The sequence below is a fragment of the Succinimonas amylolytica DSM 2873 genome (assembly GCF_000378405.1).
GTDB lineage: Bacteria > Pseudomonadota > Gammaproteobacteria > Enterobacterales > Succinivibrionaceae > Succinimonas > Succinimonas amylolytica.
In genome coordinates, this window is the sequence record NZ_KB899641.1 from 10191 (window position 1) to 58079 (window position 47889).

At 49.4% G+C, this 47889-nt stretch carries 45 protein-coding genes and 1 CRISPR repeat array; of the genes, 9 read left to right on the forward strand and 36 right to left on the reverse strand.

Annotation, left to right across the window (positions count from 1 at the left end; translation table 11 throughout):
* Positions 1 to 111: 111 nt before the first annotated feature.
* From F557_RS23730 to F557_RS0116625, 6 genes are all read right to left on the reverse strand, one after another.
* Complete coding sequence (locus F557_RS23730) at positions 112 to 1071, reverse strand: recombinase family protein (RefSeq protein ID WP_019003332.1); 960 nt, start codon at positions 1069 to 1071, stop codon at positions 112 to 114.
* A 46-nt stretch (positions 1072 to 1117) separates the two neighbouring features.
* Complete coding sequence (locus F557_RS23735; protein ID WP_245539426.1) at positions 1118 to 1582, reverse strand: recombinase family protein; 465 nt, start codon at positions 1580 to 1582, stop codon at positions 1118 to 1120.
* 96 nt (positions 1583 to 1678) lie between these two features.
* Positions 1679 to 2104 (reverse strand): recombinase family protein, encoded by a 426-nt coding sequence (locus F557_RS0116610; RefSeq protein WP_019003333.1) that lies wholly within the window; start codon positions 2102 to 2104, stop codon positions 1679 to 1681.
* Complete coding sequence (locus F557_RS0116615; RefSeq protein WP_019003334.1) at positions 2101 to 3657, reverse strand: recombinase family protein; 1557 nt, start codon at positions 3655 to 3657, stop codon at positions 2101 to 2103. The genes F557_RS0116610 and F557_RS0116615 overlap by 4 nt, the downstream gene beginning before the upstream one ends.
* 64 nt (positions 3658 to 3721) lie before the next feature.
* Positions 3722 to 3946, reverse strand: coding sequence for an SHOCT domain-containing protein (locus F557_RS0116620; protein ID WP_019003335.1), 225 nt, complete (start codon positions 3944 to 3946; stop codon positions 3722 to 3724).
* 50 nt (positions 3947 to 3996) lie between these two features.
* Positions 3997 to 4206: an SHOCT domain-containing protein gene (locus F557_RS0116625; protein ID WP_019003336.1), complete on the reverse strand. Its 210-nt coding sequence runs from the start codon at positions 4204 to 4206 to the stop codon at positions 3997 to 3999.
* A 524-nt stretch (positions 4207 to 4730) separates the two neighbouring features.
* Here F557_RS0116625 and F557_RS0116630 point away from each other — a divergent pair.
* The 4 genes from F557_RS0116630 (at position 4731) to F557_RS0116645 (ending at position 6080) form a co-directional block, all read left to right on the forward strand.
* Complete coding sequence (locus F557_RS0116630) at positions 4731 to 4934, forward strand: hypothetical protein (RefSeq protein ID WP_019003337.1); 204 nt, start codon at positions 4731 to 4733, stop codon at positions 4932 to 4934.
* Between the two features lie 17 nt (positions 4935 to 4951).
* Positions 4952 to 5149, forward strand: coding sequence for a hypothetical protein (locus F557_RS0116635; protein ID WP_019003338.1), 198 nt, complete (start codon positions 4952 to 4954; stop codon positions 5147 to 5149).
* Between the two features lie 27 nt (positions 5150 to 5176).
* Positions 5177 to 5368, forward strand: a complete 192-nt coding sequence (locus tag F557_RS22465; RefSeq protein WP_157617943.1) for a hypothetical protein — start codon at positions 5177 to 5179, stop codon at positions 5366 to 5368.
* Between the two features lie 85 nt (positions 5369 to 5453).
* On the forward strand, positions 5454 to 6080 hold the full coding sequence (locus F557_RS0116645) for a hypothetical protein (RefSeq protein ID WP_019003340.1): 627 nt from the start codon (positions 5454 to 5456) through the stop codon (positions 6078 to 6080).
* A gap of 192 nt (positions 6081 to 6272) precedes the next feature.
* Here F557_RS0116645 and F557_RS0116650 read toward each other — a convergent pair whose 3' ends face one another.
* Genes F557_RS0116650 through F557_RS0116660 form a run of 3 tightly spaced genes read right to left on the reverse strand, consistent with a single transcriptional unit; the run spans position 6273 to position 7979 of the window.
* Positions 6273 to 6812 (reverse strand): peptidoglycan recognition protein family protein, encoded by a 540-nt coding sequence (locus F557_RS0116650; protein WP_026297987.1) that lies wholly within the window; start codon positions 6810 to 6812, stop codon positions 6273 to 6275.
* On the reverse strand, positions 6802 to 7227 hold the full coding sequence (locus F557_RS0116655) for a phage holin family protein (RefSeq protein ID WP_019003342.1): 426 nt from the start codon (positions 7225 to 7227) through the stop codon (positions 6802 to 6804). The genes F557_RS0116650 and F557_RS0116655 overlap by 11 nt, the downstream gene beginning before the upstream one ends.
* A gap of 41 nt (positions 7228 to 7268) precedes the next feature.
* Positions 7269 to 7979: a glycosyltransferase gene (locus F557_RS0116660; protein WP_019003343.1), complete on the reverse strand. Its 711-nt coding sequence runs from the start codon at positions 7977 to 7979 to the stop codon at positions 7269 to 7271.
* A gap of 266 nt (positions 7980 to 8245) precedes the next feature.
* Between F557_RS0116660 and F557_RS0116665 the strand changes: the two genes are divergently transcribed.
* Complete coding sequence (locus F557_RS0116665) at positions 8246 to 8584, forward strand: PD-(D/E)XK nuclease domain-containing protein (RefSeq protein WP_019003344.1); 339 nt, start codon at positions 8246 to 8248, stop codon at positions 8582 to 8584.
* Between the two features lie 467 nt (positions 8585 to 9051).
* On the opposite strand, the gene F557_RS0116675 is transcribed toward F557_RS0116665, so the two are convergent.
* Complete coding sequence (locus F557_RS0116675) at positions 9052 to 10902, reverse strand: ABC transporter ATP-binding protein (protein ID WP_019003346.1); 1851 nt, start codon at positions 10900 to 10902, stop codon at positions 9052 to 9054.
* On the reverse strand, positions 10899 to 12653 hold the full coding sequence (locus F557_RS20590) for an ABC transporter ATP-binding protein (protein WP_019003347.1): 1755 nt from the start codon (positions 12651 to 12653) through the stop codon (positions 10899 to 10901). Before F557_RS20590 ends, F557_RS0116675 begins: the two co-directional genes overlap by 4 nt.
* A 362-nt stretch (positions 12654 to 13015) precedes the next feature.
* Between F557_RS20590 and F557_RS0116690 the strand changes: the two genes are divergently transcribed.
* Positions 13016 to 14185, forward strand: coding sequence for a hypothetical protein (locus tag F557_RS0116690; RefSeq protein WP_019003349.1), 1170 nt, complete (start codon positions 13016 to 13018; stop codon positions 14183 to 14185).
* Positions 14186 to 14511: 326 nt separating this feature from the next.
* Here F557_RS0116690 and F557_RS0116705 read toward each other — a convergent pair whose 3' ends face one another.
* Entirely contained in the window at positions 14512 to 14964 is a 453-nt protein-coding gene (locus F557_RS0116705; RefSeq protein ID WP_019003352.1) for a hypothetical protein, read from the reverse strand.
* 475 nt (positions 14965 to 15439) lie between these two features.
* Here F557_RS0116705 and F557_RS20595 point away from each other — a divergent pair, with 475 nt between their 5' ends.
* Complete coding sequence (locus F557_RS20595) at positions 15440 to 15763, forward strand: hypothetical protein (protein WP_019003353.1); 324 nt, start codon at positions 15440 to 15442, stop codon at positions 15761 to 15763.
* Positions 15764 to 15893: 130 nt separating this feature from the next.
* Here the strand turns inward: F557_RS20595 and F557_RS0116715 are convergent, their stop codons facing one another.
* The 22 genes from F557_RS0116715 to F557_RS0116860 all read right to left on the reverse strand — a co-directional run bounded on the left by F557_RS0116715 (position 15894) and on the right by F557_RS0116860 (position 43160).
* A complete protein-coding gene (locus tag F557_RS0116715) occupies positions 15894 to 16574 on the reverse strand; it encodes a hypothetical protein (protein WP_019003354.1) in 681 nt (226 codons plus the stop codon).
* A 390-nt stretch (positions 16575 to 16964) separates the two neighbouring features.
* A complete protein-coding gene (locus F557_RS0116725) occupies positions 16965 to 17717 on the reverse strand; it encodes a hypothetical protein (protein ID WP_019003356.1) in 753 nt (250 codons plus the stop codon).
* A gap of 251 nt (positions 17718 to 17968) precedes the next feature.
* Positions 17969 to 18319 (reverse strand): Hpt domain-containing protein, encoded by a 351-nt coding sequence (locus F557_RS20600; RefSeq protein ID WP_169335227.1) that lies wholly within the window; start codon positions 18317 to 18319, stop codon positions 17969 to 17971.
* A gap of 122 nt (positions 18320 to 18441) precedes the next feature.
* The gene (locus tag F557_RS20605; RefSeq protein WP_019003358.1) at positions 18442 to 20145 is read right to left on the reverse strand and encodes a putative bifunctional diguanylate cyclase/phosphodiesterase; all 1704 of its coding nucleotides are present in this window, start codon (positions 20143 to 20145) and stop codon (positions 18442 to 18444) included.
* 365 nt (positions 20146 to 20510) lie between these two features.
* Positions 20511 to 21443, reverse strand: coding sequence for a hypothetical protein (locus F557_RS0116740; RefSeq protein ID WP_019003359.1), 933 nt, complete (start codon positions 21441 to 21443; stop codon positions 20511 to 20513).
* 86 nt (positions 21444 to 21529) lie between these two features.
* Positions 21530 to 22393, reverse strand: a complete 864-nt coding sequence (locus F557_RS0116745; RefSeq protein WP_019003360.1) for a protein kinase domain-containing protein — start codon at positions 22391 to 22393, stop codon at positions 21530 to 21532.
* Positions 22394 to 22643: 250 nt separating this feature from the next.
* Complete coding sequence (locus F557_RS0116750) at positions 22644 to 23756, reverse strand: ABC transporter permease (protein WP_019003361.1); 1113 nt, start codon at positions 23754 to 23756, stop codon at positions 22644 to 22646.
* Positions 23757 to 23821: 65 nt separating this feature from the next.
* A complete protein-coding gene (locus F557_RS0116755) occupies positions 23822 to 24928 on the reverse strand; it encodes an ABC transporter permease (RefSeq protein WP_019003362.1) in 1107 nt (368 codons plus the stop codon).
* A complete protein-coding gene (locus tag F557_RS0116760; protein WP_019003363.1) occupies positions 24925 to 26649 on the reverse strand; it encodes an ATP-binding cassette domain-containing protein in 1725 nt (574 codons plus the stop codon). Before F557_RS0116760 ends, F557_RS0116755 begins: the two co-directional genes overlap by 4 nt.
* Positions 26650 to 26652: 3 nt before the next feature.
* Entirely contained in the window at positions 26653 to 27633 is a 981-nt protein-coding gene (locus F557_RS0116765; protein ID WP_019003364.1) for an HlyD family secretion protein, read from the reverse strand.
* 463 nt (positions 27634 to 28096) lie between these two features.
* Positions 28097 to 29542 (reverse strand): PDZ domain-containing protein, encoded by a 1446-nt coding sequence (locus tag F557_RS0116770; RefSeq protein ID WP_019003365.1) that lies wholly within the window; start codon positions 29540 to 29542, stop codon positions 28097 to 28099.
* 205 nt (positions 29543 to 29747) lie between these two features.
* Positions 29748 to 30260, reverse strand: a complete 513-nt coding sequence (gene thpR, locus F557_RS21585; protein WP_019003367.1) for an RNA 2',3'-cyclic phosphodiesterase — start codon at positions 30258 to 30260, stop codon at positions 29748 to 29750.
* Between the two features lie 151 nt (positions 30261 to 30411).
* Positions 30412 to 31116 carry a pseudouridine synthase gene (locus tag F557_RS0116790; RefSeq protein ID WP_019003369.1) on the reverse strand — a complete coding sequence of 235 codons (705 nt, stop codon included), beginning with the start codon at positions 31114 to 31116 and terminating at the stop codon, positions 30412 to 30414.
* Positions 31117 to 31327: 211 nt separating this feature from the next.
* Complete coding sequence (locus tag F557_RS0116795; RefSeq protein WP_019003370.1) at positions 31328 to 32365, reverse strand: bile acid:sodium symporter family protein; 1038 nt, start codon at positions 32363 to 32365, stop codon at positions 31328 to 31330.
* Positions 32366 to 32448: 83 nt separating this feature from the next.
* Positions 32449 to 33573 (reverse strand): nuclease-related domain-containing protein, encoded by a 1125-nt coding sequence (locus F557_RS0116800; RefSeq protein ID WP_019003371.1) that lies wholly within the window; start codon positions 33571 to 33573, stop codon positions 32449 to 32451.
* Positions 33574 to 34380: 807 nt separating this feature from the next.
* A CRISPR array of direct repeats spans positions 34381 to 35048; the repeat unit is 35 nt; unit sequence CTTTTTTTATGATTCCCCGACTTGGGGACGGAAAC.
* 465 nt (positions 35049 to 35513) lie between these two features.
* On the reverse strand, positions 35514 to 36929 hold the full coding sequence (locus F557_RS0116820; RefSeq protein ID WP_019003374.1) for an NCS2 family permease: 1416 nt from the start codon (positions 36927 to 36929) through the stop codon (positions 35514 to 35516).
* A gap of 111 nt (positions 36930 to 37040) precedes the next feature.
* Positions 37041 to 38426 (reverse strand): GGDEF domain-containing protein, encoded by a 1386-nt coding sequence (locus tag F557_RS0116830; RefSeq protein WP_019003376.1) that lies wholly within the window; start codon positions 38424 to 38426, stop codon positions 37041 to 37043.
* 300 nt (positions 38427 to 38726) lie between these two features.
* A complete protein-coding gene (dapB, locus tag F557_RS0116840; RefSeq protein WP_019003378.1) occupies positions 38727 to 39533 on the reverse strand; it encodes a 4-hydroxy-tetrahydrodipicolinate reductase in 807 nt (268 codons plus the stop codon).
* Positions 39534 to 39553: 20 nt separating this feature from the next.
* Positions 39554 to 40153 (reverse strand): BamJ family beta-barrel-assembly machinery protein, encoded by a 600-nt coding sequence (gene bamJ / locus F557_RS0116845; protein WP_019003379.1) that lies wholly within the window; start codon positions 40151 to 40153, stop codon positions 39554 to 39556.
* 108 nt (positions 40154 to 40261) lie between these two features.
* Entirely contained in the window at positions 40262 to 40795 is a 534-nt protein-coding gene (locus tag F557_RS21590) for a GNAT family N-acetyltransferase (RefSeq protein WP_019003380.1), read from the reverse strand.
* Positions 40783 to 41613 (reverse strand): M48 family metalloprotease, encoded by an 831-nt coding sequence (locus tag F557_RS0116855; protein ID WP_019003381.1) that lies wholly within the window; start codon positions 41611 to 41613, stop codon positions 40783 to 40785. The genes F557_RS21590 and F557_RS0116855 overlap by 13 nt, the downstream gene beginning before the upstream one ends.
* A 101-nt stretch (positions 41614 to 41714) precedes the next feature.
* On the reverse strand, positions 41715 to 43160 hold the full coding sequence (locus tag F557_RS0116860) for a tetratricopeptide repeat protein (protein ID WP_169335228.1): 1446 nt from the start codon (positions 43158 to 43160) through the stop codon (positions 41715 to 41717).
* A 498-nt stretch (positions 43161 to 43658) separates the two neighbouring features.
* Between F557_RS0116860 and F557_RS20620 the strand changes: the two genes are divergently transcribed.
* A complete protein-coding gene (locus F557_RS20620) occupies positions 43659 to 44624 on the forward strand; it encodes an NAD(+)/NADH kinase (RefSeq protein ID WP_084761689.1) in 966 nt (321 codons plus the stop codon).
* Positions 44625 to 44774: 150 nt separating this feature from the next.
* Here the strand turns inward: F557_RS20620 and F557_RS0116875 are convergent, their stop codons facing one another.
* Positions 44775 to 45008, reverse strand: a complete 234-nt coding sequence (locus tag F557_RS0116875) for a hypothetical protein (RefSeq protein ID WP_157617944.1) — start codon at positions 45006 to 45008, stop codon at positions 44775 to 44777.
* 1351 nt (positions 45009 to 46359) lie between these two features.
* Here F557_RS0116875 and F557_RS0116885 point away from each other — a divergent pair.
* Positions 46360 to 46803, forward strand: a complete 444-nt coding sequence (locus F557_RS0116885) for a putative quinol monooxygenase (protein WP_211209602.1) — start codon at positions 46360 to 46362, stop codon at positions 46801 to 46803.
* A gap of 386 nt (positions 46804 to 47189) precedes the next feature.
* On the opposite strand, the gene F557_RS23740 is transcribed toward F557_RS0116885, so the two are convergent.
* On the reverse strand, positions 47190 to 47447 hold the full coding sequence (locus tag F557_RS23740; RefSeq protein ID WP_425425357.1) for an HNH endonuclease: 258 nt from the start codon (positions 47445 to 47447) through the stop codon (positions 47190 to 47192).
* Positions 47448 to 47889: the final 442 nt, after the last annotated feature.

Below are 47889 nucleotides of genomic sequence, written 5' to 3' on the forward strand. Positions count from 1 at the left end.
ATAAACCAAACTTTTTCAAAAAAAATTAAAGGTTGACTTTCTTTTAATGAATACAACTTATGATCAAACAAAAGTCAACCGCTATATAATAATAAAAATTGCAAAACAAACTTATGATACTACCTTAATCTCGATGCCCGACTTGAATTTCACCTTAAAGCGGTCATCATAGACAGTGATGGTCTCTACGAGCCGTCGTACCAAAGCATCATCGTACTCCTGAACTTCAGTGCCCTGCCCGGAGAGGAATGATTCCATCTCTGCAAATCTTATTCGAGCTCCCTCTCTATTCGCATCATCGATCTGGAGCCGGTACTTTTTCTCACGGAGCTTCATAATCTCATCACCAAGAGCATCGCAGTTCTGACGAGCCTTGGTCAGTCTGATGATCTCCTGCTGCTTCTCATTGATTTTCTCATCTATTTCAGCAACAGCCTTAAAATTACTGATGCCAAGAACTTTTGCAATATTGGCTTTTAGCTGTGGCAGGAAATTATCCTGTTTTGCGTAGACCTCATTGATGGCTTTCAGTACCACTGCGTGAAGATCAGTTTCATTTACCGTTCTCGCCGGGCAGTCTATCTTAGACCGTTTCTTTTGGAGACGTGAAAGGCATCGCCATACATTTCTTCTATTTCCACGTATGTTCCACTGGGTTCTCTGAAAAACCTCACCGCAATGAGCACAGAAGACAATGTTTGTAAAAGCGTACTTGCCACTGTACTGTCTGCGTCTCAACACATTGGTTTCAAGGCTGGCACGTCTGGCCATCTCCTCCTGAACCCGCAAAAACAGATCCCTCGGAATGATGGGCTCATGATTGTTCTCGATATAATACTGTGGAACCAGTCCTTTATTCTCCACCCGCTTTTTGGTAGGAAAATCTGTGGTGACAGTCTTCTGCAGGAGGGCGTCGCCAATGTACTTTTCGTTTCTGAGAATCTTACGCAAAGTCGTTGCAACCCACCTGGTTTTGCCCGCTGCTGTCTTAATACCATCAGCCTCCAAACCTTTGCTGATGATGTTGTAGCTGTAACCTTCCAGATATTCCCGAAAGATGCGTTTCACCACTTCAGCCTCTTCCTTGTTGATGATGAGCTTTCCGTTCTCATCCTTGTCATACCCAAGAAAACGTGTGGTGCAGACCTGTACCTTCCCTTGGCTGGTAGCGGTACTGAAGTCCGAGTTTAACGTTCTGCGAAAGACTCTCGCTTTCCTGCTGAGCCAGAGATGCCATGATGGTGAGCATCACCTCACCTTTGGCATCAAGTGTGTTGATACTTTCTTTCTCAAAATATACCGCGATGTTCTTATCCTTGAGCTGCCTTATGTATTTAAGGCAGTCCAGAGTATTACGGGCAAAACGGCTGATGGACTTGGTAACCACCATGTCGATTTTGCCAGCCATGCAGTCATTGATAAGCCTGTCGAACTCAACACGGTTTTTGGTGTTGGTTCCTGATATACCGTCATCAGCATATATGCCGGCACTTTCCCATGCCGGATTCTGCTTGATGTATTTCGTGTAGTGCTCCACTTGAGCTTCGTAGCTTGTTGCCTGCTCATCGGTATCAGTAGACACTCGGCAGTAAGCTGCCACTCGTGTTTTGGAACTTCATCCTGAACAACTCTGGTACCGACACGCTTTTTGGCGGGGATCATAGTTATTGATGCCAATTTATACCTCTCTTACTTCTATTAAACTGTAAAGGTACTCAGCCTGAGCAAAGGGTTCTGCAATCCTCTTTTTCGCTTTTCCCATGGTGAATTCTTTAGGGATTATGATTTTGTCGGAGAATGTCTTTTTCTTGTGGTCTCTGCCAAGTCTGGTACTGCGCCTGCGTCTTTCCTGCTCTGCCGCATCAAACATTTCCCTGTCAATGATGGCAGGATAAAACTCATCCCCGAGATAGTGACGGTTCTGCAGAAGACGTTTCACACTGCCATGATTCATATGCAATCCCACCTGCTCTGCAGCATCCATGTAGCTCATCCCGGACAGATACCCTTTATAAATCTGCTTTATCTGTCTGACTTCTTCTTTGCAGACAACCGCAATACCGTTCTGAATTCTGTATCCTAATGGAGTATGTCCTTTGTTCATTTTTGAATTGCCTCACTAAGATTAAGTCCGCATTTCAGATGGAAAGAAACAGAGGCTCTTGAGACGATAGTCGCATGATCGACAAAGTTTTCAAAAGCCTCCCCGTCAAACTCCGAAAGCATCTCCTTTTTCCCGGTAAACCGGATAAGTTCCTCCAATGCCGCTGTTCGATGTTTCACATCGTTAGCACCGTTGATAGTCTGCTCCTTCTCCTTCCTCAGCTTTTCAGTTTCATTGATGAGGCTGTTGTTCTCCTGGGCAAATGCCGCCAAATCCAGATATCCCTTGCCGGCAAGCAGGGAAAGAGACTGTCTGCGGTCAGTCATTTCACTTATGGCCGCATCAATCTCTGCCATTCGTACCCTGTTGGCATTGTTATTCTGCCTGCGGATATCATTAAGAAGTCCCTGCAAAAGATCGACACTGGCAAAAATCAGCTTGTTCATCATGGTGGAAAAAGCTGATTTCAGAGCAGACTCCTTTACGTACTTCATCGAGCATTTTTCCTTATGGTGGAGATGCTCACGGCATACCCATACCGGAGTTTTAACAGTGCCGATGGTATTTATATGTCTGACGAGCATTGCTCCGCATTCACCGCAGACAATTTTCCCGGTAAATGGATAATGGGTATTTGTCTTTCTAATGTTGAGGTGCTTCTCCTTTGCCCGGTGTTCCAGCGAATTCTGAACCGCATCAAACACCTCCCTGCTGATAATGGCTTCGTGGTGTTCCTTTGCATAAAACTGATCCGCTTCGCCATAGTTCCAGCGCCGCCTGCAATTAGAATCTTTGTATGTTTTCTGAAACAGACAGTCACCGATATATCTCTCGTTTTTTAAAATTGAACATACGGTTGATGCCCGCCACTTACCACCGTTCCTTGTTGGAACATTATTTTCAGTAAGCAGTTGTGCAACCTGATGAGAACTGAGTCCTTTCACGCTGTTGTCGAACGTGAATCTGACCCACGTAGCCTCATCCTCATTTATTGAATAAACCCCGTCTTTAATTGAGTAGCCGAACGGAGCACAGCAGGACTTGAAAGTACCATCCTCAAAACGGCAGCGAACGCTCCACGTGTTGTTCTGCGATATTGATTCAGACTCACTCTGAGCCAGACTGCTCATCACTGACAGCAGCAGTTCAGATTCCATCTTCTCAGTGTTGAGATTCTCTTTCTCAAAGTAAACCGTGATGCCAAGTTCCTGAAGTCTGCGAACCAGTTCAAGACAGTCTGTGGTATTTCTGGCGAAACGGCTGAGCGACTTTGTTAAAATCACATCGATTTTCCCCGCTTCGCAGTCCTGCATCATCTGCATCAGCGCCGGACGCAGATCCTTCCTTCTGCCTGTTATGCCCTCATCGTAATAAAGTCCGGCATACTCCCATTCAGGATTTGAGGATATGTACTCCTCGTAATGAGTCTTCTGGGTTTCGAGGCTTTCAAGCTGCTCCTCGCTTCCCGTAGATACGCGGCAATAGGCAGCCACCCGCTTACGCATCAGTATTTTTCCATCTACTGACGGCTCTATTTTGATTATCTTTTTCATTGTCTCGTTTCCTCTGTTCTCGGTAACATATTTGCTCTGTGTGCCTGCTATAGCAACTCAATAATCAGAATAATGGAGCGAGATATGTCGGGAACGAGAGCCTGTTCTCCGCCATAATAAGAAGGTATTCATCACGGCAGATCACTCCACCGTTCAACATATTTCTTGTTATCATTTCCGCCCATAAGAACATAAATTCAGTCTTCAGCTGCTCCGGTGTCAGAGGCTTAACCTCTGATTTAAACGGCAGAAAATAACCACTCTGTTCGAAATCAATTATCTTTTTCATATAATTACCCCCGTGGCTATACCATTACTCTGTATGCCGTTTATAGCAACTCAACAATCGAGTATTGCGGAGAGAAAGGTCGGAAACGTGGTTTTGTTTTCTGCCATAATGAGACGGTACTCATCCTGCGTAATGAGTCCCCGATTGAGCATCATTCCGGTAATCTGTTTAGCCCTTAAATAGTTGAACTCGTTCTTAAGTTCCTCAGCCGTGTATTTTCTGATGGCCTTACTGTCAGTCTTTGATTCGTTTGTCGGCATTTCATAGCTCCTGTACGCAAAACATCTGTTCCTACTCTCTATGTTCAGCAGGAGCCATTTCTGACAAAAATAATTTCAGAAACTTCTTTTCGCTTTTCTGCCCCCTAAAAATGCTCGGTTTTACACAAAGATTTATGACTCTTATCTAGCCTACGTTGAGAGATTTGGGAAACTGACTAAAGAAATGGCAATAATGTACTGGACATCAGAGGCTGATTTGAGCGGAACGATTTTAGGAAATGTGGCTGATTGGCTATTTGGTGAGCAGGGGATTTGTAGAAGATGACATTGAATGTGATATAAGTCTAAAAAATAATGGTGTTTTATAATCTGATCACAGATATAAGATCAAAGTAAGCTCAAAACTGATAAAAAAATAAACCAATGGTAAACTTGTAAGTATAGGGTTTTTATAGTGCTACAAGCAGGTGGCAACAGTGTGCGGCTTATCAAATCCTTAAGGAGAGGGGAAGGCTTCCGCATAAAGATTAATTGATTTATTTTCTATTCAAAAAGGTGATGTTATGGGTTTTTGGGATCTGGCTAAAAAAGGTTTAGACGCAATTAGTGAAAATGCAGCTGAGTATAGGGAATTACAAGCGAAGTATGAATCCTACAGTGATGAACAATTGAAAGATATTCTTAGATCATCTTATTCATCTATGAAGGAAAAGGCTGCAGCGCGGAAGGTTTTAAAAGAACGTGGTTACGATAATCCGTATAGATAAAAACGTTAGGAAATTGTATGGATAAGAACAAAACTACGGTTACTCGATATACCTGTTCTGTAAGGTATGTTGATAAAAGAGGACATACAGGGTACAGGACTGTTGTAGTAACTGCTGATATGGATTTGGCTGCCATGAAAATGGCAGAGGGTAACGTCAAAATGCAGATTCCTGACGCAGTTGAAGTCGTCTGTGTAACCTGCAGAAGATCGTGATTAAATAGTGTTATAGGAGTTTTTTATATGGCTAGATGGAGTGCTAGAGTTCGTTGTTATTTAAGGAATAGTTCGATAGGTAGTAGTTATGAAATGTCGATCTCTTCAATTATTGCTGACAGTGAGTACGAGGCTAGAGAAATTATCCTATCAAAAGCAGCATCAATGAAGCCTAATTATGAGAATTTTGAGATTATTGAAATTCACCAGATGGGTTAGCAGTTGTTTTGATTGGAGAAGATTGTGGGGATATGTAATAGTTATTAATTAACGTATCCTTGAGTGGTCGTGATTCGGAGGTTTTATGGGACTTTTCGGTGAGTTGTTTGGTTCTTTTGCTAAAGGTATGGCGAATGGGATAGCTAACGGAATTAAGGAAGAATTGAATAAAGACCCCATTATTCGATTTGGTGAGGAAATGAAGTACATTAAATCCAAATATAAGTCCTTGGATAATGAAAAATTAATAGACAAGGCTTATAATGCTGAAGATCCTGTTCATAGAGGTATTGCGTGTGACGTTTTAAATTCACGTGGATACATAATGACAACATGGAATCTTCAAATTTCAGGTGAATTTTCGATAGGACCCGATAAAGTAAAAGTTGTAGATCTTGGACGTAGAACTATGACAGCCCACGATAGAGCAACAGCAATTAAAATGGCAAATGAACGAATTTTACCTGAATTTGCTTCAAAGAGACCTGAGTTAAAGAATTTTACTATTACATCTTGTGTTAACACAGAATGGGTTGCATCCATTCGTGGTTTTCTTAATAATGGTCATTCTGACATCCTTACTATGAAACTTGTATGTGGCATTGACGATGACGAAGAAGCCGTTAAAAATGAATTTATGAAAGAGGCGTCACACAGATATGATAACTATAAAAATTTTAAGATAGAATCCATTCACAGAGTAATTGAATAGAAAATGATTTTTTTAAAACTCCTAACAGTCCACAACATCATTTTTGCCAAAAACGGATGGCTATTTTAAAGGCCTTGCTGTATCGAACTAAGTAGAAATCGACTTTTTGCACCGGGTTTATTTATATGCTAAGCAAGAGGAGAAAATAAGGTAAAGCAGACTGTAGCACCATCAGTCTGCTAAATTGCCCTCTTACTCCCCAAGTCGGCTATTCACCGCTTGAGCTAAATCGCCCAACTTCCCGAACAGCCAGTTTCCCGGACAGTTTTTCTTGGCAAACCAGCGGTGAACGGTCAGCAGCATATCATCACTCCTGACCGAATAACTCAATGCCTTATTCCGATCTGCGATCCACAGCAGTCGTTTCTTTCCGTTCCTTCTACAGATATCAACGCACAGATCTACCAGGGCGGCATACACCCCCGGCTTCATGGTGTATGGCTCAATCATATCAGAGGCGCATTCGATAGTAACGGCTCGCTGGTCGTTGTCCCGGGAAGATGAGCACCAGGAGCGGTTCTGCTCATCAACACAAAGTCCGATTCTGCCGTCAGCCCCGATGCAGTAGTTGCAGCTTGCCTGTCTGCTGCTATCCTTAAAGCAGTCACAGATCCTCTCAACACTAAGCTGACCGACAACTGCATGGGGTGTAATTCTGCTGATGGCGCAGGTTCTTTTCCCTGAATGGTTAGGACTCAATTTTGTAAAACCCTCTAATGGACTATTTGCCACTTTCATTCTCCTTATTTTCTGATTTATCGTGTAACTGGTTTAAAGCCTTTTTGACCACAGTCGGTATCGGCAGACCAAGGTGTGATGCATTCTCAAGAAGACTGATGCCCTCGTTTGAGAGGTAAAAGAAAATTACCGCAGTTCTGAGTACGCTCCCGGTCTGAAATATTCTTGTATCCAGAATGGTAGCAACGCCTACCAGCATGAACACGATTACCTTCCTGCAGATACCTTTAAACCCGATGGAACTTGACAGTTTCCCATCGACAATCCCGCACATGACACCGCTGATGTAATCGATAACCGTAATGGCAATCAGGGCATACAGGAGGCCGTCACAACCGCCGAGGAAGTAGCCGAGCCATCCGCCGATTCCCGTAAACATTGCCTGGAGCATATTCCAAAGCTCTCTCATGTTTTTTTCTCCAATAAAAAAGGCGACCTTTAAGCCGCCTGTTATTTAACTCTTCTTACGTTACTTCGCACCCGCTCCAGAAACTCCCGGTCAAGATAGCGTTCCACCCGTTCACAGTCAGAGAGATATTTCTGCCAGTAGGCATAAGCCCGGAAATCAAGGTAGATGAATTTATTCCATGGCTTTTCCATTGAGAGGTAATGCACCATCAGCGGAGCCATTTCCTTGTACCCCGGGTTGAACCAGATGGCATTGAACTCACCTGAAAGCTGATGCTTTTTCCCGAAGTGAAGATTCACAAAGTCCTGCTCCGGGCAGTACATGAAGTCTCCTTTTTCCTCAATCGTTTTGATGAACTTCTCATACAAGCCATTACAGTCAGCCTTGTAGCACATAAGACCAGTATTGAAATACAGCGGAGTGTTCACGATTTCCTTAAGCTTCATCTGCTTCATCCTCTTATCACGGTTTTCCCGTTCATTGACGCCGAAGATGCCGGTCTCATGTTCTGCCGTGATCTCCTCAAGAAGCGGAACAATAGAGCCCAGAAACAGCGTGTCCAGGTCGAAGTTCAGGACACAGTCGGTTTCGGCAGAGACATCTTCAAGAGACCTGATTCTCTGAGCAATGGCCGGAACAGCGCTGCGATGAACCATGAGCCTGTTTCCGCCAACGGTGGCAAAAAGATCATGCCGCGGGAAGTCCACCAGCCGCGCCTCCACAAGGTCGCTTGGCAAAATGGCCCTGAGCATTATCCATGCTGTATTATCTCGGCTATCTCACCATTGATCCGGTACTGTCAAGCTCAGACAGGCAAATGTTAAAAATTCCGAATCTCTTTATGTCGAAGCTGTTTGCACAATGCACGGTGGACTTGCGATTAAAGCCTAATAGCATATTCAGAGAACAGAAACTAGATATATCAGCACTACTTAATGCCTCGGATGATCTTTCATCTTTTGCTTGTTCCTGTACAGAGTTTTTAAGCAGTATCTTCACCAATCAGGTTCTTTTACACATGAGTGAGATGGCACTGAATCTGGTGCTTCACGCCAAACTAGATTCCATGTTCGGTGTTTTTGTAGAAATGCAAAAGTCCCTTCGGATTGTCGGCAAAGGAGAAAAGTATGCCGATCTGGTAATAACCGTAAATGACGGAACAGAGGACGAATGTATCTACCTTATCGAGCTGAAGTACGCCGCTAAAAAAGACGCGACTGAAGCAAAGATTGTAAGTCTGAAAAAGGAGGCAACCGAACAGGTACAAACCTACAGGACAGCCCTTGAGTTCAAGGATAAACAGGTCAAAGCCTATGCCATGGTCTTTTCCAGTTCGGAGTGCGTGTATTGCGGGTAGTTTAAGTTGTTGCAAATTATGCAACAACTCTTTTCTGAAAACACAACTGGTAATCTGCTACCTCTGCTCTCTGTGCTGCTTAAGCCGTCTCGGGGCCTTCAGTCTTTTTGGACATCCTACAGGCCCCTCAGAAATTTCCCTGGACCAAAATCCATGAAGTACTGACATTTAATCTTCAGCGTGACGGTATTCATAAATTTTGAATCTATACAAAATCCGGTTGGTACGGAGGGTTTAACACCTTGAGCTCTAGCCGCCCCCTTGTGCGGTCTGGATATCATCCACATCGAATTGACTAAAGAAAGATCCTGCTCTATCAAGATTTCCCTTTTTATTTACTTGAAAGATGAGGAGGAGTGTCCTGTTCATAAGACAGAATATGGATGGCAGAGACACTGTCTTACGTGCTGCAGGAACCACGGGGAGTGGGAATCTCGGCGGGACACAAAATGCCAGGCTTTCTGAAATCATGTAGCAGTCCCGGAATACTGGCTTATGAAGAGCTTCCGGTAGATGCCTTCCCGGGCCATCAGTTCCTGATGCCGCCCTTCCTCGGCAATCCGGCCATGATCCATTACGATGATCCGGTCGGCATCAAGAATAGTGGACAGCCGGTGTGCCACGATAAGACAGGTTCTCCGGCCGGTGAGAGCCCGAAGCGCCTCCTGAATATGTCTTTCGGTACGGGTGTCCAGACTGGACGTTGCCTCGTCCAGAATCAGTACCGGGGGATTGGCCACATAGGTTCTGGCTACAGAAAGAAGCTGTCTTTCGCCCTGGGAGAGCCGTGCTCCGGCATCCGTGAGCAAAGCGCCGGTACCGGAGGGAATCCGGGAAACAAGAGTCCAGGCACCGCATTCCCGGAGTCTTGTCTCCAGAACGGAATCGGAAATACCGGGAGCTCCGGCGGTAAGATTGTTTCGAACGGTATCTGAAAACAGCACTGTATCCTGAAGCACGGTTCCGAAGGTCTTTCTGAGAGACTTTACTGAAAACTCCCGGATATCTCTGCCATCCAGGAGAATGGCGCCGGCATCAGGCTCATAAAACCGGAGCAGGAGATTTATCAGAGTTGATTTGCCGCTGCCGGTGGCTCCGGCCAGAGCCACCTTTTCCCCCGGGGCAATGCAGAGACTGAAATTCCGGAGTGCCGGGGCGCCTCCCGGATAGGAGAAGGAAACCCCGCGGAACTCGATCTCTCCCCGGATATCCCCGGGCACCGGAGCTCCGGCGGTGTTTTCCCGGGGCAGATCCATGATTTCGAATATCCGTTCCGCACCGGCCAGCGCCGTCTGAATCTGGCCGAATACCTGAGCCAGCATGTTTACCGGCCGGGAAAGCTGCCGGGCATAAACCGCAAAGGCGGCAATGGTTCCCACGGTGATAAGTCCGTGAATTGCCATTACTGCACCGGCTATGGTCACCAGAATAAAGCTGAGATTTCCAATGGTATTCATCACGGGGCCCATGGCATTTCCGGCAGTTTCGGCCAGAATGGCGGCCCGGGTCAGGCTGTCAGAGGCTTCGTCAAAGGCAGCCCGGTTCTGGTCCTGCATATTCAGAGAGACACATGCCTGATAATTTGACAGCGACTCCTCCACAATGCCGTTAACCTTTCCCAGAAGCTCCTGACGCCTGAGAAGAAGCTTTCTGATATACCGGGCAATGATGCGGGTAACTATCATGGTAAGCAGCACCGTGCCCAGGGCGATAAGAGTCAGGGGGACGCTGTACCAGAACATCACAGCCTGTGTTCCCAGTAAAAGGAGACTCCCGGAAAAGAGCGCGGTAAGTGCCATGCTTACGGTATCGGAAACCATGTCCGCATCGCTGGTCATCCGGCTCAGGAGATCGCCGCGGGATCTCCGGTCAGAAACCCCGGACGGGAGACTGGTCACTGCCTGAAACAGATCGTTTCTGAGTCTTTTCAGAAGCCTGGCTGAAAGTCCGGCTCCGGCAGCACCCTGAATAAGACTGAACAGCGCGGACAGCAGGTATACTGCGATGAGTGCCGTCAGAATTCCGGGAACGCTGCCGGTATCCCCCCGGGAGATGGCATCCACTGCTTCCGCTATAAAGGCCGGGGCCAGGGAGGCCAGAAGCGAGGCCAGCACTGCTGCCAGAAGCAGTGCCAGAAGCGGCCGGAGATCCGGTTTGAAGTAGCCGAGAAGCCTTTTAAGAGCGGCTTTCGGAGTTTCCGGAATTTCGGGAATCTCCTGAAATCCAGGGCCCCGGCCCATAAAGCCCCGCATTTGGGGATAGCGTCCGCTCCGCGCTACTGCTGATTCACCGGGAGATCGCCTGTTCCTTTCCGTCATATCTGTTCTCCCTGCCCGGTACTGTCACCGGATAGTCCGCCGTTCTGGGTTCTGAAAAGCTCCTGATAGACTGGACAGGTTCCGAGAAGTTCCTCATGAGTTCCCGTCCCGGCTATTCTGCCGGCGTCGAGTACCAGAATTCTGTCGGCATTCCGGAGGGTGGAAATCCTCTGGGATACAATAATCACGGTATTTCCGGAATATTCCCGCCGGATGCTGTTCAGGACGGCGGCCTCGGTTCTGAAATCAAGAGCGCTGAGAGCGTCATCCAGAATGATAATTTCATGGCTCTGACAGAACACCCGGGCCAGCTGAATCCGCTGCTTCTGCCCTCCGGAAAGACCTGTGCCGCCGGCACCCGGCACGGTGTCATAGGCCTCCGGCTTTTCTGAAATGAAATCAGAGGCTGCAGCATTTGCGGCAGCCCGGAGAACCTCCTCCTCTGTGGCAGCGGGATTCCCGGCCCTGATATTGTCCCGGAGAGTTTTCGTGAATACCGGAGTTTTCTGGAAAGCCACCCCGACCCGGGCACGGAGTTCCCGGATCTGCCAGTCCCGGACATCAGTGCCATCTACTGCCACTGTACCTGACGTGGTATCGTAAAACCGGGGGATCAGCTGCAGAAGTGCACTTTTTCCGGAACCGGTAGAACCGGTAATTCCGATGGTTTCTCCGGCATGAATATCAAGGGTGATGCCGGAAAGCGCGTCCTCCTTCTGCCCGGGATAGCGGAAGGATACATCCCGGAAAGAGACTGTCCCGCTTTCAGGGCCTCCGGCTGCAGTGCCGTCCCGGAGTGCCGGTTCCGTATTAAGCACCTCAGAAACCCGGTCCCATGACGCCAGGCCCCGGGTTACATTCTGAAAAATCAGTGCCAGCATAAGAAGACCGTTCAGGATCTGGGAAAGATAGGTTACGCCAGCCATGACAGTCCCGGGAGCCGCGAGCCCGTCTGCCGCCTGAACAGCCCCAATCCAGATAAGCCCCACTATCGCCAGATTCAGAATGATGTTCATTAATGGATGCATAAAGGACAGCAGTATCAGAGAGCGGTAGCGCGACCGGGCCAGATCGGAATTTACCAGAGAAAACCGCCGGTTTTCGTAATTTTCCCGGGCAAACGCCTTGATGGTAGTGAGTCCGATTAGTCCTTCGCGGGCGGTCTGATTTACGAGATCCGTCCTATGCTGGAGTTCCTCAAAAAGCGGCCGGGACTTCCGGAGAATATAGGCAGTCTCGATAATGATGAGCGGCAGCGCGAACAGGAGAGTCATGCCGAAATCCGGAGAGAGTGCCAGAAGCGCCGCGCTTCCGGCTACAAGAAACATGAGGGCCCGGACAGCTCCCCGAATCAGCTGCGCTGTCATGTTCTGGATGCCGACGATGTCCGACGTGGTGCGGGTGATCAGGGATCCTGCAGAAAAACGGTCATAATCCGGAAAGGAAAAGCCTGCAATTCTGGCAAAAAGCGCCTTTCTGATCAGATTGCCGCCCCGCATGCTGAAGAGGTTGGCAAATACGGCACTGAGAAGACCGGCCAGAAGGCCTCCCAGCATTACACCAGTCATGAGAAGCCCTGCGGATATCACCTGGCTTATATCGGGTGGAAGATGCTCCGGACCTCCCAGAATGGCATTGTCCACGATCCCGGCCATAATTCCGGGAAGAGTAAGATCGGCCGAGACCTCCAGAATCATAAAGATCACCGAGAGGAGAGAGCAGCGCCAGTATTTCAGAAAAAAGGAGGTCATGATTCACCGTTAGCGGCAGTGCCGGATCGGCTGCGAACCGAACGGCGGTGGCAAGGTATCCCGGCCGGCAGTATTATTCCGGTCAGAGCCGCCCTATTCTACTCCAGACTGGAATCCCGCTCCATACCAGAAAAAATTCTTCCTTTCTCTGAAAGCGTAACCATTCCCGCAATGTCAGGAAGAAAACGTTTTCTGAAAAAGTACCGCAGTTTAACCGGCGGCACTGCGGGGAGGAAATTTTTAAAATATTATGATAATATGCGGCAAATTTGTTTATTTTAGACTTCTTATTCCGGGATCCGCCCGTTCATGGAGCCCTTTCCCGGAAGCCAGTTTCTGAAAATATCTAGCAGGCATTGACTATGAACATGAACCTGATTAAAAGTTCCGCCCTGACGAAGGCAGCGCTGATCCTGCCCTTTTTCGCCATAAGCACGGCATTTGCCTCTCCGGCAGGGACCCGGGCCAGTGTTGCCATGGATACTCTGGCGGCACAGTGGGAACATGTTTCTGTAGCTACCGGCATTACCAAGGAGAAAGCCACTATTCATGAGCTTCTTTCCGCCTTTCACCGGCATTGGCCCACCGGGGTGTTTGGAAAGCTGATCCAGGATGAAAAGGGAGTAATGGATATCAAAAACGGCTATGCCGAGGTGCAGTTCCATAATCCTGAAACCGACAGCGTCGAGGTCGGAGTTGCCACCATCTGGCGCCGTAAAAACGGACATACCCTGCTGGGCATCACCATTGACCGGAACATTTCCGATTTCGGCACCTCTCAGATTGTAATGTTTTATGACTACAATCCTGCCACCGGAAACCTGGTTCCCGAAAAGAGCTACGCTGGGTGTCAGATTCCAGAATCCCACAAAGCGCTCCGGCCGGTAATCGAGCTGCCGCGGCAGGGAAAGAATATCGAGGTTACGGAATTCAATCCGGAAATAAGCATCAGCCTCCGCCACACCTGTACCTTTAACGGCATGAACCACAAGTATGCCAGCACGGTTATCGAAACCGATGCGGACTTTATCGGTCTTCTGCCTCCTCAGGCCCAGGAATACGATGTGGATCTTACTCCCAGCTACTACACCTTTTATGACATTGACCGGGATGGCTATCCGGAACTCTGGCTTACGGATCTTACCGGAGACTACCAGCAGATGTATTCGGTGAAGGAGAAAACCCAGCTTCTGGGATGGAGCGACTACAAAACACACTTCCGGTTCTTCCCGGGTGTTCTGGCCAATTCCGGGGGCTGCGGTACCATGTGCTTCATCACGGTATACACCACCATCAGAGACAGCCGGCCCGTGGACTACCTTAACGAAATTACCTCCGGGGATTTTGAAGGAAATCAGGTTGTTACCTATACCGTGGGCAATCTGGACGAGGGCTCCGAAAACACCACCGAGATTCCGGTGCGGGAAGGCGCAGAAAAGGTGCGCACCTTCGGACTCCCCTATGAGGATGATCTTCCGGAATGGCATCGGGTCAGAAAGGTTCTCGTTCGCGGGGATCGTTTCCAGCGCTAGTCCGGGCGCAAGGCTCCGGCATGTCCGGAGCTTTTTTTGTCACGGATATGACCTCCGGCCTCATGCAGAAAGCTGCGGACGAACGGGGAGATAAACCGGAAGCGGTACCTTAACAGTCTCACATATCAGGGGCCGCTAATCCGGGAAGAGAGTTTCCTGCCAGGGACTGTTTTCAGGATTATGGCCGGGAAGAAGGAGCAGCCACGGGAAACAACAGACATGAAAAACCGCCTTCCGGAACAGAAGGCGGCGAATTCGGAGCTGTCCGCCGGCGAGGAAACCGGAAGCAGCCGGTGTTATTCCGGGCCCCACCCGGAGAAAATTTCCTAATTGAAGAACAGGGTCAGGAATTCCTGGTCGGTAAGGGAGAGAATTCTTCTGACAATGTTCATCTCCTTCATGGTAAAGGTGTGGGTTTCCACTTTTTTGTAGAAGGTACGGGGCGCAATGTCCAGCTCCTTGATAAAATCCTGAATGGTCCAGCCCTGCTTCTGAATAATCTCATTAAGCTGACGGAGCTCTACGGCCTCATCCAGATCGTTTACGATAGGAGTAATCTTCTCATTCCGCTTGTCAATAATCTCATTAAAGCTCTGGAATATTTCGGAATTGTCCTGTTCTACCTTTTCCGGAAGTCTTCTTAATTCGGAATTTAGCTTTTCCAGCCGGGAAATGAGGAAAAGAATATCATTGGAAACCCGTCTGAACTCGTCTTTAAGCTCCTTGTGCTTGGTTTCAAATTCCTTAAAATAGTTCACCGACTTCAAATCGTCATTCATGCGGTACTACCCTTAATCTATGCCCGTAAAAATCAACAGCACCGGCGGGATGGAATTTCCGCCTGCAACGTGGCCGTATTTTAACGTAAAACTGGCAGAAATAAAATAAAAGTGCAAAAAAATACTGTGCAGAATGTTGCAAACCGTTACAGATTGTTACATCCGAGATTTTAGGCTATCCCGGAAAATCTTTGACGAGCATGTTGCCAGGCCTTATATCATAAGACCTTACTGCAGATCGTTTCCAAAAGCTTTAAAAAAACTTCACGCCGGGAGCTTCAATCAGCAGAATTGGAAATCTTGACAACAGTCTGCTGTTTTACGACAATCAGTCCTGTCCTTCACGCTCCCTGTGGTTTATTTCGCAATCCGGGATCGCCGATCCCCTGATTATGCGTGGAGAAGAAGGAAGATCCCCTTCCGCACCGCGGATGAAATCTTCCGTTCAGTATGCAAGACTTTGGAGATACTAATTATGAAGCTCGCTTTTATTGCCGGTTCCGTTCTTCTCTTGGCAGCAGGCTCAGCCAGTGCCAACTTTGACCTCGTTAACAATACCTCCTCCGTTATTAATGCCGTCTATCTCAGTGACAGCGAAACTGATGACTGGGAAGAAAACATGATTGAAGGCCAGGTAATCAATCCCGGCGAAACCATGGAAATGCAGGTTGAGGTTAAGTACGACAAGTTCGACCTCCGGGTAGAATCCACAGAAGGCGGTCATGAAGACTATTTTGAGTTCCCGGGCAATGTATCCACCATTCAGCTGAACGGTGCCGGGAAGTCTCAGTACAAGTAATCACAAAGAATTACGTACGGAAACACGGGGAGCCTGAGGCTCCCCTTTTTAGTGCCCTGATTTCCGGCGGCTGTGAAAAAAAGCGGGGACAAGGTCTGGTTCGCCCCGGCGGTATTTGAAGCTTTTTCCGTCAGCTACCCGGGTTTTCCTGACGCCGTGAAAGGAGCTTCTTTAACTCCTTGATATTATCCCTGACCTCCTTAAGCTCCTTCCCGGCCTCCCGGACTCTGCTTTCTTCAAGCTCAAGAAGCTTACAGGCCAGAATCTTCCGCTGTTCTGCCTGCGCTGCTCTTCTCTCGGCAAGGGTGTGCCAGGCTGTTTCATAGCTGGCCAGAGCCGGCATCTCCTCGCCGTCAGCCTTCTCGAAAAGGCTGCTGGCAGTATTAAGGAGCTCTTCAAATGCGGCGATTTCGGCGCAAAGCCCGTTCTCAAGATCATAAGCCTCATCTGCCTTAGCCTGGGCCTGCTGCCAGGATTCGGCGGCGGCGGCCAGGGAACTTCTTTCGTTCTCCTCAGAAATTTTGCGGGTGCGAATTTCCGCCTCTACATATTCCCGTACCTTCCTGGGGTTTTTGAAGAACTCCTTTTCGCATTCCAGCAGGTTCCATACTGCCGCTCTGTCACACAGCTCTGCAAACTCCCGGGATTCCTGGGTGGTTTTCGAGGACATATATTTCATGATGCATTCGAAATCCGAGGCCTGAGTTTTCCAGTAGGAAGCGGCACTCTCCTCCCGGGAGGGAGCTGCAGTGCCGGCCGGGGTATCATTTTGCGGGGTAGTGCTGTTTTTGCTGTTGTCTGATACTTTCATGCTAATCACCTGTAAACTTTCATAATTGAGATATCCGGGAACTCCGGAGCACTTCCGGGCTTTATCATTCCGTCCGGATAATTGTACCGCTGCGGCTTAAAGAAGCCTAACCTTTTATTTCGGTACCGGAAAACGGGTCCCCGGATTCCCTTATGAAAAACGGAATAGTATGGTGTATCTCTAAATGGCGGCCAGGTATGCCGTATTGACAGCAGGGAGTAAAAGCGGGGGTGATTTTACTCCCTGCTGTCAATACCGCTGGAATGGAGACAGGATTCCGGAGGATGCTGAAATATGCCCCGGGGCGGCGGAAATCTGCCATTAAAAAAAAGCCCCGGACACAGGGCTTTCTCTGAATGTGATCTCAGGAACGGGGAGCTCCTTCTGAGATCAGATGTCCATGGGGGGCAGCTTCGGAAGATCGTTTTCGTGATACTTGAAGTTCGGATCCTCTCCTACGGTTTCGCGTTCCGTCCTCTTCTGGCGCATAGCCGCGCGAAGCCGCTGAATTTCCTCGTCATCGTCATCAAAGCCGAATACAAACTGCGGTTCCGGCTCTTTGGGAGTATCATCCTCAGGTTCATTGGAGTCTGAGGTCTTCTGTCCGTCTTCGGCGTCGTCATCCATGGAGACATCGCAGGTAAAATCCCACTCGGAGCTGCCCTGCTGTGAATAGGCCTGTCTTATCTGATCCTCGATGAAATTTATAGCTGCCTCAGTCAGGGAAAGGCGCTGGGTGTTTTCGGAATGATCCTCCATATACTGAATATACTGATCCACGTTGTGAATGTCCTGGCGCTTGAACCAGTCGGATTCGCCTTCGATAAAGGGATCAAAATCGTCAACATTTCTGACAATCACCCCCTCCATCATGCGGTAATCCTCCGGACCGAAAAGATTTCCGGTGGCTTTTTCTTCAATAAATACCGCAGGCTCATCATTGGAAACACCCTTGAGAATTTCGATCTGCCGGGGAGTTCTGGCATCTTCCGGAGTATTGGAGGCATCCAGATATTCGGGCAGCTTGCCATAATGCACGATATAAACGGTTCCCTCAGGACTATGTGCTTCCACAACATAACCGGCGCCACCGGCATCAGGTTTGGCTCTGCCGTCAACATAGAGTTTTGGTTTGGGGTTCATTATCGCATCTCCTTCGCTGTTTCCGATCCGAACCGGAAAATCCTATATAAAAAACCAGATTGTAAAGGTGTCGTGATTAATTCTATCTATAATGAGAATCCAATAACGTTACCGATATGCGATTTTGGTAAAAACATGAAACAATTTTCAGAAAATTTCTGGAATTTTCATAGCCGACAGCACTTCGGGGAAGGCACCATGCCAGCCCGCGGTGTTCTGAACCCCGTAAGGAAGCCCCCGCCCCCTGAAAATCAGTCTTCCCGGGCGAGAGCACAAAGCTCGGCATGCTTTTCCCGGATTTCCTGAATGAGCGTATCGTAGTCCCCCGGCTCCTCGCGCCGGAGCATTTCGGTTATGCGGGAGATGGGCGCCAGAACCGGCTCAAGAGAGAGATTGGCATACACGCCCTTCAGGGAATGGGCTATTTCAAAGGCTTCATGCAGACGCCCCTCTTTTACGGCCTGCTCCAGCTCATCAAATCTGGGCGTGTCATCCAGAACCTTCGTTACCATCTCAAGGTAAAAATCCGCCATTCCGGAACAGCGCCGGAGTCCGGAACTGACATCGGCTCCGAAATAATTCAGCTTTTGAACGGTAATCATAATTATATTCTCCTTCCTCATCAGCTCCTGCCGCCGTTGCCGCTCCCGCATGCAGCAGAAGCCGCAAGGTCTGTCCGGGACTATTCTGCTGCCCGGAGGTGTCACAGTGACATGTCAGAATATCAGAGCGGCATTCCGATATCCTTTTTAATGAGATTCTCAAAATCCTCCGGGGGCACCGGCTTTGAGAAGTAATAGCCCTGAATAAGCTCACAGCCCATCTGGCGCAGAGTCTGGCACTGCTTCTCGTCCTCCACCCCTTCGGCAATGGCGGGGATATTAAGGAATTTGGCAATATCCAGGATAAGTCTGACCAGCTGAAGATCCCGGGTGCTGTTCAGCATTTTACGGATAAATGACATATCCAGCTTTAAAGCATCTATAGGAAGCGAGGTCAGCATGTTGAGGGAGGAATATCCGGTACCGAAATCGTCCATCTCTATCCGGAAGCCCAGGCTGCGCAGTCTCTTTGCGGTTTCAATAATCTGATTGGAGTCGGCGGTGTACGCGGATTCGGTAATTTCCAGAATGAGATCTCCCGATTCCAGATTGTTGGCGGAAAGAAGCGCCAGAAGCTCCTTTTCCAGGCTGGGAGCATAGATGTCAACCCGTGATACATTTACCGAAACCGGAATTTTCTTTTTGAAAGTGTCGTGCCATTTCCGGATCTGCCGTGCGGCTTCTGTCCATACATAGCGATCCAGCTTAAGCACCAGTCCGTTTTCCTCAAACAGCGGAATAAAAAGCCCGGGACTTATCATTCCCAGTTCCGGGTGCATCCACCGCACCAGTGCCTCGGCACTGTGCAGCACCGGAGTCTCGCCCTGAATCTGGTACTTGGGCTGATAGTACACATGGAACTGTCTTTCCCGGAGCGCATCATCCAGCATCATAATCAGCCGTTCATTGAACATTTCCTTCTCATGAGCATCGTTATTGTAGTAGAAGCACCCGGTCTTGTAGGTATTCTTGTGGTCATTGCACAGGAGAGCCGCCTTTTCAAAGCGCTGCTCCGGATCCATGGATTTGCTGACGTTCTCATATACGCCGAAATGAATGTTGAATCTGGTGTTTCCGGTATGCTCGCAAACGCTTCTGGCAATATTGCGGCATATTGTGCTGTAATCATCCCGGTGCTGAAGATATAACAGAAAAGTTCCGAATTCGCCGCGGCAGGCCATGCCCTGTTCCAGAGGAAGAAAATGCTTGATCTCCTCGGAAATTACCTTAAGAACCTGTCTTATGAAAGCCCGGCCGTAGATATCCTGAATCATATGAAAGCGGGTCAGCGTCAGAACAGCCGCATCCATGGGGGTATCCCTGTTATAGAGATCGTGCTGTCTTACATACTCCATGAAAAAGTTCCGGGAATAGAGCATTGTCAGGGGATCCCGCTCATTCCTGCGGATAATGGTACTGTCCTCCTCCAGAGTAATGGAACGCTCGATGCGGGCCAGAATAACCTCCGGGAAGTCGTAGGGCTTGGGAATAAAATCCACCGCCCCCCGGTGCAGGGCTTCCACCTCCGCCTCCTTGTTGGCGGTAAGCACTATTACCGGAGCCTTGCCATACTGCACAGCGTGCCCCAGAAACTGTTCCATGAAGGTATAGCCATCCATGACCGGCATTACCAGATCCAGAAGCACCAGAGAAATAGTTCCCGGCTGGGACTGAAGAATATCAAGAGCTTCCCTGCCGTTTGCGGCATAAAGAACATCGTAATTCCGGGATACAATAACGCCCAGAAGACGGCGGTTAACCTCGGAATCATCAACAACCAGCACCTTGCGTCTTATGTTTTTGCTTCTGCTGAGAAAATCCTTCATGACGACTGACCTTTTGTGTGATTTGTCTGCCCGTTCGGAAGAGGAAATAAACGAATGAAATTCTGAGATCTGAAAAGAAACCGGGATTCCGAAAAAAGGGCATAATCACGGCTGTAAAAACCTATTTGATAGCTTCCAGATAATGCCATTCTATCATTACGGCTGTATATGGGAGCGTTTTCATGCGAAAATTTTGCGTTATGTCCGATAAATAGTCAGGGGAAAGGCGATTTGCGGTACATCCGGGGAGAAGGCCCGGAAGATCGCCGCCCGAAGATGCCCCGCTGTTCTTAAAAATCATGAAGGGCCGGGAGTTAGCAGATCTCTTCTGAAGGCTGATATTTAAATCGTGCGATATTGAAAATTCATTCTTTTAAACTGCCGCAGGCAATACACCTGCAGCTCTTAAAAGTATTTAAGGTTTCACAGTATTTGCAGATCCATAATCCATTAGCCTCGGCAAACATCTCATCCAGCCTGGAATTAGCGGGAGATGCAGCATTTCTTATTAAATGCAGTTCATAGGAAATGATGGCACTGGGCATCATGGCGTCCTGAGTCTGTACCGGCTCTGTAGGCTTGATATCATTAATAGCTTCGGAAATCCGGGCGATATCATTAGTGTCACTTCTGGCTGTTTCGTCCTGGGGACTATGGTCTGAACCAGTTTTATTATCAGCTTCCAGGTCAGTTTTACCGGGAGCGTCCTTCGCTGCAGCTTTTCCAGGAGAACTCTTTCTGCCTGCTATTCGGGTAATAATAACAATAACGGCAACCAGGAGAAGGTAAACGCCGGCAAAGCCTGTCAGCCATTCAGGAACCGTCTGTGAATGATACGTACTTTCTGAATTCGCAGAAGCTCCGGGGGCGGGAGAAACTGGTTTGGCATCTTTTGCATTAAGGGCTTCACTGATCCGGTCCTTATTAACAGTGATGCTGGCAGTGACCTTTACCCTGCCGTTTAAATTGTCAATTACGGATAAAACCTTCTCTTCCATGACAAAATCAGCGGCGTTTAATATAACCCGGTCTCTGATTTCCGGGATATTGTCTCTTAAATACTGTTCGCCTTTAAGATCCGTAACTGCTGTCCGTACGGCGCTGATATGCAGCTTCTGAAGAGCAATATCCCTGTTTTTAGCGGTTTCCGTCAGGTAATAGCTGCCCCGGGCCGGGTTCCGGGCGTTTTCTGTCCGGGATTCTGAATCATGCGGAGGTCCGGCCGGAGCGGTCTCCGCCGACATGGCATTTAAGGGAAGCAGCACAAATATAGCTGTTAGAATTCTGGCAAATATCATAGTGGCAGTATCAGCGACGGGAGCAGGCTATAGCCAGGGATGACGGATTCTGTTCAAAATAACACATATTAACTCGATTGCTATATTTAGTTTAGCATACTGCCAGCATGCCGCACCAGAAGTGCATGTGCAGCAGCGGCGGAGATTCTTTTTTCCGGTGCGGGGATCAGCATGCCGCTGATGATACCCCGCATTATTCCGGGAAGGTTTTTGCTGAGTACTGGAGTCTGGCCATGACATAAGGCGGCGGAAATGCAATTACCGTTATCAGATCCTGCGGTTAAACCCGGTTTTGCTCCCGTCCAGATCTCATGAAGCACTATCCCCAGGGAAAATATATCGCTTTTGCAGGATAATATAACCGGCATCCCCTGCATTTTAAGATAGCATTCCGGTGAAATATAAGCCCGGTCACCATCAATAATTTCCGGTTCCGAGTTTTCAGAAAAACCGTAATCAAAGTTTATAATTCTGGCAGCCACCCCGCCGCTGTTCAGAGGTATAGCCATAATATTTGCTGTCTTAACGTTAAAATGCACCACATGCTTAAAATTAAGAAAGGCATAGCTGTACAGAACTGAGGCCGTCAGGAAATACTTCTCTGCTGTTTTGAGAGAAACAATCCCGTCAAAAGACAGGGCCTTTCCGGAAATGTAATCGCTGACAGCGTAATAGGACGATCCGTATTTGAAAAAATCATGGACAATCATGATATTGCCATTCCGGCACTGGGCCAGAGACTTGTAATAGCTGAGTCTCCGGTTCAGATAGATATCACCCGCCGCGTTCCCCTGACACGAGCAGGAAGAGTCCTCATCCCGGGACGGCAGTTTGCGGATTTTCTTCAGGAAGAATTTATGCCCGTCCCGTAATGCCACCCCATAGTTAAAGGTCTCTGGGACATAAGAGGAAGAAAGCTCTTCCGCTGTCTCATAATAGCTGATTTTCATAACTGGCAATATTCCGTGTCACCATGGCGAAACAGGAAACTGACACCGCGGCCCCTCTGTTAAGCATTCAGTATCCGGATCCCGCTGATGATGATTGCTGATAGCTGGCAAAAACTTCATTTTACGATTTTGCGGTGCTTTAATGATAATATTCTGTCTTCTGGTATTCAATTTTCCAAATATCCCGGGCAGTAATTCCTGGAAGAAGCTGTAATTTGGAACCCGGGAAGCGGATCCGGAGTTCCCGCTGCTACACCACATGATGCCGGAACATCCATCCCGCAAAGCTCAGGGTTATCACACTGATGAGTCCGAGCGGCAGCAGGTCGTACCAGAGCTCCGGAATGCCGGCGCCCTCCAGGTATACTCTTCTCGCAAAGTCGATGGCATATCTCAGAGGATTAAGCCAGGTCATGTACTGCCAGATATCCGGCATGTTCGCAATCGGAGTCATAAGCCCCGAAAGCAGTGCCAGCGGCACCAGGAGCACAAAGGCATAAAGCATGGCCTGCTGCATGTTGGCGGAAAAGGCTGAAATCGAAAGACCGTAGCCCACACAGGCGCAGGTGAAGAGAAGGAGTCCGAAGTAGAGACTCAGGATATTTCCCGCAAAGGGCACCCGGAACCAGAACAGTGCCACCAGAAGAATAAACGAGGACTGCCCCAGCCCCACGATAATGGGAGGAATGGCCTTCCCTGCCAGAATCTGCATCTGGGTAAGAGGTGTCACCAGGAGCTGCTCGAAGGTTCCCCGCTCCCGTTCCCGGGCCACACTGAGAGCGGAAAGCATTATTACCTGTATCAGGCTCAGGGTGGCGATAAGAGCCGGCAGAATGTTCCAGCGCGTGATGGAATTCAGGTTGTAGAGGGGGCGGTATTCCAGACGGAAGGGAGCGCTCATCAGGCCCTTCTTTTCAGAATAGCGGGAAATGATCTGCGACAGATAGCCTCCCGCAGTGCCGGCAGTAGTACTGTTTCTGCCGTCCAGGAGCACCTGCACCCGGGCTTCGCCCCCGTTTTTTACCTTTTTTTCGAAGTTTTCGTCCACTGAAACGATAACCAGAATCTCTTCCCGGTTCATGGCGTCGACATAGCTGTCCATGGAATTTCCGCCGGAAACAGGCCTTTCCACAAAAAATCCCGAACCGTTAATCTCTGCCCGGAGCTCCCGGCTGGCCTCACAGTGGCAGCGGTCGTTGAAAGCATAGTGCACTTCCTTAAGATCAAAGGTAGCCACATACCCGAAAAGAAACGCCTGAATAATCGGCGGAACAATAAGAAGCGCCCGGGATGAGGGATCCTTGAAAATGGTCAGCATCTCCTTTCTCAGGAGTGCCATAATCATATAAAAGCTTTCAGTCATGCCTGTTTCCTCTCAGGTTTCCCGTGTAAGGCTGTATTCAGTTTTCCGGAGCCCTGGCTCCGGTGTCAGTCCAGACGTTTTCTGGTGATGATCATGGTAATTCCGGTAAATCCCACGGCATAAAGGGTCAGAATCAGGGAATTCTTAAGTACCACAGAATGCACGTCTCCCGCCAGAAACAGCGTCTTCAGGGTCTCCATATAGTAGGTGGACGGCAGAATATGCCCGATGTAGAAAATCACCTCAGGTGTGTTCCTGAGATCAAAGATGAACCCCGACAGCATAATACACGGCAGGAAGGTTACCAGCACTGATAGCTGGCTGGCCACAAACTGGTTTCGGGTAATGGCCGATATGAGAAGCCCAATGGCCAGTGCCACTACAAGGTACAGCATGGAAACCAGCGACAGGAGAAGGATGCTGCACCTTATGGGTACATCAAAAAGCTCCCGGGCGGCCAGAAGACAGAGAGCAAAGCCCAGAATGCCCACGCAGAAATAGGGGATGATTTTCCCGATAATGATTTCCACCGGCCGTACCGGACTTACAAAAATGGCCTCCAGAGTGCCCCGTTCGTATTCCCGGGCCATAACCAGGGCGGTCAGAAAGGTCCCCACCAGCGTCATAATCAGCACCACCAGTCCCGGAACAATATACCAGGTGGAGGAAGCCGGCTGATTGAACCACATGCGGGTTTCGGCCACAATCCCGGCCCGGGGCGTTCCGGGCGCCTTTGAAAGAGTTCCTCCCAGGGCTGAGGTGAGATACATGTAGGCCGTCTGAGCCCGGTTGGGATCCTTGCCGTCCATAATGAACTGGATTTTGCCGTCCCCCTTCCGGTACTCCCGGTCGAAATCGTTGCGGAACACCAGATATCCTTCAATTTTCTGGTTCAAAAAATCCCGTTCCGCTTCCTGAACGCCGTTATAGCGATAAACCTGAAAAATAGGGGAGCCGGAAATTCCGGAAACAAGCCGGCGGGAAATTTCAGAGCCGTTCATATTCACCACACCGAGCTTGATGCCGGTGATATCAAACGTAATGCCGTACCCGAAAATGAAGATGAGAATAATGGGAAGCCCGATCCCCAGAAGGAGATTGGACCGGTCCCTGAATAGCTGCCGGAACTCCTTTATGGTAAGAGCCCTGAGGCGCCGCAGAAATCCTCTCATCTGTTCTTCTCCCGGGATGCCATGACAATGTTTATGAAGACCTGCTCCATGGTCAGCGGATGCCCCGGGGTTTCTCCTGCCGAAGCCCGCACCTCTCCCGGAGTCCCCAGGGCAATCATGGTTCCCGCATCCTGGATCATAATACGGTTACAGTACTCCGCCTCCTCCAGAAAGTGGGTGGTGATGACAATGGTAGTACCAGCGGCAGCCAGAGAGGTAATACGGTGCCAGAATACCCGCCGGGCCATAGGGTCAATACCGCTGGTGGGTTCGTCCAGAAACAGGATCTCCGGTTCATGCATGATGCCTGCTGCCATGGAAAGGCGCTGCTTGAAGCCGCCGGGAAGCTCTCCGGATCTCTTGCCGATGACCTCCCCCAGTGAAAACTCCTCCAGAGCCTTTGCCATCTGCTGGCGGAGACGTTTTCCATGGAGGCCGTAAACTCTTCCGAAGAATTCCAGGTTCTCCCGGACAGTGAGATCCTGATACAGGGAAAACTTCTGCGCCACATAGCCGATACGCCGGCGGGCCTCGTCTCTGGCAGTGCGGAGGTCGTAGCCGGCTACCCGGAGCACGCCGCCGGATGCCGGTATAAGACCGCAGAGCATTCTGAAGGTGGTGGTCTTCCCGGCTCCGTTAGGTCCCAGAAGACCGAAGATCTCCCCCTTTCTGACAGTAAAGGAGGTGTGGTTCACAGCGGTAAAGCTTCCGAAAGTCTTGAGGAGAGCCCGCACCTCGATAATGTTTTCCTTATTTTCAGGATAGCCGGTGATGTCCTCAGGAATTTTTTCAGAAAAGGAAAGACCTGTCCCGGCCTTTTCCCGGAACAGGCACATAAAGCCGTCTTCGGCCACCGGCTCCCGCGGCACGGCCCGGGAAAGATCCCCGGGAACCCCGTTTTCGCGGGATACAATGCTGATGGTTCCCGAAAGCGGCACCGCATCTGAAAGATCCGCCCTTTCAATAAGGCGGGACTGAACTATACGGGGAAGAATGCTGCCGGGTGCCAGGGAAAAGGTTTTGCCGCGGGCCTTTTCCCGGAGCTCCTCCGGCGTAAGATTCCCCAGAATCTCCCCTTCGTTAAAAAGATACACCCGTCCGGCAAATGCCGTCTCGTCGAGATAGGCGGTACTGACAATTACGGTCATGCGGTTGCGGGCCACCATGGCGGTGATGATTTTCCAGAGATCTCTCCGGGAAAGAGGGTCTACACCCACACAGGGCTCATCCAGAAGGAGCAGCCGGGGATTGCTGAGGAGAGTGCAGGAAAGCGCCAGCTTCTGCTTCATGCCTCCGGAAAGCTTTCCGGCCCTTCTTTCGGTAAAGCGGCTCATGTCGGTCATGGCCAGAAGATCCTGAAAACGCCCTTCCCGGTCTTTGCGGTCTATGCCATAGAGGTCGGCATAGAGATCCATGTTTTCACGGACGGTAAGATCCTCATAGAGACCGAATTTCTGAGGCATATAGCTGACACTGGCCTGAATTTTTTCCGGGTTCCGAACCGCATCCAGTCCCAGCACCCGGAGATCTCCGGAGGTGGGAGAAATAAGACCGGCACAGAGCCGGATAAAGGTAGTCTTGCCCGCACCGTCTGGGCCGAGGAGCATGGTTATCTGTCCGGTGGCCGCCTGAAAGGAGACATTCCTGAGGGCGGTAACAGTTTTTCCTTCGGCATTAAAGATTCTGGTAATGCCGGAAGCCTCTACAGCGATATCCGTCACTTGCTAATTTCCCAGCTCTACAGTAACCGGAACCCCCATGCGGAGATCGTCCCCGGGATCCTTCACAATAATGCAGACTTCATACACCAGACTGGTACGGAGCTCGGAGGTTTCCACGTTTTTGGGGGTAAATTCCGCCACATCTGAAATGAACCCCACGGTCCCCTCGAGAGCCTGACTGAGAGAGTCGATTCTAACAGTAACGGGCATCCCGGTTCTGACCCTAGAAAGCCGCGGTTCATCAATGTAGGCTCTGACCCATTTTCTGTCAGAGAGCAGAATGGTAAACACGGTTTTGGCGGGGCCTGCCATGTCCCCGATTTCTGCCAGCCGGGTTCTGATAACGCCGTCTGCCGGTGCCAGAAGTCTGGTTCTGGAAATCTGGTCCTCCAGAATCTCAATATTCTTTTTCTGCGCGGCGACTTCGATTTCGGCAATGGCGATATCCTCTTCCCGGGTACCGTTAACCATGAGGTCATGCTGGGCCTTCAGAGTGTTCACTGCCTCGCCGGCCCTCTTAAGAGCCCCTTCTGCCGCGTCCAGCTCCTGTCTTGAAATTCCGGAACCGCCGGTTTTGTCAAAAACCCCCTTCTTGCGATGATATTCAAGTTCCAGAAGATGATGGCTTTCCTGGGCTTCCCGGAGACGGTGGAGCGCGGCCTCCACGTCTTCCTTTCTGTTGCCGTTCCGGAGCTTGCGGAGTCTTTCCTCTGAAAGCCTGAGTGCAATCCGGGCGGCATCCAGCTGGAGCTCCAGCTGTTTGCTGTCAAGCTCGGCCAGTACCTCTCCGGCCTTTACCCGGTCCCCCTCGTCATGGAGAATCCTGATAATTCTTCCCTGTCCTTCAAAGGCGGCATCTGCCTCCCTGATATCGGCATTTCCAAAAATCAGACGGCTGTCCTGAACCGGCTGATTAAGGGTATACCAGTAATATACTCCGCCGGCACATAAAAGCAGGAAAAGGGCGAATACCATTTTTTTCATTTAAAGTCTCCTATTCCGCAATCTTTCCATAGGCTCAGCGCCAGTAAAGGAAAGTGCGGATACAGCACAGACAAAATCTTTAAAAGCAAAGGCTGACAGGCGAAAGAATATTTCACGTGAAAACGCTTTACAGATACTTAGAGCAAAAATTTGAGAGAAAGTTCACATTTTGTGACTGTCTGAAAACGAAATTTGGAAATTTTCGGTGAAGACCCCGCTATTTGCGGAGACTGCAGGGAGTTTAATAAGGAAAAAATCAGGAATATACTGAGGAGCCGGTTTTTGAGCCGGGCTCCCTGACCGGATAGCCTATTCTTCAGGAGGCTCCGGAACAATAAGGGAATTTCCAGTCTGGAGCCCTGACGTCCCTGTCCGGAACCACCGGTCTTCGCCGGGAATTTCTCAGATATTCCGGCTCACAGCTGATCCGGAGAATCAGGGGGGCTTCTCCGGACTGCCCTTTCTATTTCAGAGAGTACTCGGTCTTTCCTTCCTGAAGAGGGAGGTAGCCGAATTTCATTTCCGGGCTCTTCCCCTTTGCCGCAGCCATGCTGTTCATTACCTGAAGAATCATGGCATCCCGCACTGCCTGATGGGAATTGGCGGGAAGCCCGGTAATCCGCGGATCCTGCATAACGGCAGCCATGTCGACATCATAAACGGCAGCGCTGAAGGCGAGCCCCCGGGCCCCGGCCGGCAGCGTGTAATAGTCATTGCCGCTGTAGTGAAACACCCCGTTCATGTCAGCTGTGCCGATAAGCCGGTACTTATTGCTGAGAGCGGGATCTCCGGAGCCCTCGGAGGTCTGGGTGGACATGTAGATTCTGGCTCCGGGATAGGATCTGATGAAGATGCGGGCACCGGCGGCTGCCTTTTCCCGATCCAGCATCCCCTTTACAGCTTCCTCGGTAAGAACCCGGCCGTCCTTGTCAGAAACCCAGTACCAGCCTATGCGGGGAGCATTGTTTACGATTTCCTCGCGAAATTCCTGATGCGCTCCGGAAACGTTTCTGGTGTCCCTGGCCGCAGAGTCAGACCCCGGAATACTGACTGTGGCGGCAGTAAAGTCACCGGCCTCATAAAGCTTCTTTATCGCTGCAGCATAGGCAACGGACTCTTTCTGAGTATAGGAAGGTCCGCTGTCGGCGGTCTGGTAGTTAAATCCCCGCTTTCCCTGCGGTATGACGAGAGTTTTCAGGATCTGCCCCTGCGGCGTGCCATGTTCTCCGGAGGCAGGACGGTAGACAATCATGGCGCTGTCAGCCTTATTGCCGCGATTTACCAGGGCAACCACGGAGCGGTGCATGGCAGAACAGTCATCCTTCTGATACTTAAAGACGGTATCCGGCTGTCCTTCAAAGCCGATAATGATGTCTCCCGCTCTGAGTCCGGCGGCAGCAGCCGGCATTTCCAGGGCAATGCCGCTTACTCTGGTAAGGCAGGCGACAGGGATCGTATTCTCGGCGATGATTTTTTCCAGCGGAAGAGGACGGAGCGGCATGGAGTCGGTATCTGCAGAACCGATGTCCATATTACGCTCATTCCTATATTCGGTCTTTCCGCCCAGAACCCGGGCGGAACCGGTCTGCCGGCCCCGGGCATCCTTGTACACCAGTTCCTGTCCGTAGAATACTGCAGTGCCGATAACCGCACCGTTCCTATCCTTGAAAACCCAGTCGTTCCCCAGCTTTCTGACGGATCCTGCCGGCTGACCGGCGGCATCCCGGTATACAACCTCGTTTCCCAGGGGTCTCGCCGTGCCCGCCTGTTTGCCCTTTACGGTATATACGATTTCATTTCCCAGGGGGCGGACGTCATACGTGACACTGCCGTTTTTTATGTGGATCGTCCATGCCAGACAGGGTGAAGCGGATAGTACAGCCAGGAGGGCTGCCAGGATTCTGGTCATAATTTATTCTCCCGTAAGTGTGATAGTGTAAATGAGCCCGGCTGTTCTTAATGGCTGAACGGCTGGACTCAGATAATGGTACGGCGAAACCGGTGCTGTCATAGTGTAGCCCAAATTTTCACATTAATAAAAGCCTGCTGCCTTTCCGGAGAGAAAAACCTTCCTGCCGCCCCTTTCCGGAAAATCCACCCGGAGCCCGAGAATTTCATATAGCCTCCCCGCCGGAAGCAATGCAGGCAATTTCAGCATAGCTGACCCCGTCCCTCCGGAATTCGGATCTCATGAGGGATATCCGGGACACTGTCATGGAAACCGGGTGCGGCATGGGGAGTGTTTCGGGGGGCTGGGATTTTTTAATAAGTGTTATGTGCGGCAGAAACGGCCTGGTATCGCAGGGAATGCCGTGCTTTGAAAGGCGCTCTCTTATACAGAGGACCAGAGCTTCCAGAGCAGGATTCCGGGCTACACCGGCCCAGAGGAGATTTCCGAAGGATCCCGGGGCGGAAAGACTGATCTCAAAGGAAGAAAAACGGAGACCGAAAAGCGCGGAAGTCACCCGGCCGGGATCCTCCAGTTCTCCGATAAAGGCCAGCGTGAGGTGCAGATTTTCGGGAAGAGTCGGAATTCCGCTGCCGCCGCGGTTACGGAATTCCCACTGAAGTCTTAAAAGCTCCGCCTGCATCTCCGGCGAAAGCTGTACCGCAATAAAAAGCCGCATGAACGCCCTCTGTCAATTATGCTTTCTGTCTTCCCGGGGATCTTTTTCCGTGCCGGGTTTCAAGCTGTCTTCCCAGCCGTTTTTCCGGAATGCCCGGCTCCGGGGGTGAATTCCGGACGCGGCACGCCACAGGACTCTTATCCCGCCCCTGTCAGAAAAGAGCGATTTCCTGAGGTGTCAGGGGGCGGTATTCTCCGGAACCGAGATCCTCCGGAAGAAAAATCCCTCCGATGGCGATCCTTCTGAGGCTAATCACGTGATTTCCCTGTGAGGCAAACATTCTCTTTACCTGATGATAGCGTCCTTCATGAATGGTCAGACGCACCTTTTCGGGAGCGAGGATTTCGAGTTCAGCCGGAAGAGTCGGAGTTTTTTCACCCCGGAGAAGCACCCCTCTGGCAAAAATCTCCTTAAGGACAGGATCTGCAGGATGCTCCAGCACCGCCTCATATACCTTGGGACATTTTCTGGAAGGCGCTGTTACCCGATGAGCCCAGGCGCCGTCATCCGTAATAAAAATAAGCCCCTCGGTATCCAGATCCAGTCTTCCCACCGGAAACAGCCCTCCGGCCTCGTCACGGAGACAGGACATTACGGTGGGGTATTCGCTGTCATCGGTAGCGGAAACGCACCCCGCTGGCTTGTTCAGCATAAAATAGCGGGGACAGGCCCTGGTTACCACCTGAAGTCCGGAATCGTCGCAGCGTACGTCGTCCTCAGGAGATACCCTGAGAGCAGCATCCCGGACCGGAATGCCGTTAACGGTAACCCGACCTTTTCTGATAAAAATTCCGGCCTCGCGGCGGGAACACCCGAAATTCATGGTCAGGCATTTATCAAGTCTGACAGTTTCCATGTGCGATTACTCCTTATGCCGTTGCTTGTGATCTAAGTTTCAGGTCCGGGGCTGGCGGAATACTGAAGGTTTCCGGGACTGCAGAGGAAAGGCTGCAGTCCCGGGATCTATATCGGAATTCCGGAAGCAGAGAGGTGCTTTAAGGCTCCTTTTCGCCCCGGCGTCCGCCCTTCTTTCTGCATGATTCTGTTAGCCAGCCGCCCTGACCTCCCTAGCTACTGACTTTCCCGGAATCCCGGCCGCTCCGGGAGCTCTTTTCAGAAGCTCTGCGGGCGAGGATGTTGGCCAGCACCGCACCGGAAATGTTATGCCAGGCACTGAAAATGGCTCCGGGAACCGGGGCAAGCAGCATTCCCGGGAAGCACATGCCGGCCAGAGCGGTGGAAAGACCGGAGTTCTGCATGCCCACCTCTATGGAAACAGCATTTCGTCTTTCCGGAGCCAGCCGCAGAAGACGGGAGACTCCGAATCCGGCAAGATAGCCAGTCAGGTTATGGAGTATCACCACGAGAATAATCAGAAGTCCGTTCGTCAGGAGCATCTCACCGCTGGAATCAATCACAAAGCCAATAATGCAGCAGATTCCGATACAGGATATCAGAGGGAGCACCGCGGCCAGCCTGGCGGTGAAAGCACTGAGAAAGCGGTTCAGGAGCATGCCGAGAAATACCGGGATAAGGACAATTTTCAGGATCCCGATAAACATTCCCACGCCGTCAATGGTGATACCCGCTCCGCCGATACTGTCGGAGTAGAGACCGGTATAAAACATCACGAGGAGCGGTGTCAGGAACGGAGCCAGAACAGTAGACACTGCGGTCATGCCCACGGAAAGAGCCACATCGCCCCGGGCCATGTAGGTCATTACGTTGGAGGCGGTTCCTCCGGGACACGAACCTGTGAGAATAACGCCCACTGCCAGCTCCGGAGGCAGGCGGAAGGCCAGACACAGAAGGAATCCGGCCAGGGGCATTACCAGGAATTGCAGAATTTCTCCGGTCAGCATGTCCCAGGGTTTCAGAAATACCTGCCGGAAGTCCTGAAACCTTAATGTCATGCCCATGCCGCACATGATAACCATAAGCAGATTGGGGACAGAGACCGAACCCCAGAGAAATCCGGGGTTGTTTATCCAGGAGGTGAAGCTGCCCCGGGCAAAAAAAGCTGTCAGGGTAACAAGAACTGCATAGAGAGCCATATACTTCCCGACATGGTCGGAAACTGCCCTGGCTTTTGAAAATAATGACATCGAAAAACCTGTCTGTCTGAACAAAACACAATCCGTATCCTCTGAAAAAGTCCGAAAGATACAGTTACCACAACGGCAGCGTCTCAGTTGAGGCGGTGCATATCAAGAAGGCTCAGCGTGCTGGAGATCATTTCCTGAGAGAGTTCAGGCTTGTCGTCAGTTTTTCTGTTTACTATATGAGACGTAAGATCCTCCAGTCTGGAAATAATAAAGGGAGGTCTTTTTTCAATTCTGCCGAGAGCAGCCTTCTTGTTGGCCAGCACCAGAATCACGCGGGGAATCACGTTAATGGGACTCAGAAAATCCTGCATGATCTGCTGCTGCCGGATAATCTGCTCCTCCGGGGAAGGAAGCGGCACAATACGTCCATGCTCGGTTTTGCTCCATTCGCCCTTTTTGTTTATGAAAAGGACAAGACGGTTATTGACTCCCTCGGGAGTAATGCCGAAAGCCTTTGTCTCCAGAATATACATGCCGGTGGGACCTATGACCACATGGTCAAGCTCCAGGCGGAGAGTTCCTTCAATTTCCAGATAGATGCCGCTGACGGACTTGTATTCCGGCGGAAGATTTTCCAGCACGGCGCGCACCGCCTTCTCGCCGATATTTCCGGCAGTCTTGATGCGGCGATCAAGCTCTGAGAGATTCTTGCCTACCCGGAGTTTTCCGCTGCGCTCCTCATAATTGGGTCTTTCAGAGAGTCCGGAGACTCCAAGGCCGATCAGGAATTCCCGGAACTGCTCCTTGGAAGCGGTATAAAGCCTGGGAGTGGGGGCAATGATGTTCAGAAATATCCCCTTGAGGGTGCCCAGCTCCCTTCCGGTATAGGAATAAATGACTCTTTTTCTTCCTTTATGGCGCACACGGGATCCGGGATAGGTTCTGAGAAAATCCATATAGTCCAGGAGCAGCTTTTCATCCGCGCCTCCGGAAATCTTCATCTTCCATTCCTCAAATTTGCGGGCGTCGGGGAGCATCTGGGGAGCATGGGAATTGTGGACGGTAAAGCTTTCAGGTTTCTGATTCCTCTTTTTTCTTTTTAAAAACGGGAAACGGAAAATATGCTGCCGGAAACTCCGGGTTTTGTCCGAGGATCCAGTCCGGGGATCCCGGCGATCCTGCTTACTGGCGTTTTTGAAGAAATACTTCTTTATTACAGCCGCTGCAAGAATCGCTGCAAAAAACGCCAGAAGGACATACTCGAACATAACTGCTAATTTCCGCCTGAGGATACAGCGGACTCCATGGATAAATCTTGCACTGATTTTAAATCAAATTCCCGCCGTTGTAAAACGGGGGGAAATACCATTAGCCTGGAGGCAGCTTCCGTGCCGGAAGGGATGGTTCTGGGATCTCACAGGAATCATTTTTAGAACAGACTTGCAGCTCCCGGGAAAAGGGAGGTACCTTTGAAGCATTTGAAAACTGTACTGATTGATTTGTCTGTCTGGCATTAATTTTCTGGAACTGACGGGGCAGGTATCAGTGTTTTTGAAAAATCAGCGACAGCAGGCTTCAGAATTTTTTCAGGAGCTTTTTTTCAAATACACACTGTGAACTACTTCTCTTCGTGCAATTCTCCGCACCTGTTAAGCTGGATTGAGATTGGGCGGATGTGGTAACATTTAACTACAGGATATTCTGTCTCTTATCCCTTATTCAGGCAGTTCTTGAGCCTAAATTATACGCATTGCTTTTTATACCTGTTTTGATAAATAGCAGTTTCCGGTGAGCTATGACTCCGGATGACATTAAAAATGTTTCGGGATCTCTGTCATGAAAAAATCTGGAGCACCTTGATTCGCTTTATGAGTATGCGTAATATATACAGGAATCTTTTATATGATACAGGAAACGAACAGGTCACTTTTGTTGACTGGTTTTGCCCCGATCATTGATTTATAAGGCTTGCTTTATGGTCACAAGTCTCGGTTCTTTAAAAAGTTCTCTTGAAAATTTTTTGCGCCGATCTTGCCCATATCAGCCCTTATGATATAAGGGATTGCGGAGGTGCCCTTTTTTTATGATTCCCCGACTTGGGGACGGAAACCTCAAGCTCTTTGACAGAGCTATTACCTTTCAACTTTTTTTATGATTCCCCGACTTGGGGACGGAAACGGGTTCTCCTTGAAGTCCTCAGGGTCAGTATAAACTTTTTTTATGATTCCCCGACTTGGGGACGGAAACTTGGCAATTTGTAGTTATCATTCATCAGCTTTGTTCCGCCTTTTTTTATGATTCCCCGACTTGGGGACGGAAACAGTATTTAGCACACTGTGCAGTACACAGTGCATTAACTTTTTTTATGATTCCCCGACTTGGGGACGGAAACCTCAAGCTCTTTGACAGAGCTATTACCTTTCAACTTTTTTTATGATTCCCCGACTTGGGGACGGAAACGGGTTCTCCTTGAAGTCCTCAGGGTCAGTATCAGCTTTTTTTATGATTCCCCGACTTGGGGACGGAAACTGGCAAGCCAGCTGGTAATTACGCTCAGCTATAAACCTTTTTTTATGATTCCCCGACTTGGGGACGGAAACTTGCTATAAAACTGTTCCATGGTTACTCTCCTAACTTTTTTTATGATTCCCCGACTTGGGGACGGAAACCTCCAACCAGTTGCAACTTCATGATAGTTGCTGTTAGTTCTTTTTTTATGATTCCCCGACTTGGGGACGTGTTTGTACTATGCTAATCTCGCCAGTTGTCGGTACCTTGCCAAGCTGTTCCACAATCAGCTGGCTAAATTCTCTGCTGTTTGGCAATGATTTTGGTTATTTTTGAAGAAAGGCTGCGGGATACTTTGAAGAGTTCTTTCATCTCGTGAAGATTTGATATGCCCTGAATGACAGGATTCATTTTTCTGAACAATTGCTGTTACGTAACAGACTGAGAGAATTAGACTGTCACCGCTGGCAGATCGGGTTGTGTCCTGATAGTCAGGAGTGCCCTGTTTATATAATCCCCAGGCCCTTTGAAATCTCCTTCAAAGGTTCTTCCTTCTGGTATGTTATGCCCTCAACAGCCCCGTACATTTTACGAACTCCTGAGGTTGCGGTCATGATGTCATAAACATGGATGGGGCAAGGTCCTGATATCCAAAGAGGACACATTCCGGGATTCCGTATTCTTGCATTGCTGCCCAAATTCAGAATGTAAAAAAGAACTTGATGATAAAGAGAACACTTGCCACATAGATCACCCAGGATACCTCCCGCCATCTTCCGCAGCAGATCCTGATAATCGCGTAACTGATAATTCCCAGTCCAATGGCATGACCGACTGATCCAAAAACCGGCATGGCTGCAATCATAACCATGGCCGGGGCAAACTCCTCCATATCGCTGAAATCTATATTCTTAAGCTCGGCAAACATCAGAATCCCCACAAAAAGAAGCACTGCAGAAGTGGCCGGAGCCGGAATCAGTGCAGCCAGGGGTGCGAGAAACGAACACATTAGAAACAGCACCGCCACTACTGCCGCAGTAAATCCGGTGCGTCCTCCGGCAGCTATCCCGGAATTTGTCTCTGCAAAGGTGGTAACCGTGGAGGTTCCTGCCAGTCCTCCGCTCACGGTGGCCAGGGCGTCTGAGAGCATAGCCCGGTTCATATTTCTCTTTTCATTAAGGAGATTGGTCTTAGATGAGGTGCTGATGAGCATACCCACGGTGTCAAAGAGGTCTACCAGACAGAAGGTAACAATCAGAATCAGCGCGGTATCCCAGCCGATCCGGAAAAATGTCGCCAGATCAAAACTGAAGAAGGTGATGTCCAGAAAATCGGAAACCGGGGGGAGCCAGGAGGAATTTTCAAGTACCGCGGCCGGAGTTTCTCCGATAGTAAGCGCCCCTGCCCAGTAAACAGCAGCCCCTATAGCCATTCCCAGCGGGATTGCCCCGATAACCTTCCGGCAGTAGAGAGCCGCCATGGCAAAGAATCCCGTCAGCATGGAAGCTGCTGAAAGATACATTTTTGGAAAAGCTGATCCCATGCCGTCAGCCGCGTATCCGACGGTGACTGCCCCAAAAAAATCGCTTCCCATAAAAAACGGGCCGCCCTTTTCCGAGAACAGCGAAACATTGGAAGTAAGCGCAATCTTCATGATGAAGAGACCGATGGCGGGAGCGATGGCAATCCTCAGGCATTTAGGAATGGCATCTACAATCTTCTCCCGTAAATGCAGCAGGGTCAGCAGAAGAAACAGAACTCCTTCCAGAATAATGATGGTAAGACAGGCCTGATAGCTCTCCCTGTAGGAAATTCCCAGCATGGCGGAAACCGATACCGTAACCAGTGCAAAATAGGTATTGATGCCCATCCCGGGGGCCAGTGCCAGGGGTTTATTGGAAAGAAGTCCGGCTAACAGGGTTCCCAGACCGGCAGAAAGGCAGGTTGCCAGAAAAATTCCGTTCCAGAGCGGGGAATTAACGACAAATCCCGAGAGTATTCCGGGATTTACGGTGATTATGTAAACCATGGAGGCAAAGGTTGTCAGACCAGCAAGAAGCTCCGTCCGGAAATTGGTGTGGTTACCTCTGAAATCAAAAAATCTCTCAAGAAGCATGTGATTACGCCTTCATTATTTTCCAGGTTTCCGAGCGCCCAGAAACTGCCGGGCCTGACAGCATGATTTCCCGCTGACGAAGATCAGCTGACCGGAAACTCTGAGATAAAATCACTTTCCGGAGAAATCAGCGTCATCAAGCCTGAAAAAAGTCAGCCCCTTCTTGCCCTTTCTCTTGGTACGGTAAAGAGCATTGTCAGCATATTTAATCAGAAACCTGGGATCAGCTATCGCGGAGCCGTGGGTAACACCGATACTTACGGATATGGCAGGAAGTCCGTCTGAGGTATCACCGAGCATGCGATTGATATGGGCTGCCTTTGACTCCACCAGACTCTGCATTCCAAGGTCGGCATGTACCATGAAGACTACAAATTCGTCGCCGCCGATCCGGCAGACATAATCGTCAGAACGAAAATTTTTGGACAAAGTCTTCACAATCTTTTTAAGAACCTGATCTCCTGTATCATGGCCATAGGTGTCATTAATGGTTTTGAAATCATCGGCGTCTACCAGAAGCACATAGGTGGAACTGAGATCAATGGCGGACAGCAGAAGATCATAGCCGCTGCGGTTATACGCTCCGGTCAGCTCGTCGTGGGAGGCCTTGTAGTTAAGATGATCCAGACTGTTCTGGAACTGGTGATACATCTGATTGTAAGCCCGGGCCAGATAGCGGAACTCCGTGGCGCCGGTCTCTTCCTGAAGCGGATTATTGGCCCGGATTTTTGCCGCAGCCCTGAGTACCGGATTTATGCCGAGATGGGAGGTCAGGAATATCATGATAAAGATTACAGACACCTGAATAAAGATGATCCAGCGTTCCCGGGCGATTTCCGAATAGTGACTGTCAGCGGAGATTCTCTCATCCCGGTCAAAAATCCGATGGATTTCATAAAGGCTTTCGGACATGCCCTGTCTGATAGTTTCCTTCTGCCGGTAGTAATCCTCACTGAATACCTTCATCTCGGCCAGGTGTTTCTTTTCAGGAAGGGAGAGACGGAGCTCCTCTTCTTTAAGCTTAATATTTCTCAGGATCTCGGGCACTGGTGCATCGGGTCTCGTGCTGAGAATGAGCCGCATGGCATAGAATTCCTGCTCCATAAGCATGTTGGAGGCATTAAGGGATTTTTTTAGCTTCAGGAGAGCTTTTGCTGCTTCGGGAAATTCTGACATATGAGCCACTGCATTTTCCCGGCGTCTGGTATCCAGAACCTCGGTAATATAATTATCCATAAACCGGGTATCCCCGGTAACAACGTACCGCTGCACGTTTTCGGTAAGAAAGTCTGAGGCTGCCACCAGATTTTTGGCATCCTCCTCCAGAGAACGGTGATCATTAACCGACCGGGAGAGATTTGCAAATGAAGCGGAAAGGGAATATGTCGAGTAAATCATCATGGCGGAAACGCCTGTAGCCAGCAAAATCAGCCAGAAATTGAGCTTTTTAAGTGAAATTCCCTGCTGGATCCGTCGTTTGATAAGCTTGATGATCATAGTGTTTGGAATCAGTTAATACATGCACTTGGGGTTAGAACGATTATTAGTTAATAAATTATACCACTATCAGGATAAAAGAGCCTGTACCGCAATTTTTTTAGAAGGAATTCTGAAAGCGCCCTCAGGTTTTCCCGGATTTCATGTCAGGACCGGGGTACCTAAGAGGTTCTGAAAAACGCATCCCGGGGCGGGAGCGGCGGTAAAAAATTATGGTCTTTTCCTGTTCCGGACCATAGCGGGACATACATTTACAAAACAAAAATCCCCGGAATACGGGGATCTCTCTAAGAAATGGAATTAACGGAGGCCCAGAACGTCCTGCATGTCGTAAAGAGCGGCAGGTTTATCTGCGGCCCATACGGCAGCTCTTACCGCCCCGTTGGCAAAGGTCATTCTGCTGGAGGCCTTGTGAGTGATCTCCACTCTTTCACCGTCCTGAGCAAAAAGCACGGTATGGTCACCCACGATATCGCCGCCGCGAATAGCCGAAAAGCCGATAACGCCCTCCGGACGTTCTCCGGTAATGCCGTCGCGTCCCCGTACCGAGATATCCTTCAGATTCTTGCCCAGTGCTGCAGCCACTGCTTCGCCCATGCTGAGTGCGGTTCCCGAAGGAGCATCCACCTTATGACGGTGATGGGCTTCGATGATTTCTATGTCAGCAGTGCTGCCCATTACTCTGGTGGCGGTGTCCAGAAGCCGGAACACCAGGTTGACGCCGACGCTGAAATTGGAGGCGAAGACCACCGGAATACTCCGGGCGGTTTCCGCGATTACCTCCTTTTCCGCATCGGAAAACCCGGTAGTGCCAAGAATCACAGCCTTGCCATGCTTGCTGCAGAAAGCAAGATCTGCAAGGGAAGGAGCGGGACGGGTGAATTCAATAAGCACGTCAAAATCGGCGGTTTCGGAAAGGGAATCGGTAACAATAACGCCGTTCCTGCCGACTCCGGCAATTTCACCGGCATCAGCCCCGATAATGGAGGAGCCGGGGGCTTCGGTAGCCTGAGCCAGAACACAGCCGGAATTAGGGGCGCTGACAGACTGAACAAGGCAGCGGCCCATACGTCCGTTAACACCGGCAACAGCAATTTTAAGAGCCATGATTTTCAGTATCCTTACTATCAGAGAATATCGAGAAGTTCCACATCAAAAATAAGTGCCGCCTTCGGAGGAATAGTGCCGGCACCGCTGTCACCATAGGCCAGATCGGACGGAATGGTGAGACGGTATTTGGAGCCCACCTTCATAAGCTGCAGAGCCTCGGTCCAGCCCTTGATTACCTGAGTTACACCGAATACGGCAGGCTCCCCGCGTTCTACGGAGGAATCGAATACCCGGCCGTCGGTAAAGGTGCCATGGTAGTGAACCTTCACCTTGTCTTTGGAAGAAGGAATTTTGCCGGAACCCTCGGCGAGAACCTCGTACTGCAGACCGGAGGAGGTTACCTTAACGCCTTCCTTTGCTGCATTGGCCTTAAGATACTTTTCACTTTCGGCCTGAACTGCGCGGGCCAGTTCCTCCTGCTCCTTTTTGAGCTTTTCATTGATGTCCTTAAAGGCCTGAGCAATCTGTTCGTGGGGCAGTCTTAGCTTGCCTGCGGCACCATCCTTAATGCCCTCAAGAAGAGCTTCAAAGCTGAAGCCCGGAAAAAAGCTGAGCTGGGAGGCCACCTGAGTGCCCAGACCGTAGCTTACGATTTCTTCGGTAGTTTTAATATCCATTGCTAGTTCCTAATACGCGGGGAATCCCCCTTTTCAAAAAACCGGTACATTGTAGCAAGTTTTCCGAAAAGGATGGAATTAAAAAGATGACGGGAATAACCGGAGAGCTCAGACCAGGGGGAGCACCATATGAAGAATTGGCATATTGTAGGCATCAAAGGTCAGTCTGGCGGTACCTCCCAGCTGCTGCGGGAAGTCGAATTCCTGGTAGCGGAAACCGTTCCTTTCGTAGAATCTCCGTGCTATGCCATTGTTCTCAAAAACCTCCAGTCTTACAGATGCGGCTTTCCGGGAATTCCGGGCATCGCGGACACATGCGTCCAGGAGGAGCTGGCCGAGATGGCGGTTCTCGTACCCCGGCAGAATGTAAAAGGATCGTATATAGGCATGGCCAACGAAGTACTGAAAGCACACCAGTCCTACAATCAGATTCTTCTCAGTATCCCGGATAACGTAATTGTGGTAGCTGCTGGCATTTACCCGGTTCATCCAGAGTGAGCCCAGCTGGCTGTAGTTCAGGAGCACCCTTTCCCTGATAAACTCCGGAGCATCCTTAAATTCCAGCTCCTGCTGAGAGCGATGCTCTACCTGGGCCATGGCCCAGAAATCCTCCGGGGCGGGAACTGTTACTAGAACTGACATTGCGGAACTCTTCCATAATCCTTGCGGGAGGTCCGGTAAACCTGCACCAGTCCCTCCAGGCCGGCACTGATCTCCTTAAGATAGCTGTCCGAGTGCGGATGGAGCCGGGCAAAGGCTTCTGCTCTCATATCCGGATTCCGGTTGGCATTATGCCAGAATACCAGAATTGCAGAGGGATTGTAGCCGGAAGTGGCCATGATCTTGAGGGCAATGGCATCCGCATCCCGTTCCTGAGCCTCAGTATAGGGTTCGTTGTGAGCCGGATCGATTATGAGTCCCAGGGCATTGGAAAACCTGGCAAAGTTATCGGGAGAACGCAGGTACACCGAGGTTTTGAAATCGGAAAGGCCGCCGGCGGCACTGATGGGCTCCTTCAGTATTCTGGTAGCCCTTTCGTTGTCGTGTTCCAGGAGTGAATGAGCCATGACATGGGCAATCACATAGGCGGTTTCATCCTGATTTCCGATAGCGGCGGGGAGACAGTTGCTGACAATAAAGGTGCCATCATTAATCAGCGCAGCATTTACACTGCATTCCCGAAGCATTTCAGTACGCCACTCGGAACGCAGCCCGGCAAAGGCGCTATTAATGGAACGGGTCAGATTCCGGATATGACATTCAACAGCACGGCGCTGGGATTTGTCGCCCTTTACCGTAATATTAAGGGTGTTTAGCTCCTTATGGTAGGCTCCGGTAAGGCTGCTCATCTCAGCATAGTCAAAACCGCGGGAGCCGCCCCGGTGTCCGCTGATGGAGTTGCATCCGGCAACGGCAAGACCGGCCAGGAGCGAAACTGCCAGAAATTTTAGGGATTTCATAAAGTTTTCCAGAGTATCTCAGTTTATGGTGATTTAAAAAAAGCCAAAGCAAAAGCTCCGGCTTTATGAATAAGGGTAACGGCAAAAATCCGTCCGTACAATCAGCTCTTGAGCTTGAAGAGCTCGGCTATCTTCTTGACGTCAATCTTGGGATCCATGGTTTTGGCCTTTTCGATCCAGAATCTGGCCTTGGCATCGTCCTTGTCCACGCCGGCCCCGTTCTTGTACAGCAGGGACAGCGCCACCATGGCAGGAACCAGATTGTTATAGGCAGCCTGTTCTACCCAGTAGGCAGACTTTCTCATGTCACGAACTTCACCGTGTCCGTTGGCGATCATGATGCCCAGATTGAACTGCGCAATAGCCACGTCCACATCGGCAGCCTCGCGATACCACTTGTAGGCCTGGTTGAAGTTCTGATTTACACCGAAACCTTCCTTGTAGGCATAGGCCAGATAGGTTTTGGCCATGGCATCATCATGTTCCTCGATGGCCTTGTTGAGCCACTTGATGCCCTCAGCCTTCTGCTTGGCATCGCCGTGGGTTACATAAAGCTCGCCCAGCTTGGATTCGGCACCCACATGATCATGAAGCGCAGCAAGCCGGTAAATGTTCATGGCTCTCTGGTAGTCCTGCTTCACACCAATGCCGTTTTCGTACATGGTTCCCAGAAGGTACTGGGCTTCCAGCATGTTCTGTCCGGCGGCCTGGCTGATGTAGTCAACAGCTTCGGCTTCGGTGAGAGCCCGGTTGGTCTCCTTGTCGCCGTTGATATAAAGACGGCCTAGCTCGAACTGAGCCAGAGCACTGCCCTTGTCAGCGGCCTTTCTGAGATTCTCAATACCCTGGGAAGGGTTGCGCATAACCCCGAGCCCCTGGAAATACATGATGCCTACATAGTACTCGGCGTCTGTGTTGCCGCCATTAGCGGATTTCTCGAACCAGGACATGGCGTTGGGGTAATCCTGGTTTTCATAAAGAACCGTGGCAAAAAGAGCCTGACCGTCGGTATTGTTGAGAAGAGCAGATTTTCTGGCCCAGCTAAGACCGAGCTTCTGGGACTCCTCGTCCTTCTGGTTAAGAAGCCACTTGGCATACTCAAACATGCCTGCAGGATCGCCGGCCTCCGCCTTTATCTGAACGTCACGCACCGCATGGTACTTGTCCAGGAAGTGGAGAGCGCGTTCCTCCTTCCAGACGGCAGCCTTGTCAAAGTAACTGTAGGCCTGCTCGAAACGGTCGTGCTCGACAAGGAAAAGCCCGTATTCGTATTCCGCATCGGGGCGTCCGGCATCTGCGGCGCGCTGAAGCCATCCGAGAGCCTCCTCAATGGGCATTACCTCCGGATGGGCATCATTCATGGAATAGAGGGCGTACATGGCGTTGTCGTCATTATTATTGTTTGCCAGATCGGTGAAGATTGTTTTTGCTTCATCGTATCTCCCTTCCTTCATTGCGATCTCGGCATCCTTAAAGGTTTTCCCACCGCAGCCGGTGAACGCAATGGCGGAGATTAATACAAGTGCGGCAATCCTCGTTAATTTCATTTTTCTTTTAACCTTGTTTAACATCCATACTGCAACGGATTTGCCTGTTAAAGGTGAGAGAAGAACTCGCAACCCAATCCGCTGTTACAGCAAACCTAAACCAGACACATAAAAAAGGAGCCTGTTTGCGGGCTTTCCCCGTGTCTGAATACGATCAAAGCTTAATGTTAGCACATTATCTTTTTTTACAAAAGAATGATATGCCTTAAATACTCTCATTTTGAGACTTGCCGACAAATATTGCCGTCACAGCGGGGTTTTTACCGGAGGAATTTCCCTGCATACCCCGGATTCCCTTCTTCCCTGCCGTTCTTAAGGGATAGCATCGCTGCCCCTGAAACAGCATTCTCCGCCCGGAGACCCGGGTTTGGACTAAAATAGTAAAAAAATGTGATAAACAGCGGGAGTTTCATGTAAAATCCCTGAGTGAAACCTCCTGATTACCGGGAACCGCCGGTAACTGTTTCTTGTTTTATACACACCAACTACCGGAAAGCAATGATGTCCAAGCCTGTCAGAAAAATCGGGATCTTCAGCAGAGTACAGAATCAGTCAGTGGCAAAAACCCTTCGCAGTCTCATTGATTTTTTAAGAGAGCACGGAGAGGAAATTTATCTTGAAAAGGAAACCGCGCGCAAGCTTGATACCCAGGACACTGCCCTTCCCTTTGAAAAGATTCCCGAGGTTGCCGACCTTATTGTGGTGGTAGGCGGTGACGGCGCCTTTCTGGGAGCCAGCCGAGCTGTAGGGCTGTCAGGAATTCCCATGGTGGGCATCAATACCGGACATCTGGGATTTCTTACCGATATCGCACCTGACAGCTTCCGGGAACCCCTGATCAAGATTATGGCAGGCGAATACTATCTGGAGCAGCGCTTCATGCTGAACACCGGAATTCTTGAGGACGGTGCGATTACCCAGAGCTCCCTGGCTCTTAACGAAACTGTTATTCAGGGAAACCTGGCCGCTCACATGATCGATTTCTCTGTGTTCATTGACGACAATCTCATGTACACCATTAAGGCGGACGGCCTCATTATCTCCACGCCCACAGGTTCCACAGCCTATTCTCTTTCCGCTGGCGGCCCCATTGTGGATCCTTCCCTGAATGTAATTGTTCTGGTGCCGATGTTCCCGCACTCCCTGAACTGCCGTCCCTTTGTTTTCAGGGCTACCTCCGATGTCAAGATCAGGTTCGAGATCCAGGACTGCACCGAGGATATCATTGTAAGCTGCGACGGCCAGGTAGCCATGAAGACCAGCAGCTCGGCCAGCATTCTGGTACGGAAAAGCCAGGAGTCCATTCAGATCTGTCATCTTAAGAACTATGACTTCTTCAATGTGCTCAGGAGCAAAATCGGCTTTGGAGAGCCCATTCGTCATCCCGAGGTACGGGAGGAAATTCCGGAATCCGCCGCCGCACAGTATGAGGAACCAATGGCGGAGCTTGGTACTTTGGAGTAAGCACCTCCGGGATTATTTCACTAATGAACTCTCCTTAACAAAGAGGAGCGTCTCCAGAAAAAACAGGGCAGCAGTTCCTTTCAGGGGAGGAATCATCTCCAGTACTGCGTAGTACTTGCCAGTACTGACAGGCTTTACCGGCTTCAGTTTTTACTCCCGCATCATTCCCCTGAAGCTTGACCGGGCTTCATTATGATATTCAGGTTCCCGGATATTATTCGCGGAGACCTCAATATCCCTGTAGTCCCCGTGTTCCGCTGTCCCGAACGTCCTGACATAGATCCGCCCCCGGAGGCATCCCGCAGACAGAATTTCCATCTCCAGGCGGGAGATTTTTATGAAATACCCTGCAATCCCGGCTTCCGCAGAATTGATTTTCAACATAATCGCCCGCCATTGCATTTTTTTGCCCTTCATGACTGATTAGTCGGCTATACCACGAAAAACGCAGTCTCGTTAATTCCTGAAAGGAGATATTTTAGAAGGTGTGAGTATACTTATAACCAGAAACCGTATATTTGTACACATTAAAACCATGTTTCGTAAAACTGCCGGCAAGAGATCAGATCGCGCCCCGGAGTTTCGGGAGGAAGGCCCAGAGACATGTGGCGGCAGTCGGGTATCAGGGACAATGCTGTTATCCCTGATTATTGATGGAGCATTTTCCCGGAGGGCGTATTCCTCCCCATGACGGTATCCCCTGATTCCGCCCAGAATCGGGTAGGGGGAGCCTAACTCACCCCTCCCACACCACCGAACGTGCGGATCCGCATTCGGCGGTTCAAAACGATAAATGCAGAAGTAAATATTATATCAGCCCTTCCACGCAAACTGTTCCAAAGTAGCCCATCCCTCACTCAGCAGACGCTTATTACTAAGAATTCTGTGAATCACAGGAGTCATGGACATAGTCCAGTACCTATTAGAGGAATACGCATATTCGGATTTTAAAGGAACTCGCTTCGCCCTTTTCTCACCGCTTCCGAGATTTCATTAGGGTGTTCCAATATGTAACATCTTAACTGAAGGGGTTTCATGCCATCAACGCCGGCACCGCCTTTGTTGCTGACCACCTTCATAAGTGCTTCCGTAAGGATCCCTTTTTCCGCATGTAATCCTCGAGGGAATAAACGAAACTGCACTATTCTTCCGGGTCGGATTCATCAAACTTATTTTCGCGGACATTGCAGTCAATTCTTGATTCAGCCTCTTCGGAGACGTATTTTAGAAAGACAGCGTGATATTCAATTAATAAATCTTTGGCAGATCGTTTCCTGTAATGCTTTCATTCCAGGCACCCATAAAAAATCTCCTTACTTGTACAGCGCTCCGCTTCGGAAGAAACGAACCATAAAAATTTACTTTGTATGGAATATAAAAAATTAGCAGTCGTACATTGAACTGTAAATTCCAACAGGCAAAAAATTGTAACCTCACTTCTTATGTTTAATGTGATAATTATCACTGAATAAAACCTGTGAAAACATTTTAGACTAAGCTCCGTGTGATATCATCAAAAGGTGTGTTGGCTCACTTATCCGTGATAAGTACATGATGCATGAGGTGGTAATATACCGTGGAGAACAGGTTCATGAACGCGCTGAATCCGGATTGTTTTCGTTAATAACTTAATACTTCATGGGCGGATATCTTCCTGCTCGGTGAGTAAGAAACATCCTGTATTACGATTAAAAATTCTGTGCAGTAAAAAAATATTAGGAGTTTTGGCAATCAGATGAAAAGATTATTATTGATATTTTTCGGATTATGCATGATTTGTAACGTATATGCCGGTGATATCGAGTCAAAAGAAAAATCAGACATAAATAACGATAATAAAGAAGGATTGAACATGGCAATAACTGTAAATCTACGTTACACAGGTACTGGTGGAAATGCTCGTGCCTTTGCGGAAGAGATGATGTCTTCCGGGACCGTAGATAAGATACGCGCCGAGAAAGGTAATCTTCGGTACGAGTATTATGTTTCTATGGAGGATCCTGAAACGGTGCTGCTGGTAGACAGTTGGACTGATCAGGAAGCTATTGATGCTCATCACGCGTCACCTATGATGGAAACCATTGCGACGCTGAGAGAAAAGTACGATCTCCATATGACCGTTGAACGGTATGTCAGCAAAGAGACGCCAAAATCAGAAGAACGTTTTATCAGGAAGTAAGCGTAGATTTTACGGATTAAAAATTAGGTGCAGTGATAAAATGTCTGCCGCTTACGTTGAGTTCGCGGTGGTTAAAGTCATAGGGAGTATTAAAAATCTTGCTTAAGGTAATTCTTTTCTAAGCCTGGGGACGCTGAAAAAGGCTCGTGCTGCCGCTGATGGTTGAAAATTTGAGGGTGTAATATTAAGTGTGTAAGTTATGTTCACCACAACTTACGCACTTTATTATTTTGAGAAAGTGCGATACATTTTAATAAGGATTATTAGATTTATGAGTGACGCACTTATGGCACCTAGAAAGAAACGCAATGAGTTTAGTCAGGCTATTGCCAAATCAATTTTGGAAAATTATCAGCCTAAAACCGTAGCAGAAATGCAGAATGCCCTTAAGGATATATTCGGACCGATGTTCGAGGCCATGCTTCAGGGGAACTGTCTTTCCACGGTTTTATATGACTTGCAACGAGCAATTCAGGTTGATTTACTTTGCATAAAGCACAATGTTCAAATTTATTTAGTAGCAGATTCCTAAAAGTATTTTGTTGACGATAGCCTCCTTTTGTCTCGCCTTTCAGTTGAAGTTCAGAGATTTCTTGATCAATGGATTCTGCCATGGCTTTAAAATTTGTCGAATTCAATGTCATGACATAGTCATAATAAGTCTTTACAACTCGAACTGCATTTAATACTTCACCAAAAAGCTTACCATCATTGTCGTTCTTTGAAACAGAATTTATTATCGTACGAACCTGAATTAAAGGTTTGCTATCGACTTTTTTATATTTTGATCTTATTTTTTCAACAGAATCATCTCCATATTCAAGTAGAAATTTCCCAATTAGTAATACTATATAAGATGTGCAAATATTGAGCACATCTTGTCTCAATATCTCATTATTTACTCAATATACCAATCAACAACATAACTACCTCAGTTTTCAGGTAGACATAAATCCCGTTTTCTCTCTAAAAAAATTAAAAAATATCGACAAAATTGTGAAATTTTTCTTGAGTATAGTCTAATTATAGCTTATAATTAGACTATATGTTTGCGGAGTTTGATATGCCAATACCTAGAGATATTCT

Excerpts from the sequence above, each read along its gene's own strand:
- F557_RS0116610 (WP_019003333.1), bottom strand. The coding sequence starts at position 2,104 with ATGAACAAAGGACATACTCCATTAGGATACAGAATTCAGAACGGTATT.
- F557_RS0116615 (WP_019003334.1), bottom strand. The coding sequence starts at position 3,657 with ATGAAAAAGATAATCAAAATAGAGCCGTCAGTAGATGGAAAAATACTG.
- F557_RS0116620 (WP_019003335.1), bottom strand. The coding sequence starts at position 3,946 with ATGAAAAAGATAATTGATTTCGAACAGAGTGGTTATTTTCTGCCGTTT.
- F557_RS0116625 (WP_019003336.1), bottom strand. The coding sequence starts at position 4,206 with ATGCCGACAAACGAATCAAAGACTGACAGTAAGGCCATCAGAAAATAC.
- F557_RS0116630 (WP_019003337.1), top strand. The coding sequence starts at position 4,731 with ATGGGTTTTTGGGATCTGGCTAAAAAAGGTTTAGACGCAATTAGTGAA.
- F557_RS0116635 (WP_019003338.1), top strand. The coding sequence starts at position 4,952 with ATGGATAAGAACAAAACTACGGTTACTCGATATACCTGTTCTGTAAGG.
- F557_RS22465 (WP_157617943.1), top strand. The coding sequence starts at position 5,177 with ATGGCTAGATGGAGTGCTAGAGTTCGTTGTTATTTAAGGAATAGTTCG.
- F557_RS0116645 (WP_019003340.1), top strand. The coding sequence starts at position 5,454 with ATGGGACTTTTCGGTGAGTTGTTTGGTTCTTTTGCTAAAGGTATGGCG.
- F557_RS0116655 (WP_019003342.1), bottom strand. The coding sequence starts at position 7,227 with ATGAGAGAGCTTTGGAATATGCTCCAGGCAATGTTTACGGGAATCGGC.
- F557_RS0116660 (WP_019003343.1), bottom strand. The coding sequence starts at position 7,979 with ATGCTCAGGGCCATTTTGCCAAGCGACCTTGTGGAGGCGCGGCTGGTG.
- F557_RS0116665 (WP_019003344.1), top strand. The coding sequence starts at position 8,246 with ATGAGTGAGATGGCACTGAATCTGGTGCTTCACGCCAAACTAGATTCC.
- F557_RS0116675 (WP_019003346.1), bottom strand. The coding sequence starts at position 10,902 with ATGACGGAAAGGAACAGGCGATCTCCCGGTGAATCAGCAGTAGCGCGG.
- F557_RS20590 (WP_019003347.1), bottom strand. The coding sequence starts at position 12,653 with ATGACCTCCTTTTTTCTGAAATACTGGCGCTGCTCTCTCCTCTCGGTG.
- F557_RS0116690 (WP_019003349.1), top strand. The coding sequence starts at position 13,016 with ATGAACATGAACCTGATTAAAAGTTCCGCCCTGACGAAGGCAGCGCTG.
- F557_RS0116705 (WP_019003352.1), bottom strand. The coding sequence starts at position 14,964 with ATGAATGACGATTTGAAGTCGGTGAACTATTTTAAGGAATTTGAAACC.
- F557_RS20595 (WP_019003353.1), top strand. The coding sequence starts at position 15,440 with ATGAAGCTCGCTTTTATTGCCGGTTCCGTTCTTCTCTTGGCAGCAGGC.
- F557_RS0116715 (WP_019003354.1), bottom strand. The coding sequence starts at position 16,574 with ATGAAAGTATCAGACAACAGCAAAAACAGCACTACCCCGCAAAATGAT.
- F557_RS0116725 (WP_019003356.1), bottom strand. The coding sequence starts at position 17,717 with ATGAACCCCAAACCAAAACTCTATGTTGACGGCAGAGCCAAACCTGAT.
- F557_RS20600 (WP_169335227.1), bottom strand. The coding sequence starts at position 18,319 with ATGATTACCGTTCAAAAGCTGAATTATTTCGGAGCCGATGTCAGTTCC.
- F557_RS20605 (WP_019003358.1), bottom strand. The coding sequence starts at position 20,145 with ATGAAGGATTTTCTCAGCAGAAGCAAAAACATAAGACGCAAGGTGCTG.
- F557_RS0116740 (WP_019003359.1), bottom strand. The coding sequence starts at position 21,443 with ATGATATTTGCCAGAATTCTAACAGCTATATTTGTGCTGCTTCCCTTA.
- F557_RS0116745 (WP_019003360.1), bottom strand. The coding sequence starts at position 22,393 with ATGAAAATCAGCTATTATGAGACAGCGGAAGAGCTTTCTTCCTCTTAT.
- F557_RS0116750 (WP_019003361.1), bottom strand. The coding sequence starts at position 23,756 with ATGACTGAAAGCTTTTATATGATTATGGCACTCCTGAGAAAGGAGATG.
- F557_RS0116755 (WP_019003362.1), bottom strand. The coding sequence starts at position 24,928 with ATGAGAGGATTTCTGCGGCGCCTCAGGGCTCTTACCATAAAGGAGTTC.
- F557_RS0116765 (WP_019003364.1), bottom strand. The coding sequence starts at position 27,633 with ATGAAAAAAATGGTATTCGCCCTTTTCCTGCTTTTATGTGCCGGCGGA.
- F557_RS0116770 (WP_019003365.1), bottom strand. The coding sequence starts at position 29,542 with ATGACCAGAATCCTGGCAGCCCTCCTGGCTGTACTATCCGCTTCACCC.
- thpR (WP_019003367.1), bottom strand. The coding sequence starts at position 30,260 with ATGCGGCTTTTTATTGCGGTACAGCTTTCGCCGGAGATGCAGGCGGAG.
- F557_RS0116790 (WP_019003369.1), bottom strand. The coding sequence starts at position 31,116 with ATGGAAACTGTCAGACTTGATAAATGCCTGACCATGAATTTCGGGTGT.
- F557_RS0116795 (WP_019003370.1), bottom strand. The coding sequence starts at position 32,365 with ATGTCATTATTTTCAAAAGCCAGGGCAGTTTCCGACCATGTCGGGAAG.
- F557_RS0116800 (WP_019003371.1), bottom strand. The coding sequence starts at position 33,573 with ATGTTCGAGTATGTCCTTCTGGCGTTTTTTGCAGCGATTCTTGCAGCG.
- F557_RS0116820 (WP_019003374.1), bottom strand. The coding sequence starts at position 36,929 with ATGCTTCTTGAGAGATTTTTTGATTTCAGAGGTAACCACACCAATTTC.
- F557_RS0116830 (WP_019003376.1), bottom strand. The coding sequence starts at position 38,426 with ATGATCATCAAGCTTATCAAACGACGGATCCAGCAGGGAATTTCACTT.
- dapB (WP_019003378.1), bottom strand. The coding sequence starts at position 39,533 with ATGGCTCTTAAAATTGCTGTTGCCGGTGTTAACGGACGTATGGGCCGC.
- bamJ (WP_019003379.1), bottom strand. The coding sequence starts at position 40,153 with ATGGATATTAAAACTACCGAAGAAATCGTAAGCTACGGTCTGGGCACT.
- F557_RS21590 (WP_019003380.1), bottom strand. The coding sequence starts at position 40,795 with ATGTCAGTTCTAGTAACAGTTCCCGCCCCGGAGGATTTCTGGGCCATG.
- F557_RS0116855 (WP_019003381.1), bottom strand. The coding sequence starts at position 41,613 with ATGAAATCCCTAAAATTTCTGGCAGTTTCGCTCCTGGCCGGTCTTGCC.
- F557_RS0116860 (WP_169335228.1), bottom strand. The coding sequence starts at position 43,160 with ATGAAATTAACGAGGATTGCCGCACTTGTATTAATCTCCGCCATTGCG.
- F557_RS20620 (WP_084761689.1), top strand. The coding sequence starts at position 43,659 with ATGATGTCCAAGCCTGTCAGAAAAATCGGGATCTTCAGCAGAGTACAG.
- F557_RS0116875 (WP_157617944.1), bottom strand. The coding sequence starts at position 45,008 with ATGTTGAAAATCAATTCTGCGGAAGCCGGGATTGCAGGGTATTTCATA.
- F557_RS0116885 (WP_211209602.1), top strand. The coding sequence starts at position 46,360 with ATGAAAAGATTATTATTGATATTTTTCGGATTATGCATGATTTGTAAC.
- F557_RS23740 (WP_425425357.1), bottom strand. The coding sequence starts at position 47,447 with ATGACATTGAATTCGACAAATTTTAAAGCCATGGCAGAATCCATTGAT.